The following is a 57,671-nucleotide window of genomic DNA, read 5'->3' as shown; positions in this document are numbered from 1 at the left end:
CATTGAAATAATCAATCTCTTGTTGAATACGTGCTATTTTCGCATAGTTTGCATCATCTTTCAAGCCTAATGTCTTCAAGCGAGATTTCCGAATCGAATTCAATTGCTCAACGGAAATACATAGGCCAAAACACTTTGCAGGATCAATGGAAAAAAGTTCTGACGGCGGGTCCACTTCCGGCAGAAGCGGTACGTTGGCCACTTTAAAACCTTTATTCGCAAGATATTGAGATAACGGCGTTTTGGATGTACGCGAAACACCGATTAGGACCATGTCCGCTTCTAATATGCCACGTGTATCTCTTCCGTCATCATAGCGAACTGCAAACTCGATCGCTTCAATCTTCTTAAAATAATTATCATCCAACTTCCTGACAAGACCGGGCTCTTCAAATGGTTCTTGTTTCAACTGGTCTCCCATCTTCTCAATCAATGGACCGAGCAAGTCTACGAAAGGTACTTTCAATTCTTCACAAAGTAGATGTAGCTGCTCCCTCATCTGGCTTTTGACTAAGGTAAAGACAATCAATGCTTGCTGTTGCTTTGCTAAGAATACAATCTCTTCCAATTGTGAATTCTCTTCTATATATGAAAATCTTTTTATTGAAACCGTCTCCAAATCGTGACGAAATTGACTCGCAGCCGCTTTCGTCACAAGACCTGCAGTTTCCCCGACGGAATCGGAGACAATGAATAATGTGAATTTTGTCATGCAGTCACTCCTCATACATCTTGATCTTCCACTAATGAAAGAAAAGCGGCAGTAATATTTGTTTTCGTCACCCGTCCCATTACTTCTAGTCCCTTTTCACGCTCTTGAACTATAGGCAATGAATCGATTTGACTGTCCATCATTTTTTTGGCAACAGAAATAAGTGTGTCTTCTTTTTTGCAATATGTGACATTCGGCATTCTTGTCATAATGACATGCACGGGTATCTTTTCTAATTCTGTTCTTCCGATGCTCGTTCTCAGTAAATCTTTTCGTGACACAACGCCTGTCAATAACGACTGTTGGTCCACCACGAATAGCGTACCTACATCTTCTAAAAACAGCTGGCAAATCGCGTCATAGACAGATAGATTTTCAGTGATGACGACTGGCCTCGATTGGTAATTGGCTACAATCATATCCACCATGCCATCTGCAACGGATTTGATAGGTTTCTTGCCAGAATAGAAATAACCTACACGCGGTCGTGCATCCAAAAATCCAGCCATCGTCAAGATTGCCAAATCCGGCCGGATCGTAGCGCGCGCCAAATGTAAACGCTCAGCAATTTGCTCCCCTGTAATCGGACCGTTTCCTTTGACGATGTCGAGGATTTCATTCTGACGTGTATTTAATTCCAAACATGTCACCGCCTTCAGACTTCAAAGTTGTATTTACTGTCTAATTATATATCAACACGCTCGCTATTGCGAAGAAAGGAGAAGCATGCTAAACTAATTTTGAATCAAGTAAACGAAGAACGGTCAATAAGTAGTGTATATTTTGAGCGAACAGGGATAGTGAAAGCCTGTACCTACACGAAAACGGCAGCCGGGAGTTGAAACATTCATTATGAAAGTGGGTTGAAAAACCAATCGGGGTGGAACCGCGGGTTATCATGCACTCGTCCCCGGACATGATCTATGTCCGGAGACGTGTGCTTATTTTAATTGGAGGCGTTTAGAATGTTATCTATGGAACAAGTAGTCAATCTTTCAAAACAACGGGGGTTCGTATTCCCAGGGTCTGATATTTATGGTGGTTTGGCAAACACTTGGGATTACGGTCCTCTAGGTGTCGAACTAAAGAACAATATCAAACGCGCTTGGTGGCAGAAATTCATCCAGGAATCACCTTATAACGTAGGTCTTGATTCCGCAATCCTGATGAACCCGAAAGTTTGGGAAGCATCCGGTCATATCGGAAACTTCAATGATCCGATGATCGACTGTAAAAAATGTAATACCCGTCACCGTGCAGACAAATTAATCGAAGAAGCATTGGATGCAAAGGGAATTGAAATGGTCGTCGATGGCCTACCATTTGATAAAATGTTCGATTTGATTCAAGAACACGAAATCAAATGTCCTACATGTGGTGCGTTGGATTATACGGAAATCCGTCAATTCAACTTAATGTTCAAAACAAGCCAAGGCGTAACAGATTCTTCTGCGAACGAAATTTTCCTACGTCCTGAAACGGCACAAGGAATCTTCGTGAACTTCAAGAATGTTCAACGCTCTATGAGAAAGAAAGTACCTTTTGGTATCGCACAAGTAGGAAAAAGTTTCCGTAACGAAATCACACCGGGTAACTTCACATTCCGTACTCGTGAATTCGAACAAATGGAACTTGAATTCTTCTGTAAACCAGGCGAAGATGAGCAATGGTATAAGTACTGGATTGACCAGTCTGAAGGATTATTATTGAAACTTGGTTTGAAGAAAGATAATATTCGTCTTCGCGAACACAATGAAGATGAGCTATCCCACTATTCTAAAGGAACTGTGGATATCGAATACAAATTCCCATTTGGTTGGGGAGAGCTATGGGGGATCGCTAACCGTACGGACTTCGATTTGAACCGTCATATGGAATATTCAGGCGAAGACTTCCATTACCAAGATCCAATTACGAATGAAAAATACGTACCTTACTGTATCGAACCTTCCGTTGGTGCGGACCGCGTAACGTTGGCTTTCTTATGTGACGCATTCGATACGGAAGAACTTGAAGACGGCGATACACGTACTGTTCTTCGTTTCCACCCAGCATTAGCGCCAATCAAAGCAGCAGTCCTTCCATTATCCAAAAAGCTTGCGGATGATGCACAACAAGTATATGCAGAGCTTTCAAAGCATTTCCCAGTACAATATGATGATTCTCAATCCATCGGACGTCGTTACCGTCGTCAAGATGAAATCGGAACTCCATTCTGTATTACATTTGACTTTGATTCGTTGGAAGACAAACAAGTGACTGTTCGTCACCGTGATTCCATGGAGCAAGAACGCATGCCTATTGAAGACGTTACAGCATATATCCAAAAACACCTACAATTTTAATTATAAAAAAGCCCAGAAGAAGTTGGCATCAGCCTTCCTCTTCTGGGCTTTCTTTCGTTCGTTCTTTTGGTTTTTGCAATTCAGGTGTACGTTCCAGTTGCTCAATGAACTTTCTGGATTTCAGAAAGATTCCTGTTTGTTCTTGATAAATCGTTGAAACAAGCTTCGCCATAAACGTCTTCGTCGGTTTCTTCAACGTCAGTTTACCAATCTGATCGAGTGGAACATTGTAAAACATTCGGATCAATTTGATTTGTGTAGGGGATAGACGAATGATATACGGATCGACGTTAAAGCAACGATGACAGAGAAAACCTATCTGTTGGAAAGAAAAAGCGAATTCTCCTTCTGTAGCGCCGCAACTTGCACACTCATGAAGGATAGGATGTATTCCTGCAACCGGCAACATCTTCCACTGAACGAAAAGTGATATGGCTTCCGCGTCATAGCCCTCTTCCAGAGCATTAAAAGACTCGTCAAGCAAACGAAATATGCTCGCATTTGGCTGTTCAGATTCTGTTAGACGATCAAGCAATTCTACAATCAACCCCGCATATGCCGTCGTCTCTAGATCCGAGCGAATGTGCCGAACACTGCTGATGAGCTCACCTTGCTCAAGCGACCCCATGCCCCTGCTTGCACGAACAAGAAAATAGCCATGAGTAAAGGTTTGTGTAATGGCTGCTAAGCGACTCGCAGGCTTTTTCGCACCTCTTGCCATCGCCGTGATCTTCCCCGCTTCTTTCGTATAGATCGTCACAATTTTATTGGATTCTCCGTAAGGGATACTTTTGATAATATAGCCTTCCAATTTATTCAGCAACACGCTCTCTCCTTTAGCAGGACAGACAGCTTAGTAGTCTTCCTCGTTAAATCCAAACTCTTTCAAACGACTTGGACGGTTACGCCAGTCTTTTTGGACTTTCACCCATAGCTCTAAATACACTTTATGGCCCAGCAACATTTCGATATCTTTTCTTGCTTTCACACCGACTTCTTTTAGGAGCTTTCCACCTTTACCGATGACAATCCCTTTTTGTGAATCTCGTTCCACTATAATGGTCGCGCGGATATGCGTTTTGTCGGTTACTGGATCTTGCTCAATACTTTCAATCGCCACCGCAATCGAGTGCGGAATTTCTTCGCGCGTTGTGTGTAATACTTTTTCACGGATCATTTCGGAAATGATGAAACGCTCTGGGTGATCCGTTACTTGCTCTGCATCATAAAATTGTGGACCTTCATCTAAATAACTTTCTAGCGTTTCCACCAATCGTTCAATATTATTGCCATTTAGTGCAGAGATTGGAACGACTTCTGCAAATTTCATTTCATTTGTATATGATGTGATGATCTCGAATAATTGATCAGGATGCACCAAGTCGATTTTATTGATGACCAAAAATACCGGCGTCTCCGATTTCACGAGCCACTCCATAATAAATCTGTCACCTGTTCCGATTTTTTCATCCGCATTGACCATAAACATGATCACATCGACTTCGCTCAGCGTACTGCGTGTCACTTTCAACATGAAGTCGCCAAGTCGATGTTTCGGTTTGTGGACACCTGGTGTATCTATAAAAATCATCTGAGACGTATCGGTTGTGACGATTCCCTGTACTTTGTTTCGTGTTGTTTGTGGCTTGTCGCTCATGATCGCAATTTTTTGACCGACCATGCGGTTGATAAATGTAGATTTCCCTACATTGGGACGTCCGATGATGGAAATAAAGCCTGACTTAAAGTTGTTCTTCTGCATAATCTAAATCCTCCTTGGAAAAAGCACCCGGCAATAGCTGGTCTACTGTTGTTTCTTGTATATGACCTTTCAAATTCGTCAAGTATACAGGCATGTTCGGCGCACAAAATTCTGCAATGACTTGGCGGCAAGAACCGCACGGCGCGATTGGGCCTTCCGTATCGCCAATTACTGTGATCGACTTGAACGACGTGACACCTTCAGATACCGCTTTGAAAATAGCTGTTCTCTCTGCACAATTAGATAAGCCATACGCAGAGTTTTCAATATTGCATCCATGATAAATAGTACCGTCGCTTGCCTCTAATGCAGCACCTACTGGAAATTTTGAATAAGGTACATAGGCCGTTTTCATCGCTTGCTTTGCTTCATTCATTAATTGTTCTACTTGCATCTAATTACCACCTCTTCATTCGATCTTATTATCCAAACCATTTTGGAAAGAAAATTATACAGCCGATGATTGCACTGGCTATGGCAAACACGAAAACGGAACCAGCTGCAATATCTTTTGCTTTTTTAGCTAGCGGATGGAATTCGGTTGTGACAAGATCCACAACGTATTCCACTGCAGTATTCATTAATTCAAGTGCCATTACACCTGCAATGACGATAAAAATGATCATCCATTCTATTTGTGAAAGGCCAGTGAACCAGCCTGCAATCAACACGATCATAGCTGACAAACCGTGCGCTTTCATATTCCGGCCTTGCCTAAAGCCGTCTTTAATGCCTTCCCACGCAAAGATGAAAGATTTCAAGAAATTTTGCATAGACTCACTGCCGATCCAAACCGAATGCAGTTAAAATCTCTGTCTGTCTGCCGAACATCTCACGTTCTTGTTCTTCATCGAGATGATCATATCCGAGTAGATGCAAGAATCCATGTAAAGCAAGAAACCCGAGTTCCCGCTCGAACGAATGATTGTACTCAATTGCCTGACGTTTTGCAGTATCGATGGAAATCAAGATGTCCCCTAGCACAACAGGCATATCGCTTTCATGAACAATCGCCACTTCTCCTTCAGACAACTCTTCTAGCGCAAATGAAATAACGTCAGTTGGACGGTCTTTGCCTCTGTATTCAGCATTCACAGCTTGAATGGATTCATCGTCCATAAACGTAATAGACAACTCATACAGACCTTCCATTTTCTCCATTATGGACGCGTGAGTCAACAAATCCTTGATCAATGTTTCCGAACTTGGTTCCACGATTTCTGTTTCATCTTCGAAATAAAAATCTATCATAGTCGCTCTGCTCCTTTACTTATCGGGGTATTCAATACGATTATGAAATATCCCGTTTAACGTTTCATTAATTGCTTGTTTCACTAATTTAATTTCTTTTAACGACAAATCACATTCGTCAAATTGATCATCCTCTAATTTCCCTCGTACAATCGCGTTGACGAGCGTAGCAATTTTTTCAGGAGTCGGTTCTTTCATAGAACGCACCGCCGCTTCCACACTGTCTGCAATCATAATGACCGCATTTTCTTTCGTTTGCGGTTTCGGGCCGGGATAGCGAAAATCGTCTTCATTCACATCGGGATTAATTTCTTTCGCTTTCTGATAAAAGAACCGGACGCTACTCGTTCCATGATGCTGTCTTGCAATAGCTATAAGCTCTTTTGGCATACGATGCTTCTCCAAAATTTTCGCGCCATCTTCCGCGTGGGCTATAATCATATCACGACTTTTCTCGGGTGTCAGTGCATCATGTAGATTACGATCATTATGTTGATTTTCAATGAAGAATCCCGGATGTATAGTTTTCCCAATATCATGATAATAACTGCCGACACGCGCGAGCAATCCGTTGGCTCCAATTGCTTCACACGCCGCATCGGCTATATTCGCAACCATAATGCTGTGATGATATGTGCCCGGCGTCTCCACTAAAATTTTCTTTAGTAGCGGATGATTAGGATTCGAAAGCTCCACTAAACGCATATTAGAAAGCAAGTGGAAACTCGACTCGAAAAACGGCAATAATCCCATTGTCAAAGCTCCAGATAACAAGCCAGATGTGATAGCTGCCACGGCATAGAAAATCAGCTCTGGCGTTGTATAACTAGTCTGCGTCATTAACAAATAAAATATAATGAACATACTATTTGATCCCGCAACACCAACACTCGTCTGCAGAATCGTTGAACGTCTGCCATGTTCACTTAGTAAATAAATACTCACAATCCCACCAAATAAAATATACAGCGCTACTTCCATTTGCATGATTGCAGCCAAGCCTTCCTGCAGCATGATACCAGCTGTCGCAGAAGTAATAATCGTCGCAAGTACTGCTGAACGCTCATTAATCAATAACTTGATCAACATCGGTACGAGAGCCGTTGGAAATAAAAATGCAATGAGGACATCAAACTCATAATCGATGTAGCTGACGATTTTCATTAATACGACCGCCAGTAATAAAATAATACAGAAAATAACCAGAGCTTTCTTTTTAAATGCCTCATCTCTTTTGGACTTGCCGAAGTGTATAGCAATCAAACCTGACACAAACAAAATAAACAACACCGTTCCGAACGTCGGTTTAAGTGAAGATTGATTATTAAGGACTCCAGAAAGCTTTAGTTGGTGATACACATCACGATCGATCAACTGTCCTTCACGTACGATGACTTGTCCTTGCAAAATACGGATGGCTTCAACTGAAGCTCGCGCATCCGCCTGATTTTTGACTGTCAATTCTTCATCGATTACTTCCGTTTCCACTACCGCCATTCGTCCTAGGGATAGTGCAACATCAAGCAAATCTCTTGGCAGTGTAGTAGTTTCTCGAATTCTACGCTCCACTTCATAGCGATGCATCGGCACCTGTTCAGCTTTAAACGGCTTCGATAATTCTCTTCCCACTACAAGTGTCAATAATTCATGCAAATTATTTAGATCATCTTGTTCAGCCGAGAGCAGCCGTTTAAGTTGGTCACTTGTAACAGGTAAAAAAGTCTGTTCTTTTTCAAGTCCTTCCAACTTCTTTTGGAGCAATTTCATTTTAGATCCCAGGGTCATGTCTGGATCTTCTTTCGCTTCGACTTTGACATCACTCACTGCAGTAAAGATTGAACCGAGGATAGCTTGGCGGTTTTTCATGACATCTTCTGAAAAACGATAGGAATTAGGTACCGCCTGTTCTGCCCGTACACGTTCAAGTTCGGTTTTCTCGATATCTTCTATTGTTTTAGGTGAACGTATAGTTTTCGGTGAAATTTCAAAAGCTGAAATTTCGTACGTTTCGTTTTGCGTGCTGCCATACATCAGAAAAAATAATAAGATACTTAAAAGAGAGACGACAAGAAGCAAAAGAAATGTAAATTTCACTTTTCTTAGTTGTGAAAGTAGTTCCTTTAAAGCTATCATGCAGTTGCCTCCTTTCAGCAAATGTTCCTCACATGATGGTGTAACTATGTATATTCATCATTCAAAAAAAGCAGTCAATTAATTAGTTGACTGCTCTTTCTCATATGCATCAATGATCTTCGCTACAATCGGATGTCGGACTACGTCACCTTGTTCCAAATACATGAATTGGATATCTTGCACATTCTTCAAAATATGTTCTGCAACATTGAGACCGGAATCTACACCGCGAGGTAAATCAATTTGCGTTTTATCACCTGTGATGACCATTTTTGATCCAAAACCGAGACGAGTTAAAAACATTTTCATTTGAGCTTTCGTTGTATTTTGAGCTTCGTCCAAAATAACGAATGCATCGTCAAGCGTTCTGCCACGCATGTACGCCAATGGTGCAATTTCAATGACGCCACGTTCCATAAGACGTTCTGTATGTTCGGCTCCCAGCACATCGTGTAACGCATCGTAAAGAGGGCGAAGGTATGGGTCGACTTTTTCTTTCAAATCGCCTGGAAGGAATCCTAAGCTCTCTCCAGCTTCAACAGCAGGTCGGGTCAACACAATTCGCTTTACTGACCCTGTTTTCATTGCCTGCACAGCCATCACGACAGCGAGATACGTCTTTCCTGTTCCGGCAGGTCCGATACAAAACACTAGATCCCTTGAACGAATTGCCTGGACGTATTCTCTTTGGCCGATCGTCTTTGCACGAATGACCTTTCCTTTTGTGTTGCGTGCGATTTCTTCTTCGTATAATGAAGAGAAATATTCAATCGTGCCGTTTTTCGCCATTTCGATCGCTGTTGCCACATCGCGTAAATTGATATTAATCCCTTTACGGATAACTTTCAATAACTGCTCGAGCAATGTTTTCGCAGCTACCGCTTGTTCTTCCGCTCCACTGATCGAGATATTTTCACCTCTAGTGTGGATTGAAACTTTCAATTCCTCTTCAATTAAATTCATGTTCTGATCGGAAATGCCAAGAAGCATAATCGCTTCGTTCGGTTCTTCAATATGAAGTTGAAGTAAATGTTCGCTCAATATTTTCAGTCTCCTTGAGTTATAGGTCGTTTTTCAGCAATGTTTTCATTAAGTAAAAATAGTATAGTCCCACTCACTTTATCATTAGTGAAGGATACATGTAAAATGTTTTCTTCCTTAATTATGCGCTCATCTGTTTTCTTTGACAATAAATCGTACTTAATCAATGGCAATATGATGGTCTCTTCCATTCCTTTTTTCAGAAATACTTCCTGAATGTGATTTTCTTTCACCTTATCAATAATAATAGGATTTCTAATACTTATATCTTTTATCTGGTTACCTATCCACGGCTTTTGCCAACTGATATTCACGTTTTCTTCTCCTTGAATCGAATAACTAATCGTCCGGGGTAATTCAAAATGACATTCTAACCAGTAATCAGCAAATACTTCTCCATCCGCCCCTACTACTGCCGTTTTCTCTCCTTGTTCTAGAATACCTGTTGCCAACATATCACCTTTTTTTACGGTCTGATGAATGATACTCGCTCTTTCTCCTCTTGTTAATGCAAAGCGTGTAATTACTCCTCCTGTTTTTGCCACTAGATGGGAGGGCTTTTCTTTCACTTCTTCTTTCACTTCAGTGGACAGTGGTGCAAGCATCGGTGAAACCGTTAACGAAGTACCTGCCTTTGAGAACCGGATCCAAGATAGCGAGGGTTCATCTTGCATCAACAGTCGACGAATTTCATCTTCCTCCGGTAATTTGGATAATAAAGTAGGCGCAGTAATTCGCGCTTTCTTCATCTTGGTTTCCATTCGTTGCGCAATTTCTGGGACATCACTCTCCACCGTGATATTCCAAAGAAACAGCGAGGCAACTAGTGGGATGAAACAGACGATTAAAAACAAGAATGATGCGAATAGCCGATGCTGAACAGTATCCTGACCTTTACGCCTGATTTGTACTTTCACACGGTACTTTCTTCTGTAACGACGGATAATATGAATTCCTTTTGAATCCGTTTCAAAAAACATAGCACTTCCAGAGACATACAAGCTGCTGATCTTGACATGCTCTCTCTGCAATCTACTTAGAAAAACAGAACCGTTACGAACATCTTTCACCTGAACTTCAAATCGTTTAGGACTCATGGCTGTTTCCTTCTTCAGGCGTAAAACGCACCGTCACTTCCTGTAGTTCATCGATCGATATATGGGCGTGTTGTTCAGTCAGCATTAGAACCGTTACATCTTCTCCTTTAACAGTCATGACATAGTCATTCGTTTGAAAGGATACGGATTGTTCGCTTAATGCGAGCAAGCGATAGTTGCCAGTAATCCGCAATGAGTTGAATTCATCTAGAATAATGGATGGATGAAGTGCGAATAATTTTTTCATGAAAAAACCCCCTGTCTCATCCTATGAAAAGACAGGGGGCGGCATGATTACCGTTTTGATTTTGGTGGACCTAAAATTTCTGCATAGACGATTCCTTGCATGATCTGCTGAGGTGTTCTTGGAATCAAGTCTTCTTGCAAAATTTGTTCATCTTCTAACATGATGGACTGGTTCTCTCCGTGCAGTCTACCTCTGCCCGTTTGACGCTCCGGACGTGACGCAGAAACGGGTTTAGCCGGTTTCTTAGGTTCTGCATAGAAGACTTCCGACTGAGGCGCCTGCGACTTTACAGGCTGTCCAGGTTCCTTCGTTTCTTGTTGGAGATCTTGGAATTCCTTTTGAATATCTTCGAATAGGTTCCTAGATAACTCCTTCAACGAACGCGGCTTTTCTTCTGGAGTTGCATTAGTCCGCGGAGTTTCTCTTTGATTCATTTGGCGTTGAGTTGGTTGAGCTGGCCATTGCTGACTAGGCGGTCGCTTCGGTTGTCGATCTGGTTTCTCTTGGTCTTTCTTTTTACCGAATAGAGATCCCAGAGCCAGCATAATGACCAAAATTATCAGTTGTTCCATTATGCATCCCCTTCCCGGGAATTCATCTCGTTATTATTGATCTTTCTTTGGTTGTTGATCCGAACCTGTTTTGCTGATAGAATCTCGCATGCTTGTATCTGCTTGGATATTTTTATAATTCATATAATCCATGATTCCGATATTTCCTGAACGCAAAGCTTCTGCCATAGCTAAAGGTACTTCGGCTTCTGCACCCACAACTTTCGAGCGCATTTCCTGAGTTTTCGCCTTCATCTCTTGTTCATTCGCAACAGCCATCGCACGGCGTTCTTCCGCTTTTGCTTGGGCAATGTTTTTATCCGCCATCGCTTGTTCAGTCTGAAGTTCCGCGCCGATGTTTTTACCGATATCCACGTCGGCAATATCAATCGAAAGAATTTCAAACGCAGTACCTGAATCCAAACCTTTTTTTAGAACGGTTTGAGAAATCATATCCGGATTTTCCAGTACTTTTGCGTGGCTGATAGAAGAACCAATTGTCGATACGATACCTTCACCAACACGGGCAACGACAGTTTCTTCACCTGCACCACCGACGAGACGGTCGATGTTTGCGCGGACTGTGATACGGGCTTTCGCTTTTACTTCGATACCATTCATCGCAACACCTGCGATAAATGGTGTTTCGATCACTTTCGGGTTAACGGACATTTGAACTGCTTCCAATACGTCACGTCCTGCCAAGTCAATTGCTTGCGCTCTTTCGAAAGTCAAATCAATGTTCGCACGTTGTGCAGCAATCAATGCATTCACAACGCGGTCTACGTTACCACCTGCCAAGTAATGGCTTTCAAGCTGGTTGATCGATACTGTCAGACCCGCTTTATGTGCTTTAATTAACGGGTTAACTACTCTGCTTGGGATAACCCGACGTAAACGCATACCGACTAACGTGAAGATACTTACTCGTACACCTGCCGCCATTGCGGAAATCCATAGCGTGACTGGCACAAATGTAAAGAATACCGCCAGTACGATGATGATAATGAAGACTGCAGCTACCAGTCCGATTGTTCCTAGTCCCATCATAAGCCTTGTTCCTCCTCTTTCATCTCTCTAACTACAATTCTAAAGCCTTCTACTGCTACAACAACTACTTTTTTACCACTCTCGATATACCGACCTTCTGATACTACATCGATTCGTTCACCGTCCAACTCGGCAACACCCGATGGATAAAGTGGTGTAATGGTTGTGGCAACTTTCTGCAACAATTCATTACGATTTTTATTGGAGACATAACCGCTTTCAGTATCCATCGTATCCATTAAAATGATTTTATTCAACAGATGAAGTTTTTTACCGAAGAATTTCATAATAACCACTGCTCCTATACATGCTACGGCTATCGCAATTAGCACCGAGATTGCCATGAATGCCAAGTTTGTGCCTGCCAATAAAATACTTCCTATGATAGCCAAGATCCCGAAGATACCCGCTATTCCCCCCGCTACAAAGAATTCGGCAATAATGAGTGCAACGCCGAGCAGGAATAATAACAATGTTTCATAACCCGCGAGCCCCGCTACTGTATGTCCATAGAAGAATAAAAACAGAGCTGTTAACCCCATACTTCCCGGCACACCGAAGCCTGGTGAATATAATTCTACAATCAGTCCGAGACTTGCAACAGAAAGTAAAATCGGTACAACGACCGGATTGGTGATGAATCGCGCCATTTTCTCTGTAAATGTTTCCGTTGTAGAAATAACTTGCGCGTCTTCCAAATCTAGCTTCTTAAGTAACTCATCAAATGACTCCACTGTACCTTCACTGTACCCTACCTGTACCTGTTCTGCTTCGTCAGCAGTGAGAGTCAGAAGTTCCCCTTTTTGCGCACGCAAGTCCGGCAGATCAATTTCAGGATTTGCCATTGCTAGTGCATATTGTGGATCACGGTCTGAGTGCTTTGCGGCATTTTTCATTTGCGCCAACCAATAACTATTGGCTTTCGTTTCTGCTGCATTTCCAGAACCATCGATGACTTGTGCAGCACCGATCGAACCGTTTGGTGTCATGTAGATTTCATCTGCATAGAGCGCAAGGAAAGCTCCGGCAGATAGTGCACGATCGTTGATGAAAGCAACAATTTTCACATCATCCGTTGTTTCCATCAGTTTTGCGATTTGATCAGCAGCGTCTACAAACCCTCCTGGAGTGTCTATATCCAGCACAATCGTCTCTGCACCTTCAGCTTTGGCTTCTTTGAATGAACGCTGTAGGAAAGCATGCAGCCCCTTTTCTACTTCTTGATGAAGGGGTACTCGATATACTTTTGTTTCAGCTGCATCTGAGTGTATAAAAGGCAATGCGATTGTACCGATGAATAAAATGAGCAGAAAAACTGACCTAATCATTTTAGACATTATTTTCTCACCTCTCTCTACTGCCTATTATACTTACTATTTACGTTTGAAGAAGCATTTGGTTTCATTTAATCGTAATTAAATAAAAGTTTTTCTTTCTGTTGTGTCATAGCTTGTTAGTATATGGATTATATATGGTTGAACTACTCCCACTTTCACTGTGTTTAGAAGGGGGAGATTCCTAAGAACACCAGCGTAACCACTAGTTATGGATTAGGCGATCCCCGCAGTCCCTGCGGTTCGAAGTCTTATGGCTTCGTTTTTAAGGTTTATACTTGCGTTCAGATCCTGGTCATGATGGCATCCGCAATTCGGACAGTCCCATTCACGCAAGGCAAGATGCTTCACGTCTTGGTTTCTAGCCCCACATCCCGAACAAAGCTGGCTGGAAGGAAATGTTTTTCCGACCACTACCACATGTTTGCCATACCATTTCGCCTTATATTCCAGCATGGAACGAAACTGTGACCAGCTCACGTCGCTGATCGCTTTCGCCAATTGGGGATTTTTAAGCAGTTTCGCTACTTGCAAATCCTCGACTCCGATGACATCGTGGTTTTTGATGATTTCGGTTGATCGTTTATGCAAGTAATCTTTTCTTTTATTGGCGATCGTTTCTTGGATGCGCGCGACTACGATCCGTTGTTTCTGATAATTTTTCGCCTCGCTCAATGGGCACGTTCTTTTACGAGCCGATTCCTTCCGTCTTGAAAGAATCCGTTCTGCTTTCGCTAATTTTTTCTCCATCGAGCGAAAGAACTTTAGGTTTTCGTATACCGTTCCGTCAGACAAGACAGCGAAATCCTTCAATCCGACATCTATCCCTACGACAGAGTGTGTCTTGGGCAGTTCGGACATTACGGTTTCCACCAGGACGGACACAAAATATTTTCCAGTGGCAGTGCGTCGGATGGTCGCATTCATGATTCGTCCATCTACTTCCCGACTTTTGGCGAGCTTTACCAAACCGAGCTTCGGGAGTTTAATCGCATGGCCGACAATGGCGATATTGCCGTTCGTTTGTTTGGTTGTGTACGATTGAACAGGATGTTTTTTCGATTTAAAGCGCGGTATAGCATTTTGTTTTTTGAAAAATCTTTCAAAAGCGTCCGCTAGATTTTTCAAGGAAGACTGAAGAGAAATACTATCGACTTCTTTCAGCCAAATCGTATCTTCTTGCTTTTTTAATTGCGTTAATTCAGCAGAACAGATGCCATAAGAAAGCCCTTTGCCGGTTTCCTTAAAAGTGTGTTCCCACTTGGACAAGAAGTGATTAAAGACAAACCGGCTGCAACCAATGGTTTTGGCGATCAACACCTGCTGTTCTTTCGTTGGATAGATTCGGAACCGAAACGCTTTGTGAATCAGCATGAAGTGCACCTCCATCGTAGGGAACGTATGTTTTCATTATAGCAGACTGATACACTCTTTGGCTAGCGCCAACCGACATGCATCTCCCGCTTACTCATTGAGCCGTGCTCGATTCATTCCTTGAAGCGGGAGTCTTCTGTCGGTAATTAAATAAAAATGAGCAAATAGTTGAAGCCTTGTTTAAAGTTGTAGAGGATGGGGGTTGAATTAGAAGACTGAATTAGTGTCTATGAAAGGATGGAAGCTCCAGATGGCGGACGCTTTCCCATGGGCCTTCGGTGAATCAACTGTTCGCAAGTGCAAAGATATGCTCCTAACGCTTCGCTTTTACTCGCAAAAGCCGTTCTTTGTGACGGCTCTCGCTCTCTTAGTTGTCTCACCTGATCAGGCTGATCCATCGGGAGTCACCGCCAGCTTCCGCTTCCATCCTACTTATTGAGTGGAGATACTTAGAATATTCATCGGAGCTAGTGAGTGAATTATTTTTGTGCCTAAACTTAATTAAGTTCAAGTTCAAGTTCAAGTTCAAGTTCAAGTTCAAGTTCAAGTTCAAGTTCAAGTTCAAGTTCAAGTTCAAGTTCAAGTTCAAGTTCAAGTTCAAGTTCAAGTTCAAGTTCAAGTTCAAGTTCAAAATAGATTATAAACATAACCTCAATGCACAACAAAAAGTATCATCCATTTACATTGCAAGGGAGTGGCGCGTAGGAGGGCTCCCAGGGGATCAGTTCGACAGGCGAGACAACCAAGGGAGCTTGTGACTGGTTGGCTCGCCGCGAACCCTCAGGAAGCGTCCCCTCCGAAGTGCCAATCCCCACCCCTAGACCTTCGCCAACAACTCCTATAAATGGCTTAGTAAATTCCAGACAATAAAATAAACCGAAAATCCAAGGATGGATTTTCGGTTTATAAGAAATTACATTAGTAGGTAATATCAAAATTCAATGTAGGCAGAAATTAGAACTTGCGCTTACGAGCAGCTTCTGATTTCTTTTTACGTTTTACACTTGGCTTATCATAGAATTCACGCTTTCTACTCTCTTGTATTGTACCACTCTTGGATACAGTACGTTTGAAGCGGCGAAGAGCGTCTTCAAGTGATTCATTTTTGCGAACGACTGTCTTAGTCATATCTCTTGTCCCTCCCTCCAAACACACACTTCGAAACATAGCACTTTGCTATGTACTATAAAATTATATCGTATATTTTCTGTTTGGTCAATAAAAACTATTAGAATATCATGAGAAGTTTTATGAATTACTCTTTTAAAGTGATCAATAATCGCTCGATGACGATAGGCCTTGCATGATGGAAACACCCGAACTCGCACCAATACGTGTTGCACCCGACTCCATCATACGATCTACGTCTTCTGCACTGCGCACACCGCCACTTGCTTTAACTCCAATTGCCGGACCTACTACAGCACGCATCAGCTTCACGTCTTCCGGAGTTGCACCGCCAGTAGAGAATCCAGTCGATGTTTTGACAAAGTCCGCTCCTGCGAGCACCGCAAGTTCACATGCCGTGCGTTTTTGGATATCGTCCAACAATGAGGTTTCGATGATCACTTTTACTAAAGCCTGATCTTTTGCTGCTTCCACGACGGCTACAATGTCATTTTGCACTTGTTCAAGCAATCCACTTTGTAATGCACCAATATTGATCACCATATCCACTTCTGTGGCACCGTTAGCAATCGCGTCTTTAGCCTCAAAAGCTTTAACTTCGGGTGTGCTTGCACCTAAAGGAAAACCGATCACGGTGCATACTTTTACCTCCGTACCCTGTAAAGCCTCTGCAGCTGTTTTCACCCAAGTCGGATTAATACAGACTGAAGCAAAGGAATATTTTTTGGCTTCTTCACATAATGCCAGTACTTGCTGTTTTGTTGCTTCTGCCTTTAACAGCGTATGATCGATATAAGCGGCATAGTTTGTAGTCAATGAAAGCGCTCCTTTTTTACGTACCGTTTTTTTCAGTATAACAAAGCTTACATTTTGTTGCACGAAAAAGACCACCCATTACAGGTGGTCCAAATTAAATCATGATTTTTTCTTCTGTAAGCACACGAACCGGTTGACCTTCATTGTAAGGATAGCCCGCTTTCGTGATTTTCACTTTTACAATTTGTCCAATCATCGTTTCATCTGCAGGCAAGACTACTTTCAAATAATTGTCTGTATAGCCTACATAGAGATTCTGTTCAGTGTCGTCCTTAAAGATTTCTTCTGGAATAACTTCGAGTACTTCGCCTTCAAAACGAGCAGCATAATTTTTCGCTAACTGATCGTTCAACGTTAATAAGCGGTGGACGCGTTCGTTTTTCACGCTTTCGTCAATTTGATCTTCCATACGAGCAGCAGGTGTGCCAGTTCTTTTCGAATAAGGGAACACATGGAGTTCAGAAAATTTATGGTCACGAATGAAATTATACGTCTCCATGAACTCTTCTTCCGTCTCACCAGGGAAGCCTACGATGACATCAGAAGTAATAGCAAGGTCAGGCAACGCTTCGTTCAGACGAGTTAAACGATCAGAGAAGAACTCCATTGTGTATTTACGGCGCATCCGTTTTAGTACAGTATCTGAACCTGACTGAATAGGGATATGCAAGTGGCGTACAACAATATCAGAATCGCGTAATACGTCGATTACTTCATCTGTTAATTGGCTCGCTTCGATTGAACTAATACGTAAACGTTTCAATCCTTTTACTTGCTGTTCCAAGTCACGTAACAGACGAGCTAAGTTATAGCCTTTTAGATCTTCACCGTAACCACCTGTATGAATACCTGTTAGGACAATTTCAAGATAGCCTGCGTCGACAAGTTGCTGTGCTTGATGGATCACTTCTTCAGGATCACGTGAGCGCATTAATCCTCTAGCCCACGGAATAATACAGAATGTACAGAAGTTATTACAACCTTCTTGTATTTTTAACGAAGCACGTGTGCGATCAGTGAATGACGGTACGTCGAGTTCTTCGTAGACACGGTTTTTCATAATGTTGCGCACCGCATTAATCGGTTGGCGCTCTTCACGGAATTGGTCAATCAGCCCAAGTAGTTTTGAACGATCTTGTGTACCTACCACAATATCCACACCTGGAATCGCCATAATTTCTGCTGGTGATGTTTGCGCATAACAACCCGTTACACAGATTACTGCGTCTGGATTTTTACGAATAGCACGTCGGATCACTTGTCGGCTCTTTTTATCACCGGTATTCGTTACGGTACATGTATTAATAACATAGACATCAGAATTCTGATCAAACTCTGCTCTTTCATAGTCTGCTTCTTGGAACAGTTGCCAAATAGCTTCTGTTTCATAATGATTCACTTTACAACCTAGCGTATGAAAAGCTACGGTTTTCGTAAGCTCATTGTTACTCATATTTATTTTTCATCCTTTCATTACACTCAATAAAAAACACGACTTAAACTATAATATCACAATCGTGCATAAGGGGCATAACGCAACCTTACTAGAAAGAAAAAACGGTCTGCAAACTTCAAAAAATTCCTGCTTGTTAGTCGATACGAAAAGGAATGTTTTCAACAAGCCCAAATTAATACATAAAAATTGATTCATTGACTAATGCATCGCCCTTTTTCAACAAATCAAAAAAACAGGGAGCATGTTAACGTGCGCTTCCTGCTTTGTCTTTTAAAAGGACCTTTCTTCTTTAAACTGCAATAACTAACGGACAATCTATTTTGGGTGCAGTACTATTTTAGCTCAAAAGCATATCACATGGAGTATCTGTTTTTTAAATGATGAGGATAGACGTTGAAAACTATGATCTTGAATAGAAAAAGATTGTCCAGGTAGTGTTGCGCACAGACTACTACTCTAAAAAAGACTGGCCTGCCATCGAATAAATAATGAATCAACTTATTTCGGGCCGCTGCATGGACGCTTTTTCCTTTGAATTCGAAACGCGCGGAGCAACCAACAACGTCACCACATTCTAACGCTATCCGTTAGAACATGATGACGTTAATCATGTCAACTGGTACACTTTCACCGGTCTTCCCCTTGAATAATGGGATTCTTCCCCGACGCATACAGCTAAATCCACCTTACACAAATCGGAAACAATCCGCTGGGCATTACGCTCACTCATGTTCAAGTGGGTCGCCAAATCCTTCGTTGTGAAATGGGCCCAATCCATTTTCCGAATGAGCGACTCAATTCGTTTAAATGTCTTAACACTGATTTTTCCTTCTTGTAGTTTCTTCACGAATTCATTATCGTCCGTACGGTAGGAATAAAAGAGTTCTTCATCTTTCCCCACTGCATCAATCATCGTGCCATCTTCTTGAATAATGACAATTTCTTGCTTCCCTTTATCCTTCGACTCCCGAATGGCGCGTTTTGCATTTACCTCAGCTGTAAAGACAGTTTGGCCAAAACCAATTCCGACTGCAACAGTCGAGTCCGCTTCAAGCGAGAGATAATTCACTTTTTCCTTCAGTGTTCCGATTTCCCGCTCCACTGCTCCTCTTGTACTAAAGATCATATACCGTCCATTTCCTTGTTCAATTAGCAAGCCATTCAACGTTTCACACAGTTGGATAAGTGTTTTCTTTAAATGCAGCTCCAAATATTCCAGTTGGTAGGATTCCTTCATTTTTTCCTTTATCGCATCATACTTCACGATTTCAATCATTTTGACACTAGTTTGTGTGTCTTTGTAGTATGATGTTTTAATCTTTTCGAAGAACATCCGGATGGTCTGATAGATTTCATTGCGTGAAGGTGATAGCCAATATGACGGTACACCTGCTTCCCGCAAGGATTCATAGACAGTCGGATAGCATGTTAACGCCACTTCAATTTCATTCTTTTTCCACAACCCGTAATGAAAATCAAACAATTCTTCCGCCTTAATCTCCACATCGAATTGTTTAATAAATGCCTTCCCCAGCTCTTTTTCCAACTGGGTAAATTCTTCATCAAAATGATATGACGAAACCATATCTACGCTAATCCGTTCTGGAATTTTACCAATCTCATTGGAAAGCTTCAAGATTCCCTTATAAATACTCAATTCGCTTGAATCGATAAACACAAATGTTTCGTTCGTCCCCGTCGCATTGACTGCAATTTGATACGGGATATAGCCTGAAAACAACCAAAAGTCCACCGGTATGTCCGGATTCAGTACGAAGTCTTTTACTTCGTTCGTTTTCGAATAAATATACGGAACGAACTCTAATTCCTCCTCAATCTCTCTTGCCAACGTTAGAATTCTGTCGACCGATTGATTCGGACCAACAACCGCTACTTTGTACATACAATTACCTACTTTCTCAACGCCAATACGCCCATTCTATCGGTAAGCTTCAAATGAAGGAAATTTTTCGTAATTTCAGCCGAAATAAAATAACAAAAAGTCTCGAAAGTGTGTCCACTTGAGACTTTTGTCAATAATTTATTTTACTGATTTAGGAATTAAAGAATTATAAGATTTACCGTCCAAGCGGTCTGCCAACTCGTTCTTCGCTTGTTCAATGATTGTCGGGTTTTCCATAACTTGCAGCGCGGTGGATGCGATTATTTTCGCCGCCTGTAGCATTCCTTTATGCGCAATCGGCGTCGCTCCTTGCGACACGACCTGCCATGTATGGAGCGGAGTGCCCAAAGCAAAACAAGTTGTGAGACATTGCATCGTTGGCACGACCCAGCTGACATCCCCTACGTCCGTTGAGCCTGATAAAGTGGCTTCCGTAGAGGAATGGGGCGGAATCAGATCGGCAATAACCTTTTCCTTCAGCTTTTTCACTGTTTCCCGGTCCCGTCCTGCATAGGCATTGTTCAGATCTTCTGCTGACAACGTATTCCGGATCTCCTTCGCAAATTCCATATCCGTTTCATCATAGGAAGGAACCCCGACATTCACTAAGTTTTCATACATTACATCAGCAAGGACAGAATTAGGAATCAGATTGGACGCAGTTCCTACAAATTCAACGTCAAACGTCGTCCCCGTCATCAATGCAGCGCCGCGTGCAATGTCATGAACCCTTTCGTAAAGCGATTCCACTTCATCCTTTTCCGATGCCCGGATCAAATAGACGACTTCGGCATTCGCCTGAACCACGTTCGGCGAAGTGCCACCTGTATCCGTAACCGCATAATGAATTCTTGCGTCCGGCACCATATGCTCTCGTAAATAATTGACACCGACATTCATTAACTCCACTGCATCGAGCGCACTTCTACCTAAATGAGGCGTTGCTGCTGCGTGAGCGCTCTTCCCTTTGAACTTGAAGCGCGCAGAGTAATTGGCAAGTGTCTTCATATTCATGAGTCCTGGTACATCCCAAGGGTGCCAAGATAACGCGACATCTACATCGTCAAACAGACCAGCCCGCGACATGAAGGCTTTACCAGATCCATTTTCTTCTGCAGGGCAACCATAATAACGGACCGTCCCTTGCAAACCGTTCTGTTCCATATACTCTTTAACAGCGACAGCAGCTGCAAAGGCGCCTGTCCCAAGAAGATTATGGCCGCAGCCATGCCCATTTCCGTCCTCAACGACCGGATCATGATGGGAAAGTCCTTTTTTCTGACTGAGACCTGGCAAAGCGTCAAATTCACCTAAAATCGCGACGACCGGCTTCCCCGTTCCAAAACTCCCGACAAAAGCGGTGCTAAGACCCGCGACTCCCTGCTCGACTTGAAACCCTTCTTCTTCTAACGCCCCAATTAAGTAGGCGGATGATTGATGTTCTTCGAAATACAATTCGGGTACTTCCCAAATTTTATCGCTTAACGCAATGAACTTATCCCTTTTTTGTTCAATTAAATCTGAAATCGTTTTCATTGGTTCCATCGTTTTCCTCTCCTTTTCTACAAGAATGGCTGTTAGCGTTTATGCATCAGCTTGAACTAGCTCGCCCTTCCGAAAATTCAACGTTAAAAGTGAAATCATACAGATGATGGCGAAAATGATTAGCATCCAAAAAGCCGCATTATATGAACCGTTAAATGTCTGCACAATAAACCCGATAGCAAGCGGGGTAATAAAACCGGCTAGCTGACCTCCTGTATTCGCAATACCCATGCTTGTCCCCGTCACGGAGGATGGAAGCCTTTTCAAAATAATTGCCGGCAACAGAAGCATAACAAAGGAAATAAAGATAATCACAATCGTCTGATATGCAACGAACATTGTCACACTTGGCGCATTGTACATGAGATATAGGAGGATACCGACAACAATACAAGAAATTGCGCCAACCACTTTTTCCTTGCCAAGCGGAAGTCTGTCGATGACATATCCAGCTAAAAACATCGCAAAAATCATCGCGAAACCTGGAATTGTTTGCGCCCATCCAAGTGAAATTAAGTCAAGTCCTCTGACATTCACGAGGTACGTCGGCAGCCATGTCGCCAAGCCCCAGTTAATGGCGTAAATGCTGTAATACGCGATAAACAGATTCAACATGAGTGGCGTTTTTATTATTTGTTTGAAAATTCCTGCCTGGGAATTCCCTGCCGGTTTCGTCTCCTCATCTTTAAGATCAGCAGGCGGTTTGATGAAGATCCAGAAGAGGATCGTGATGAGAATTCCAATACCACCGAGGATCAAGAACGATATACGCCAACCTATCGTCGTCAGCATATAGGCGGAAAGAAGCGGTACGATCAGCGCCACAATTCCTCCCGATGACAGCATGATCGACATAGCCCAAGCTCTTTTGTCGATGGGAAACGTTTGTGAGATCAATTTCGAGCTTGATGGCTGGAATCCACCTTCCCCAATTCCGAATAAGAAACGGATGATCATCATCGAAGTCAATGACCACACTGCCCCAGTCAAAGCCGTAAAGATCGACCACATTAGAACGGAGACAATAAGGACCCTTCTTGACCCCAATCTATCAGCCAACCAGCCGCCGGGAATTTGCATGAGCGCGTACCCTGCAAAAAAACTACTAAGAATCAATCCCGTACTGGTAGGATTTAATTGTAAATCCTCTGTTATGGACAGTACTGCATAGTTAATAAAATACCGATCGAAATTCCCAATCGCCCATCCAATGAAAAGTAATAACAAAATTATATTCCTCTGTTTCACAGAAACCATAGAGAAACCTCCTTTTTCAGAACTTCCTGTTTCATTTTACGTATATTTAACGAAATATACGTTATATCAATTACTATAAATGAGATTTAAAAGCGACGCAATACTTTTTTATTCTCTGTATTTGAAAAGTTCACTTCTTTCCTTTTATATGAATCCATTTCATATCTCCGAGCCCTTACGGCTCTAAGTGTAAATCAACAATAAAATAGAGCACCGCTCCAAATCTTGTATAATGGGAGTTACGACACACACATTAACAGACTGGAGAAATGCTCAATGACTAGGACACGACAAGAAAGCCTGATTGACATACAGGTTTTATTTGACTTGGAACCTACCCAACGATTTAATTCCATTTTATCGGTTATCGATTTCCATCCTATCCTAGATGTGGTAATAAACAACCCCGTTTTGGTCCTAAACAATCACTGAATTACTCAGCCATGTTTTATTCAGTGATTATCCGTATGTGTTTAGAAGGTTTGTATCTATTCAGTGAGGATGCAATCAGTCAGAAGAATGATTTTTTCGGAAAACGTGCTATTCAAGTGCGGTTGGAGGAAATCGAGATAGATATCAATGCGCTACAACAAACAGGCGAAGTGAAAACAAGCGATGCATTCGTCGATAATATCATTTTCATGGACAAGTGTGTACCATCCATCACTTTTGTTAACGGCATCACGCACACTTTCGCTTACAAGTCACTCACAGATAGTAAGAGCGCTGCACCGGCCAAGATGCAGTGTGGAGAATACAAGGACGCTGTACTTGAGCATTTAACACAAAAAGGACTTACTTCACGTGCTGATTTGAAGAGGACGACCAACATTACGCGCGAGGGCACTTACTCTTTATTGGCCGAATTGATCGAGCGTCAGCTTGGTATAAAAACAGACCAGTCTACTCTAACCCGCTGTGCATAAAGAGAAAAACTCACCTGAAACCGTCATTTCAGATGAGTTTTGCCAAGCAGTTGAAGCCTTGGTGCTATTGAGTTCCTACGCAATCATATATATATATATGTGTACAGTCCCACAGCCGGGTGTATGAAAAGCAACTGAAGACATAAGTTGTTCAGTTCTTTTATTCAAATTCATAAGACATAGCGGACAATACATATAAAGGTGCTGTTTCCGTGCGTAGGATTCTAGGTCCTAACGACACGGGGAGGAAACCTGCATCTTGGAGTAGAGCAGCTTCTTCCCGCGCTAATCCGCCTTCCGGTCCAAAAACAACTACTATCGATTGTCCATGATACACGTTTTTCAGACGGTCCGCAATCTTATGCGGCATATCACTTTTCGCATCTTCTTCATCCGCAAACAATTTGATATCAAAGGAATCTGTATACATGATCAGTTGCTTGACGCTTTGGACGGATAAAATCTCCGGTACTCGGTTACGATGACTTTGTTCAGCAGCTTCCTTAGCAATTTTTTGCAAACGTTCTATACGTTTATCGCCTTTTTTAGCATCCCATTTGACGATAGAACGACTTGCAGCAAAAGGAATCAATCGACTCATACCCAGTTCGGTACTTTTTTGCGTTATCAAATCAAGTTTATCGCCTTTAGGCAACCCGCAGGCAATCGTTACAGATATCGGTAACTCGTTATCTTTATCCAGTTGTCTCTGCTGCGAAACGGTAACGATGTCTTCAGAAATACTGTCGATCATTGCTACCGAAGCTTCGCCATCATAGACAGTCAGGATTTCCTGACCCGGCGTCATGCGCATCACTTTGACAATATGCTTATAATCATCCCCGCCGATTGCTACTTGACGCTGCTCATTAAATGGTTGATCCAGAAAATAACGTTGCATGATTATTCACTACCCTTACGCGCAATGATCGCTACCCAATCTTCCATGAGAACCGTTTCCAAAATCTCAAAGCCTTGCGCCATTAGGTCGTTACGCACTTCGTCCCGTTTCGCACCAATAATACCGGATGTAATGAATAGTCCACCTGGTTTAACGAGTTGATATGCATCTTGGGAAAACGACATGATAACTTCCGCTAGTATATTCGCAATAATCATGTCTGGTGGTTCTTCTATCGAATCGAGAAGATTACCTTTCAAGACGGTAATGCGATCATCTGCATCGTTATACGTCACATTCTCCTGTGCAGCACGTACAGCTACTTCATCCAAGTCAAGTGCAGTAATGTGCTTTGCTCCAAGTAAGGCAGCACCGATTGCTAGTACTCCTGAACCTGTTCCTACATCGACGATCATCTGATCAGGTTGAAGGTATTTCTCCAATGCTTGTAAACAGAGGACTGTCGTAGGATGTGTACCCGTACCGAATGCCATTCCCGGATCCAATTCGATGATCAACTCATCAGATTCCACTGGTGTATACTCTTCCCATGTAGGTACAATTGTAAAACGTTTCGATATTTTCACCGGATGGAAATATTGTTTCCACGAGTTAGCCCAATCTTCTTCATCCACCTCTGTGATGCCTATAGTAAAGCGTCCAGGATTTAATGAAAATTGACGAAGGCCTTCAATTTCCAATTCAAGATTTTCAACTGTTTCATTGATGAAGCTAGTGACAGGCAAATAGGCTTTTATAATGACACCTTCGATTGGGAAGTCACCTTTATCTAGTGCATATATTTCACCGTACTGGTCTACCCGTTCTTTACCAGGTTCTTCGGAGTCTTCAATTACAACTCCGCTCGCACCCGCTTCATGCAAGATGTTCGCTACCGCCTCAGTTGCTTCATGTGTCGTGTGCACGGAAACTTCAGACCATTTCACAGTTAGTCAATCCTTTCATTCACCTTTAAAAGTGCGTTTGATTTTATCGAAGAATGAGCTAGAATACTCATCAGGTGATTCACCCTCAATGGATGCAAACTCACGCAGTAATTCCTTTTGGCGCTCCGTCATCTTTTTCGGTGTAATCACTTTGACGATGACATGTTGGTCGCCTGTTCCATGACCGTGTACGTTTGGAACCCCTTTTCCACGGAGGCGGAAAGTTGTGCCGTTTTGTGTACCCGCCGGTATCTTCAACTTCACTTTTCCATGCACCGTCTGGACTTCGAGTTCGTCTCCTAATGATGCTTGTGGGAACGTCAAGTTCAACTCTAATATAATATCATCTTCTTCTCGAATGAAACGTTTATGTGGACGAACATTAAAGACGATGTACAAGTCTCCAGGAGGTCCTCCATTAATTCCTGCTTCACCTTGACCGCCTACCCGTAAACGTTGTCCTTGATCTACACCAGCAGGAATCGTTATTTTGATGACTTTGTTTTTCGTTACGCGACCTTTACCACGGCATGCTTCACATTTTTCAGGAATAATTTTCCCTGTACCCTGGCATGTAGGGCATGTTCTGCGGTTGACAACTTGACCAAATGGTGTGTTTTGAGCGAATGAAACCTCACCCGCACCATTACATTCCGTACATGTTTTAACGCTTGTACCTTTTTTAGCACCAGTGCCGTCACACGTATCGCATTCTTCCTCGCGCGGGATGTCGATTTCTGTTTCTTTACCGAAAATTGCATCCATAAATTCGACTGTCATAGTATATTGCAAGTCATTACCTTTTTGCGGAGCATTTGGATCTCTTCTTCTTGCACTGCCACCGAAGAACGTACTAAAAATATCTTCAAAGCCGAAGCCATCTGCACCTCCGCCACCGAATCCTCCGAAGCCTGCACCCGGTCCATTATGACCGTATTGATCATATTCGGCTCTTTTGTTCTCATCGCTCAACACTTCAAATGCTTCTGTTACTTCTTTAAATTTCACTTCCGCATCCGCTTCTTTATTTAAATCCGGATGGAACTTCTTAGAAAGTGTACGGTATGCTTTGCGGATCTCTTCCTTCGTAGCGGATTTAGATACGCCCAGCACCTCATAGTAATCTCGTTTACTCATCATTGCACCCCTCATCGCATTTTACCTGTTGTCCATTGTAACACGTTGATATTGAATTTTGTTAAGTTAACAAACGAAAAAGTCAAAGCCGGAATTTCGGACTTTGACTTTTCCGTCAATAGCTATTTCAATTTACTTATTTATTGTCTTTGTCGTCTTCTACTTCTTCGAAATCTGCATCCACTACACCGTCGTCTTCTTGACCTGGTTGTGCGTCGCCTTGAGCAGCTTGTGCTTCTGCAGCAGCTTGCTCATATAGTTTTACAGATAGAGCTTGGACTAATTCGTCAAGTTTTTCTTTCTTCGTACGAATTTGATCAAGGTCTCCAGATTCATTAGCAGCTTTCAATTCTTCCAACGCCGCTTCTGCTTCTTTCACTTCCGCTTCATCCACTTTTCCTTCTATATCTTTAAGTGTCTTTTCAGCCATAAATACTAGCTGATCCGCTTCGTTGCGAAGTTCTGCTTCTTCTTTACGCTTTTTATCTTCTTCAGCGTGCGCTTCTGCATCTTTAACCATTTGATCGATCTCCTCATCAGAAAGGCCTGAGCTAGATTGGATCGTGATGTTCTGTTCTTTCTGTGTACCCATATCTTTCGCTTTAACATTTACGATACCGTTTTTGTCGATGTCGAATGTTACTTCGATTTGTGGTACACCCCGTGGTGCTGGTGGAATATCCGTCAATTGGAAACGACCTAATGTTTTATTGTCAGTTGCCATCGGACGCTCACCTTGCAATACATGGATATCTACTGCTGGCTGGTTGTCAGCTGCTGTAGAGAACACTTGTGATTTACTTGTAGGGATTGTCGTGTTGCGGTCGATTAGTTTTGTGAAAACAGAGCCCATTGTTTCGATACCTAATGATAGAGGTGTTACGTCAAGAAGTACAACGTCTTTTACGTCTCCAGTTAGGATGGAACCTTGAACTGCTGCCCCCATTGCCACTACTTCATCTGGGTTTACGCCTTTGAATGGCTCTTTGCCTGTTACATTTTTAATTGCTTCTTGTACTGCTGGAATACGTGTAGAACCACCAACTAAGATGACACGGTCGATGTCAGATGCTGATAGATCTGCATCTTTTAATGCTTGACGAGTTGGAATCATAGAACGTTCTACTAGGTTTGCAGTCAACTCATCGAATTTACCGCGAGTTAATGTGATTTCCATGTGTAATGGGCCTGCTTCTCCAGCTGTGATGAATGGAAGAGAGATTGAAGTAGACGTTACACCAGACAAGTCTTTCTTCGCTTTTTCAGCTGCATCTTTCAAACGTTGCATAGCCATTTTGTCTTTAGAAAGATCAATGGAGTTCTCTTTACGGAATTCCTGTACCAAGTAATCCATAATGATATCATCAAAGTCGTCTCCACCAAGTTTATTGTCACCTGCTGTTGAACGCACTTGGAATACTCCGTCACCAAGCTCAAGAATGGATACGTCAAACGTACCGCCACCTAGGTCATATACTAAGATAGTTTGATCTTCTTCTGTTTTATCCAAACCATAAGCAAGTGCTGCTGCTGTTGGCTCGTTGATGATACGCTCTACTTCAAGACCAGCGATTTTACCAGCATCTTTTGTTGCTTGACGCTGTGCATCGTTAAAGTACGCAGGAACTGTAATTACAGCCTTCGTTACTTTTTCGCCTAAGTATTCTTCAGCATAGCCCTTCATGTATTGAAGGATCATAGCAGAAACTTCTTGTGGAGAATATTCTTGGCCATCCACTTCTACTTTATAATCCGTACCCATATGTCTCTTAACAGACATAATTGTGTTAGGGTTTGTGATGGATTGACGTTTAGCTACTTCTCCTACTTGACGTTCGCCATTTTTGAATGCCACAACAGATGGTGAAGTTCTGTTACCTTCAGGGTTCGGAATTACTTTCGCTTCTCCGCCTTCATATACTGCTACTACCGAGTTTGTTGTTCCTAAGTCAATACCGATAATTTTACTCATGTGTAATTTTCCTCCTATAATGTGAATGCTGTAATTTTTTATTCGTTTACTTTAACCATTGACGGTCGTAGTACACGTTCTTTAAGTTTATATCCTTTTTGCAGTTCTTCCAAAACAATTCCAGAATCTTTATCTTCTTCATTGCCTGTCATCACTGCCTGATGGAAGTTCGGATCAAATTCTTGATCAAGGGCTTCGATTTCTTCCAATCCATCAGATTTCAAAGCTTCTACTAATGAACGGTAGACCATTTCCATCCCTGTTAAAAGTGCTTTCGTCTCTTCCTCTTTTGCTTCAACAGAAAGTGCGCGTTCAAAGTTATCCAGTACAGGCAACACATTAACCAGTACGTTTTGCGCACGGTATGTTTGCAACGTTTGATAGTCGAGTGAAGCTCGTCTCTTAACGTTTTCCATGTCTGCCAATACGCGTAATTTCTTACCCTCTTCTTCTTCAAGAGCTTTCGTTAATTCATCTATTTTTTTCTCAAGTTCTTGTTCTCTAGTGAGCTCTTCGACGACTTCTTCAACATCTTGCTGTTCTGTCGCTTCCGTTTGCTCTAGCTCATTTTCGGAAAGATTTTCATCTAGTTGCTCTTCAAACTCTTGGTTTTCTTTCACTTGTCTTGCCTCCCGTTCCCGTCTTTTCCGATGGTTAACCGATGAAGTGCAGAAGATAAATCACTGCTTAGTATATCGAGCAATGTAATGACTCTTCCGTAATCCATCCGCTTCGGACCGATAATTGCGATGGAACCTTCCATATTCTCTCCTGCCGAGTACGTGGAAGTAATCACGCTATAGTCTTCCATATCAATCACATTATTTTCAGAACCAATCCGAACTTGAATACCTTGTTCGTTTTTTTGGAAAAGCCCCATGGCAGGATTGCCTTTCTCTATCAACTCAAAAAATGATTGCATCTTCTGGAAGTCGTGAAATTCCGGTTGTTTCCACATATTCAATTTCCCACCAAAATACAATCGCTCTTCCGGCTCCACTGCCATTGCTTGTTGCAAGGAGCTGAATAATTGTTCAGCTTGGTGAATATGCTGTTCAAAAACATACTTCGCTTCGAGTTGCAATTTTTGTTGCAACTGCACAAGCGATGTGCCGATTAGGCGGTCATTTAAAATATTTACCGTCTTCTCAATTTCCGAAGCAGTAAGACCAGGTGGAACATCAAAAATCCGATTTTCCACATGTCCGTTATCAGTTACGATAATCGCCACTGCTCGTTGTTGATCTAATGGAACAATAGAGAATTTCTTCACGGCATGTGTAGATGTGTCAGGTCCAAGTAGGATGGACGTATAATTCGTCAAGTCAGATAGAATGGTTGCGGATTTCCGAATTAATTCTTCCGACTCTCCAACTCTCTCCTGAAACACTGTACGCAACTGCAAGCTGTCCTCCAGGCCTAGAGCTTGTGGTTGCAATAAATGGTCCACAAAGAACCGATAGCCTTTTTCGGAAGGCACTCTTCCAGATGATGTGTGAGTCTTTTCTAAATAACCCATATCCTCCAGATCCGCCATGTCATTCCGAATTGTTGCCGAACTAAATGGCGCTTCCGGCTTTTTCGACAGTTGTCTGGAACCAACCGGTTGTGCAGACTCGATGAAATCTTTCACTGTCAATTGTAGTATGAGCAATTGTCTGTTTGTCAACATGATCATCACTCCTGTTAGCACTCATTAACCTCGAGTGCTAATACTACTCATAATTTATCAAATTCTATTTTATATGTCAACGAATCAAACTCAATCTCCTAATAAAAATTCCTGAAATACCGAATTCCCTTGAAAAACACCTTTTCTAGTCAAGCGAAGATGGTCTCCATCCATTTCTAGAAGCCCTTGCTGTTGCATTTTTTCTATCGGTTTGCTGAATACTTTATCAATCGGCCGCTGAAATTTCTGCTCGAATTCTCGCATCGAAACTCCCTCAATGATTCGTAAACCTAGAAACATTTCTTCTTCCATTGATTCAGCAAGAGTTACTTCGTGTACTTCTTTACGAGGTAGCTTCCCTTCCTCCAATAGATTAATGTAATGTGTTAACGGTCCGACGTTCGCATAACGTTCTTTTCCTATATAACCGTGCGCACCTGCACCAATACCTGCATAGTGAGAGTTTTCCCAATAAATCAGATTATGAAACGAAGGATGATCAGTTTTTGCAAAATTACTGATTTCATATTGATCGCGGCCTGCCGCATTCATGCGTTCGATCACCATGGAGAACATTTCTGCTTCAATATCCTCCCCCGGTAACGGTAGTTTCCCTTTGACCATGCGATTGTAAAAAACCGTTTTCGGTTCCACGATTAATGAATAGGCGGAATAATGAGGCAGGTCAAGCGCTAATGCACGATCGAGTGTTTCTTCCCACTCCTTCACTGTCTGAGTTGGTAAGCTGTACATTAAATCGATACTAATGTTTTCAAAGCCAACTTTACGCGCAGCCTTAATAACTTTCTCTACGTCTTCATTGGAATGCGTGCGTCCAATTTGTTTCAGTAATCGGTCGTTGAAGGTTTGCACACCGATAGACAAGCGATTCACACCTTTTTCCTTCAATATAGAAAGTTGCCCTTCCGATAAATCATCCGGATTTGCTTCCGTTGTAAATTCCTTCAATGCCTCGACATCGATATACTGTGAAACGATCGTCAGTAACCGGTCGAGCTGGGCGATGTTGAGTGCTGTCGGTGTGCCACCGCCTAAGAAAACGGTTTCCACTTCATCAAAAGAATAACCCGCTTCTTTCATATAATAAAACTCTTTGCCAATCGATTCGATGTATTGATCGACTGGTTGGTTTTTTAGAAATACTTTATTGAAATCGCAATAATGACAAATTTGCTGGCAAAACGGTATATGGATATACACTCCCCGCATGCAGTCACTTCCTTTGTGTAAGTATGTAAACGGCAAAAAGAGGGCGATTTGCCCCCTTTTCGCTGAATTTAATTAATCTTCATCCATCTTCAAAACCGCCATGAATGCTTCTTGTGGAACTTCCACTGAGCCTACTTGCTTCATCTTTTTCTTACCTTCTTTTTGTTTCTCAAGCAGTTTACGCTTACGAGAAATATCTCCACCGTAACATTTTGCTAAAACGTTTTTCCCCATCGATTTGATAGTTGAACGTGCAACGATTTTCTGCCCGATTGCTGCTTGCACAGGAACCTCAAACTGTTGTCTTGGAATTAACGACTTCAGTTTTTCAACGATTGCCTTCCCACGTTCGTAGCTAAAGTCATTGTGCACGATAAAGCTCAACGCATCGACAGTTTCCCCGTTTAACAAAATGTCCATCTTAACGAGTTTCGATCGCTTATAGCCAATCAATTCATAATCTAGGGAGGCGTACCCTTTTGTACTAGACTTTAATTGGTCAAAGAAGTCATAAACAATTTCAGCTAATGGCAGTTCATATATGATATTGACACGGGATGCGTCCATATAATCCATTGTCATGAAATCTCCGCGTTTACGCTGACAGAGCTCCATGACGGATCCTACGTAATCATTCGGTACCATAATGGAAGCTTTAACATATGGTTCTTCAACAAAGTCTACTTTTTGTGCACTAGGCATCATCGACGGGTTATCGACGTTCATCGTCGAACCATCCGTTAAGTTTACTTTATAAATAACGCTCGGCGCTGTCGTGATCAAGTCGATGTTGAATTCACGTTCGATTCGTTCTTGAATGATCTCCATATGCAACAGTCCAAGGAAACCACAACGGTAACCGAAGCCTAACGCTTGAGATGTCTCTGGCTCATATTCAAGTGCAGAATCATTCAGTTCGAGCTTTTCAAGCGCTTCACGCAAATCGTTGTATTTGGATGTATCGATTGGATACAGTCCACAGAACACCATCGGATTCATACGACGGTAACCTGGCAATGCTTCCTCTGCAGGATCATTGACAAGTGTTATCGTATCCCCCACTTGAGTATCGCCTACCGTTTTAATGGAAGCAGATAAGAATCCTACATCTCCAACTGTCAATTCGTCACGTGGAGAAATACTTGGAGTGAAAACACCTAGTTCCAGTACTTCAAATTCTTTACCTGTTGCCATCATGCGAATCATATCGCCAGGCTTTACTTTTCCTTCTACGATACGAATATTGACAATAACACCTTTATATTGATCATAGTGAGAGTCAAAGATCAACGCTTTCAATGGCGCTTCCGGATCTCCTTGAGGTGCTGGCACTTTTTCTACGATCTGTTCTAAGATTTCATCAATTCCAATTCCCGCTTTCGCAGAAGCTAAAACTGCTTCAGATGCATCTAATCCAATCACATCTTCAATTTCTCTTTTCACACGATCCGGATCCGCTGCCGGGAGGTCGATTTTATTAATAACAGGTAATATTTCTAAATCATTGTCTAACGCCAGATAAACGTTCGCCAATGTTTGCGCTTCGATGCCTTGCGCAGAATCTACTACAAGAATAGCCCCTTCACAAGCAGCTAAACTTCTTGATACTTCATATGTGAAGTCTACGTGTCCTGGTGTATCGATTAAATGGAATGTATAGTCTTCACCATTCAATGCTGTATAGACTAACTGAACGGCATTCAATTTAATGGTGATACCGCGTTCACGTTCCAAGTCCATCGAATCCAATGATTGGGCCTTCATGTTACGTGTTTTCACTATTTCTGTTTTTTCTAATATCCGATCCGCCAGCGTTGATTTCCCGTGGTCGATATGGGCAATGATAGAAAAATTTCGAATGTTTTTTTGACGTGCTGCTCTCTGCTCTTGATTCATCACTGTTCACTCCTACATGTACGTACCTATTTAAGCTACTTGAATTATAGCAGTGAACGGTTCAGACTTCAATATTTGAAAGATTATTGCACAATCATCATAGCAGAAACAGATTCACCAATAACAGAGATCGTTTGGTTGATCTCCATTTCTGTATTACCCACCCCACCCATTTCGAGTAAAATGATGCTTGTATTTAGATCTTGATTGTATTTACCATCGACACCACGTCCACCTTTAATAATGATCTCCCGTGTAATGCCAGGCACTAATTTTTCCATCTCGTTTTTCAATTGTTTTGCTTTGGCCAGGTTCCGTTCGTAATACGGGTGGTCTCTTCCAATTACAAATGCTACTTTTGCATAGCGTTGACCGGCGTGTGTTATCGTCGTTTTTGAAGGCCCTAGCGAATCTCTATGCATGTCGATGACTAAGTCATAAGATTGCTCGTTAACCTTCTTTTCCACATAGGGTCTAATCGCAGCATAAGAGCGATGATACGGTATCTTCTTTTGTTGCATGATTTTCACAATATCGATATCGAGCTGTTCTGCTGCAAGGCCATGTGAAATTAAATTCTCTTTTAGCCTCTCGCCCACTTTTAAAATATTCTCAGAATGATGAGATACCGCCACTTTTCCATTCGCCGCTTGCGTAATAGGTTCATACGCTTCATGTGAGTGAGTCGAATAAATCAACACATTTCCTTCTGTCTTCGGTCGAATATCTTCTTCCAACACATTGGATGCGTAGACAATTGTGCTCGGTTCCTTTAACGAGAGGGCAGTGGAAATGGTTGGCTGTTTGGGAATGTACTGCAATACAACAGGAAAGATGAACAATACAAAAATAACGCTCATCCAGATTTGCAAAGTTTTTTTCATAGTAATCCCTCCATCTTCCACACTATGCGGAAGAAAAAAGGTCAATGACTAGTTCATGCATTTACTTTGTGAATCCAGGTAATTAATGAAGAGGATAATGCAATTGCGTAATTTGCCACCCATGAATCAATTTCTTTTGGAGAAATAAATGTCGCCAACTCCTGATTTGTCAGTACTTCTTCAAATAATTGGATTCGTTCTTCATGCGTCCACGATGACCAATCACCAAATATAGGGCCAAGCGCTGTACGATCCGCATCTTTTGTTGAACGTTGGGGGAAACGACCCGTTGAAAGTTTAGACGAAGGCATACTCTCTTCTTCTATTCTAGCTGCAATATAGCCGAACATCGTATCGATAGCATCTGCCACCAATACAGGTCCGTCCACTACTGTTGGTACACCTATTGCAATCACAGGGATACCAAGACTTTTTTCCGATAACTCTTTGCGGCTGTTCCCTACACCTGAACCAGGATGAATACCGGTATCCGTCAGCTGAACCGTGCGGCAAAGCCTTGCGCTACTCCTTGCAGCAAGCGCATCGACGACCAGCAATAAATCGGGCTTACTTTGATCCACAATCGCTTTAACGAATGAAGCAGTTTCCAAACCAGTCTGAATGGTTACACCCGGCGCATACACCATTACACCGCTCTCGTCTGCTTCGTAATAATCTGGTATAACTTCCTTCACATAATCCATAACGGCGGGTCCAACAGCGTCTGGTGTAATCTCTCGGTTGCCGAGACCGACACACAATACTTTTTTCACGTCACCCGGTAACTTTTCTTTAATCAATGTGTCCATTTTTTCCACCACAAGTTCACATAATGCTTGGAGCTCATCAATTTCGTGAACAGCAAGTGTCGGAATCGTCAGCGTAATATATGTACCTTTCGCTTTTCCGATTTCTTCTTCCCCTTCCGCTGTCACTTTTACAGTTGTCGCCTTAATTCGACCGATTGTTTGTTCTTCGACACATATTCCGGACATTTCCTTCAATTTTTTTTCTTCTTGCTCGGTCTGATGTCTGACAAACTCATCACTTTCATCAATTAAATCTGTGCGGTAATAGTTGATTTTGCTCATTTTCTTCACCTCTACTAGTAAGTTTGTGCAATTTATCGGTGTTTATTCTCAAATAGATTACTGTAAAGTTGAATCACTTTACTTTTTTTCTTGCAATCTGGCGGTAGCTTTGATAAAATTATGCTTGTTGTAAAGAGATATCCGGATGATTGTGGAAACACTCTTGCCTTACCTGAAAGCTGGAGGTGAATGAAATGCCAAACATTAAAGGTGCTATTAAACGCGTGAAGCAAAGTGCTGCTGCTAACGAGCAAAACTCTCACGTAAAAGCTTCTATGCGTACTGCAATCCGTAAAGCGGATGCGGCTCTTATTAATAAAGAAGAGAACGCTGAAGAACTTTTGAGAGATGCTGTGAAACAATTGGATACTGCTGCCCGTAAAGGTCTTATCCCAAGAAACACTGCTGCTCGTCAAAAATCACGTCTAACTAAAAAAGCTCAATAATGATATGTTAAAAGACTGCCTCTTCGTGACGGCAGTCTTTTTTTGCGTTCTTATAATCCATTCATTAAAAATAATTCCAATTTACGCTGACGGTTACCACTCGTTGTTTTAAGTTGCAGATCAATAGTCGCTAAATCATCCAACGCTTTCAGCAACACTTGCAAAGGAGGTAGCTGACGTTGCATCATCAATTTAACACGATACGGGTGGATCCGAAGCGTTGTAGCAATTTGTTGTTGCTGATAACCCTTTTTACGTAAATTCGTCACATGAATCATTAAACGTACTTGACTCGCAACGAGTGATGCCAGCATGATTGGCTCTTCACCATTACGTAATAAATCATGATAGACCGCGATTGATTCCGCTCGTTTATTGTTGACGAATGAATCTGTTAGGCGGAATACATCCATCTCAGGTGTCCTGGCTACTAATTGCTCAATCGTATTCGTATCCACCGTACCTTTAAACGCTAAGTAGCCAGCGAGCTTGTCCACTTCTGTCGACAATGTCAGTAAGTCGGTTCCAGACATCTCCATAAGAAATTCAGCTGTCTTTTTATCGAATTCAATACCTTTATCCTTACCTTGCTGCATAACCCACGTGGATACATCTTGCCCTTGTAAAGCAACCGCTTCTACAATAACTGCATGCTTTTTTATTTTTTTCGTAATTTTCTTCCGCGCATCTAATTTTTCATATGGTGCCACGAAAACTACGGTAGCAGTAGGTGATGGATTTTCAAGCCATTTTTCCAATAGTTCTAGTTGATGGTTCTGCTTTTCCTTCGATTGATCCGTCGCTTTCAAGAATGAACAGTTTTTTGCGACGATTAATTTATGGTCGACTAAAAATGGAAATTCATTCGCCACTTCAAGTACGGCTTGGATGGGAATCTCTTCTAAATCAAAACGATTCACTTCAGAAGTTGTCATACCTGGGATTGCTTTGATTAATTTCTTAATCGTTTCGTCCAATAAGTGCTGCTCTGTGCCTGTTAGTAGATAAACTGGTTGCACATCACCTTTTTCAATTTGACTCCAAATTTTTGTAATCACTTTTTTCACCTCAATTACCGATTGCTTGCTAATAAAAACCTGTGATAACTATACATGAAAATCAACCCTTTCTCCATACTAGCATGTAAAGGAGGTTTTTTAATGAAAAAGTCTGAGCGTCTAAAAACAAATTCTCATAAAAATTCGAAGCCTGTAGAGAAAGAGGAAATATCACTTGAGTTAACAGAACTCGAACATTTAGCGCCGAAACAGGAACCGATGACTCCGAACCATCGGGAGACAGCAGAAAAGGACAAATATTATTAATTCTAAGATGAGGTGGAGTTTGCTATAAGCAACTCCGCTCTTGTAACTTACAACATACTTACTCTATGAACAATTTGTGTCAACATACGTTGCAACTCCTAAAAACTGCGATTTTAATGGATTTTTCTTTCACTTTCATCTATACTTAGTATGGAATTAGGAGGTGTAGCAATGAATGAATTTGAACATGATGTCCAATCCAAACGTAATGATGCGATTGACAGTGGCATCGGCTTTATAGTAGCGTTTATCGGTTTTTCTGCAATTTTTGTTGTTGCTACGATCATCGATATCGTCGCTCTCTAATCAACTGTTGTATAAAATAGACACATCCACCAAACTGGCGGATGTGTCTATTTATTTTTCTATCGACTTGAAGTGGCAGTATACACTCCGTCTTTCACACGTAATTCAATAGTTCCTTGTTCAGCAGTTGACCAAAACGGAATGCTATGTTCACGGAAACGGTCAGTCACTTCTGCATGCGGATGCCCGTATGGACTATTCCTCCCTGCTGATACAATAATAAACTCCGGCTTAAGAAAACGAATAAACGGCTCCGTACTCGACGTCTTACTTCCATGATGGCCGGCTTTTAGTACGACTCGTTGAAAATCTGCGGCCATATATCTTTCTAAAAATCGTTGCTCCCCCTCTTTTTCGAGATCTCCTGGAAAGATGAAATGAAGGTCTTTTTCCTTCATCACAAGTACTAATGAACTATCATTACCGTCATATATACGCTCTTCAGGTGCTACATATTGGAATTGATAGTCTCCTATTTTCCAATTCATGCCTTCTCCGACTAATTGCACTGAAATGCTCTGTTTTTTTGCCAGTGGCAACATTTCCTCCATTGCATTCTCTTGTTCACTTCCAGGCGACAAATGAATTTCCTGTACTTTTAACTCTTCCAAGACTTCGTCGGCACCCTCCATATGATCCAAATCGGCATGGGATATGATCAGCCGGTCAATTTTCATGATCCCTTTTGCTTTTAAGTAGGGCACGACAATATTTCGTCCGATTTCAAAAGGCTGCTTGGATGTTTTCCAGTCCGTTTCGCCAAAGCGGACCACTCCACCTGTATCTATCACATACACCGCTTTACGATAAGGCATTTCGATTATCGTGCTATCCCCTTGCCCGACATCTATATAGGAAATGACCACATCACGATGAAGCATCGGCTTAATTTCCAGATAGAGTGCTGGGAGTAGTAAGCAAATAAGACCGAACACGACGAACTTCTTCCTTTCCAGACAGACAAGGAAGATGAGAATACCAATGACGGCAAGCGCTGCCCCAACCCCATCCGGTTGTCCGGGTGTCCACATTTGGTAGGGGAACGAAGCAAACCATGTCGTCATACTACCAATCCATTGCCTCACGGGTTCATAAATAATGAATAGGAAAGTTTCCAATGGTGGTGCTACGTACGTACAAATCAGCAACAGTAAATTAGCAGGCAAAATAAATATAGAATACAACGGAACATAGAACAAATTCGCAATAAAAGAAGAAATCGACAACTCGTAGAAGTGATATAGCAAAATAGGATAAAGCGCGACTTGCGTGATGACAGTAACAAGGAACGAAACGACCATTCCATTTTTCGCTTGGCTAAGAATAGCTGACGAATACAATAAAGAAAATGCAGCTAAATACGATAGCTGAAATCCCGGTTGAAAGACGATATATGGTTGCATTACGATAAAAAATAATGCACTTATAGCAAGTGCATCATCTAGGCGCAATTTAAAATTTCCTGAAACAGCAAGCAATACAATCATTGTCACCGTCACCGCACGCCAGACAGACGGTGCTCCACCTGCAATACATGCGTAGATTGGTAAAAACATGAGTAATCCGTAGGTCACCCATTCTTTGCGGAAACCGATACGTAGCAAAATAGCTCGAAAGAAAAACGTTAATAAACCGACATGCAACCCAGATATCGCAAAGAGATGCGTAATACCAAGCGTCTGATACTCTTTCTGCAAGATACGATCCATCCCCGAACGGTCACCAATCAATAACGCTTCAGCTTCTGTAACAAGTGAGGGTGGAAATCGGTCGTGAATATGTTGTTTGATTGTAGAGCGGTAGTGAGAGAGTCGTGAACGAATTGTGGCGAGTGGTACGCTCGAGGTTATACGAGTGGCTTCTAGAACTCCCGCCGCGCCATTCATTCGTAAATAGCGTGCCATATCGAACGAATAATCATGAGCTGCCGGTTCCAATTCTTTTGGCTCTACTTCAGCCGTGAACTGATAGGTCGCTAATCGTGCAGATTGAAATTGACTTTTTTGCACTTCAGAAGGAAATGAATACATCATATAGACGATTGTGCCATCAGTCAGTGTAGCGAAACCTTTCACTTTAGCACCATCGATTTTCACTTGATCTTTCCAATGAAATGTCACGACCGAAGCGTCAGGAAGAGTTGTGGATTGACTCGAGAAATAGAAAAAAGAGAGACTTGCAAGAAGTGTGCAAAGAAGGAGGTGTAAATAATCTTTGCGTAAAAAGTAGAACGGTATGAGGAATAATGCATTCAAAAATAAAAGCGATCCTGAAAGCTCAGCTGCAAACGCAGAAATCGCAACAGGAATCGCTATATACATCCAACGTATCGATCGGATTAATTGCCAAATAAATGATTCACCCTTTGCAAAAGGGCATCCAGTTCTTCAGGTTCAGCGCCAAGTTCCTGCATTTTAGTCAACATCTCGTTGAATAATGAAAATTTCTCTTCACTAGCGAAGTCAATCGAACGCTCATCAAAAGGCACTTTTTCAATCTCTACACCTGCTTGAGCAAATAGCTCGAGTGCATACTCGCTGTTCCGATAATCTTCCGCATATTTAACGCGTTCAATCCCCGCCTGAATCAATGCTTTACTACACTGTAAACACGGGAAGTGTGTGACATAAATGGTTGCTTTCGCAACCGGTATGCCGTATTTAGCACATTGCAATAATGCGTTCATTTCCGAGTGTATCGTTCGAACACAGTGATTATCCACGACATAACAGTCATGTTCAATACAATGGTCTCCGCCCGATATCGAACCATTGTAGCCGCCAGCAATAATGCGTTGATCGCGTACTAAAATGGAACCTACCGAGAGTCGTGTGCATGTACTGCGCATCGCCAGCAAATGACTTTGCGCCATGAAGAACTGATCCCAAGTAATTCGCTCCATACGGTTGCCTCCATCAATTAAGAATAATATTTGGTTCTAATTTTTCAAATGTTTTGTCACCAATACCTGACACATTCTTTATTCCATCCAATTGCGAAAAAGGTCCATGCTCTTCACGGTATTGGACAATCGCCATAGCTTTTGCCGGGCCAATGCCAGGAAGCGTCTGAAAATCACTTTCATTCGCAGTATTGATATTGACTTTTGAAGTGGAACTGTCCGTTGATGAGGATGACGCTGTAGCCGGCTGCTCGTATACGGGAGGCTCTTCTCCTGCGATCGGTACATAGACGACAGATTCATCTTGCAGTCTTTGAGCGTGATTCAATAGCCTGGTATCAGCGGCCTCTGTGTAGCCTCCTGCTTTGTCGACCGCATCAAGCAAGCGATCGCCATCTTGCATCGAATACAGTCCAGGATGTTTCACAGCGCCTTTAACGTCTACGAGAATAGTAACAGAGACCGCTTCAGCGACTAATTCAACAGGTGCTTCCAGTTCTTTATTTTGTTCAGCGATTTCAATAGATTCAATTGGTTCAAATAGGGATTGTCCACGTTCTTCGGAAAGTTGATCCGGTCTTGGGGGAAAGAACAAAACGGTGGATAGTACAGCGAATGCTGCAATAGGAATGATCAATGTACGCCATTTTTCGGTAAGGAATGAACGGATAAGCAACCATCCTTTCTTTCAGCACCGTATGGAGTCCTATTAACTATACCCGATTCCGAATTACTATGGTAGCCCTATTTTCGAACTTGAAAGAATATTCTTTCGCTCTCTTCTTCGGGTGCTTCATCTTCCCAATCTGCAAAAATTCTTTCAATGTGGAATCCAACTTCTTCCAGCATTTGAACATATTCCGGTACTGCAAACGATCGTTGCATATGTACTTCATCAAAACGTTGATAGGAATGATCTTCTTGTTTTACGAAAAACGCCAGCTCGGAATAAATGGAGTGATTCTCATCTCCAGGAGCCGTCTGCCATATATACGCAATACGTCGATTATCAAAAACAAAAGGCCCTTCAAGAAAGATCTCATCCATCTTACATAATGAATGCACATCAAATAGCAACACGCCACCTCTAGCAAGCGCTCCATAAATTCGTCGGAACGTCTCCACGACATCTTGCTGTTGGATTACATAATTCAGTGAATCGATTGCGATGATGGCGGCATCAAATGTACCTTCTACTTCTAGTCGCTGCATAGGTTGTTCGATAAACTGAATATCTAGAGAAAGGGACTGTGCACGATGTGAAGCGACCTCCAGCATATCAGCGGAAAGATCAATAGCAGTTACATATGCCCCTTTTTTCGCGAGTTTCGCAGAAAGCAAACCGGTTCCGCACCCTATATCCAATACCTTTTTCCCTGAAACGCCAGCAGACGCCAAATCGAGTAACTCGACATAGGCGTCATACGGAATATCATTCATTAGTTCGTCATAAATTGATGCGAACGCTGAATAGGATGAGCTCATACTTCATCCTCAACGTTTAGTAGTTGTGCGTCTCCCCATAGCTTTTCCAAGTTATAGAATCCGCGTTCGTCTCTGTGGAATACATGAACGACTACATCCAGAAGATCTACTAAAATCCAACGACCCGCATCGAATCCTTCCAAACGTTTCACTGTGTACCCTTCTTTTGAAGCCACATCTGCCACTTCACGCGCGATGGCTTGTACTTGTCGTTCAGAGTTAGCATGACAAATGATGAATTGATCAGCAATTAGTGAAATGCCCTCCATGTTTAATACTACGATGTCTTCCGCTTTCTTACTATCTACTGCTTCATAAGCTAATTCTAATAATGTTGGCATATTTCACTGTTCCTTTCTTCTACGTACATGTTCATTATAGCAGTCAAATGAATGTGGAAAAATGACTGCGTATCGCTGAACTAAAAATTTAAATGTATGCTGGATGCATTCTGTCATTTGATCTTCCAGCGTTTCTCCATCAATACGTTGGCGTAGCTCTTCGATACCCGGAAATTTTCTTCCTGGTTCGATTAAATCAGCGATATAGATCACTTTCTCCAAATCACTCATTTTCGAACGTCCCGTCGTATGAAAACGGATGGCTTGCAAGATATCTTGATCTTCTACGCCATACCGCTCTTTCGCAAGCATAGCGCCAACCGGGGCATGCCACAATTCGGAGTGATACTGTGCATAGAGGTCATACTCTTCGTCCCGTTTTAGTAATTCGAGTAATTCATCTTTATCCATAAACTTGGCGTAATCATGGAAGAGACCGGCAATTTCAGCCTTTTCTACTGACACACCCATCTCTTCAGCTAATTTCATAGCTGTTTCCGTGACTCGCAGTACGTGTTCATAACGCGCTTTCGGTAATCGTTGTTCTAGGTCATTTCTAACTTGTTGAAGATCCATATAATCTCTCCTCTCGAATGTAAGCTTCGACAGCCGGGGGAATCAAAAGTTGCACGGTTCCACCTTCTACAAAACGTTGGCGGATCAATGTGGATGACAAATCAAGTTGTGGTGTTTCTACCAATTGTACCGGGATTGCAGAAGCGTTATCAGCACCTGGACGTTTTACACCGATAAACGTAACCATTTCGAGTAAATCCTCAATTCGGTACCATGTCGGTAACTGATCAATCATATCTCCGCCAATAATGAAATGAAAATGAACATCTGTTTCATTTTGTATTAACTGCGACATCGTATCATATGTAAAAGATACTCCGCCACGCTCAATTTCAAATGATGACGCACGCAAACCTTCCACTTCATCTACTGCTAGTTTCACCATTTGCAGGCGCTGCTCAGCCGACGCATCACCTGTCGCAATCTTGTGTGGCGCAACGGCAGTAGGCATCAACCATACTTCATCTAACTGTAGTGCATAGCGCACTTCATTGGCAATCAATAAATGTCCAGTATGTGGCGGATTGAAAGTTCCGCCCAAAATGCCGATTTGTTTCATCTGATTCTCCTTACGGTAATTGTATGCGTTTCTTCTCTGTCGATTCTCTGTATAAAACAATTGTGCTACCGATGATTTGGACTACGTGAATACCTTTGTACGCACCAATCTTTTCAGCAATTTCCTTTTTATCTTCATCGCAATTTTGAAGGACACTCACTTTAAGTAATTCACGTGCTTCGAGTGCTTCGTCAATTTGCACGAGAATTGCGTCAGTCAAACCACTTTTCCCAATTTGGAATAATGCATCCAAATGATGTGCTTCGCTGCGTAAAAATCTTTTTTGTTTACCTGTTAACATGTTTACCCGCCAACTTTCATTGTAATCATATCGTTCATCTTTTTTGTGTCAGGATAGACGCCTGTCCACTTTTCAAAAGCGAGAGCACCTTGATGGACGAACATTCCTATACCGTTCATCGTCTTGGCGCCTGCTTGTTTTGCTTGTCGTAAAAATTCTGTTTCAAGCGGATTGTAAATTATGTCCGCTACTACTGCACCGTCTGCGACATTCTTTGGATCGAGCGGTAGTCCTTCTTGTGCAAAGTTCATACCGACAGATGTCGTTTGTACTACAAGTCCAAACTCGCCAAGACGAGCTTCAGCGTCTTCAATAGAAAGCGCATGACCATCCATCATATCTGTCGCTAGTTCTGCAGCTCTTGAAGCGGTCCGATTCGTGAAATAAAGAGGCCCATAGCCAGCTGACTGCAACGCGAAGGCGATGCCTCTAGCCGCACCGCCAGCTCCAATAAGTAATACCGAGCCATTCACTGAATCTGAAAACTCTTCTAGCGATTTCACGAACCCCGCTCCATCCGTATTGGCACCGAGTAGTTTACCATCCTCTGTTTGATAAACTGTGTTGACCGCATTCATAACCGTTGCTGACTCGTCCACTTCGTCGAGGAAAGGAAGAATCGCCTGCTTATGGGGTACTGTCACATTGAAGCCGGAGCATCCAAGTGAACGCAAGCTGTTTATCGTTTGTTCTAAACTTCCCACTGTTGCATGAATCGGTATATACGTTGCGTCCAAAGCGTTTTCTTTAAACCACTGATCATGCATGACCGGTGACATCGATTGCGCGATGGGATCGCCTATAACCGCATACCATTTTTTCATTTGGTCTTTCCTCCTGTCCCTCTTAAATCAATGAAGGTCTGATTTCGACATTCACACCTTTTGGCGCATGTACAGCCACTTGTACATCAGCGTGTTGAATCGTAATCCAACCAAGGCCTGAAATTACTAAGTCCGTCTTTGCGTCCTTAATCGAAAATTCATGACGTACAAGTGACGGCAACTTTTCAAGTGATGCAGGTCCCGGCGGAGATAGCATGTCACCGAGATGGTTTTTGTACAACTCATCGGCATTTTCCAACTTCGTCCGGTGAACTGGCAAACCATTTGCTGCATAAATGTTGAAAGATGAGCGACCACCTTGAATGAAGTCAAAACGTGCAAGTCCGCCAATGAATAATGTCTGTTCAGCATTCAGCTGATAGACTTTCGGCTTCAGTTCTTTCTTCGGTGTAATCAACTTCAAATCATGTGGATCCAAGTGATGAGCCATTTGATGATCGTTGATAATCCCTGGTGTATCCATCAGCATTTTTCCGTCATCCAATGGAATTTCCACTACATCAAGAGTTGTTCCCGGGAAATAAGACGTCGTAATTACATCTTCCATTCCTGTGGCATCTTTGATGATACGGTTAATGAACGTAGATTTCCCTACATTCGTACAGCCAACTACATAGACATCTTTACCCTTACGATATTTCTCAATCGCGTCGAGTGCTTCACTCATGCCGTTGCCTTTTACAGCTGACACAAGCAATACGTCAATTGGTTTCAGACCTAGCTTTGCAGCTTCTGTCTTCATCCAATTTTTCACACGTTGCGGATTAATCGCTTTCGGAAGGATATCTGCCTTGTTGCCAATTAATAATATATCTTTCTTGCCTACAAAGCGATGCAAGCCATTGATCCAACTACCGTTGAAATCAAAGATATCCACCACTTTCACGATCAGGCCTTGTTTTTCACCGATTCCGTTTAAAATCGCTAGAAAGTCATCTCCTGATAGGGATACTGGCTGTAATTCATTATAGTTTCGTAATTTAAAACAACGTTGACATATGACATCTTCTTTTTCTAATGAAGCTGGTGGCGCATAGCCTTCCATTGTTTTATCCGTCGTTTGGATCGTGATTCCGCATCCAATACACTTGATCAATTCCAAATTTAGTCCTCCCACGTAAGTAATCCTTTTCTTTTAAACCTTGCCATAATCCGTCGTTCAATCGCACGGTTGAACTTCGTAATCGTCGCATCGGAACTTGCCACAGGGACGACTAAAATCGTCTGCAGTCCCACTCGATTCGCACCCAAGACATCCGTTAACAATTGATCGCCAATCATGACGACTTCTTTTTTTGGCAAACCTAACGTAGCAAGTGCCTGATGAAATGATTTTTTCATCGGCTTACGGGCTTCGCAAATATACGGAATGCCTAGTGGATCACAAAAGTGACTGACGCGCTCAATATGGTTATTGGAAACAACTGTAATTTGCAAACCAGCATCGCGCATAGATTTGAACCACGCCATAATATCTTGCGTAGCATCCGCACGATCCCATTCAACAAGTGTGTTATCTAAATCTGTAATGATGCCCTTAAAACCATTCTCAAGAAGGTCTTCCGGTTTAATCAACAAAACGGATTTTACATAAGCACTTGGTAAAAAATGATTTAACACATTATCCTCTCCGCCCTACAACAAATTCTTGTCTGATTATAACATAGTTGTGCGGCATGCACGCACAACTATGTCTGATTTTATCGCTTTTCTTATCAGTGATAGACCTTCCGCCGTTTGCATAGAGTAAACTACTAATAATCGGAGGTGGTCACATGAGCGGGTTTTTCCTGGCCGTCATGCAATTATGGTTAGAGATCCCCGCGCTAATCGGTTATATCAGAGGGCAAGCTTTCCTTCGTCCGTTGTCCAAAAAAGAAGAAGCAGAGTGCCTGAGACGATTAGCTGAAGGTGATGAAAGTGCACGTAATGAACTTATTGAACACAATATGCGTTTGGTCGCCCATATCGTCAAGAAGTTCCAGCCGAAGCACGAACTTCTTGATGATTATATTTCCATAGGAGCGATCGGTCTGATGAAAGCAGTCAACAGCTTTACGCCAGATCGAAAAACCAAGCTCGCAACGTACGCTGCACGCTGTATAGAAAATGAAATCCTTATGTATTTACGAACACAGAAAAAGGTGCAAAAAGATGTTTCCCTCTACGAACCAATCGGCATGGATAAAGATGGCCAATCCCTAGAAATCGCAGACCTCCTTCAAACAAACGACATACCTCCACAAACAACCGTAGAACAAAATGAACAAAAAGAGCGGCTCTACCGTCATTTGGATAAACTCGACTCACGCGAGTTGGAAATCATCCAAAGACGCTACGGCTTGCTGGATGATCAGCCGATGACACAAAAAGAAATTGCTGAGCAATTGAATATTTCTAGGAGTTATGTTTCACGTATCGAGAAACGAGCAATCGTCAAATTATATCAATCATTTAAGCATGAATATCAATAATGCAAAAAGCGTTTCCGATTGTGCAACAGAGGCCCACAGCCCCCGCACATCGGAAACGCTTTGTTTCTTTTCTCAGTCAGCTTTAACCTCGCGTAAAATAATTGCTGCCAATAATGCTGTGACGATAAATACTCCACCCATTAAGAATTCCATTAATTGTCCCTCCTCTCAACCAAACGAACTGCTAATCTGTCTACTTAGACATTTTATCATAGAACACTCAAAGTTTCGAGATGACACGCAAAACAATCTGTGACGAGTGTTTGGCAGCCAGCGGTAAAAATTCATCAAAACTGACTGTCGATTCTTTTCCGGCAATATCAGAAAGGGCGCGGATCACCACACATCGCGTGTTAAACTGATAACAGACTTGCGCAACAGCAGCAGCTTCCATTTCCACAGCAATTACACGCGGAAATCTATTTTTGACTTGTAGGACTTTTTCAGGGTCAGCCATGAAAATATCAGCTGAAGCGATGGTTCCTACCGCATGTTCATATGTATCTAACTCCATTACAGCTTCTTTAGCAAATTCTATTAGATTAGGATCTGAAGGAAAGCTTGCAGGAAGTTGCGGCACTTGACCTAGCTCATAGCCGAATGCAGTTACATCCACATCATGATGCAGGACATAATCAGATATTACAATCGTTCCCACTTCAAGTTCAGGGTTAGTTCCACCCGCAGAACCCGTATTCAACACGATATCAGGTTTAAAGTTCTGCAAAAGGATTGTTGTTGCCATGGCAGCGTTTACTTTTCCAATGCCACTCTTCGTCACAATCACTTGATGCTTGCCTACTTTGCCTTCAATAAATTCACAGTTTCCAATGGTTGTGATTTTCCCAAGTCCAATTTCTCTGCGAAGTATTTCGACTTCTTCCTCCATTGCACCAACGATTGCTACTTTCATTTATGTCCTCTCCTCTTTTCTACTTACTAGAATGTGCTGCACGATAGGCAGCACATCAGTAGTTCGATTCACTTATTTCAATACATCCATTCTTACAGGTTTCCAACCTTGGCCATCAACCCACTCAAGATATACTTTGTATTTTTTGGAATTGTCCTTACTTCTTACAATACCCTCTGATTTTTGAGGACTACCGCCATTTTGAATACGATCAAAATACAATTGATCTTCAGACAAACCGGTTGCATAGGATATGGCTTTCTTTTTTTCATACCAGTCATCGGACTGACCATCGTATTTCGAGACATGCTCGCCTGATTGTTTTGTTCCAATAGGTTTCCAGTCAGGATTTACAACCACTTTCTTGTTAGAATCCGATGAAGTTTCTTTCTTCGGTTTATCCTTTTTTGGTTCTTCTACTTTAGGGTCTTCTACCACTGGCGCTTCCGGTTCTTCAACTACTTCATTTATCACTTCGTTATTTTCTTCTTGGTCCTGAACTTCTGGTTCATCTGCATCTTCTGGCACATCATCTTCAGTTTCAGGCTTGTCCATCTCGTCCTCATCGTCTAAAACGATAGGTTCAATTGGAGCTGTGTCGGACTGAGTGGATTCCTTAGGCTTGTCGATTGCCACTTCTTTCTGATCGCCATCACCCGTGATGAAAATTACGGCAACAACTACAATAAGAAAAACTACTACACCAATTGAAATATTCAATGCTTTATTCACTTTGCTTGCTTTACTGCCTTGTTTTCTTGACGTTCTCGAATATTTTGGATCTTGATCTGCCATTTCAGACATCTCCTTTACTATGAAATGGAAAGCGTATACCGCGGTTGGAATGAAAATTAGCAATACCGTCTTCTGCTAGCGAGAAGACGGTACGTGTATCACTTTATCTCAAGTATCTCTACTGACATTTCACCGCCGGGAGTCTGGATTTTTACTTTATCATCTTTTTTTCGACCAATTAATGCTTTCGCAATTGGCGAATCGTTTGAGATCATACCTTCTAACGGATTAGCTTCTGCAGAACCAACAATCGTATACGTCTCTTTTTCACCATCAGGAATTTCTTTAAATGTAACTGTTTTACCTAATTGTACTTCATCCGTATTCAATTCATCTTCAGTAATAATGACCGCATTACGAATCATTCCTTCAATAGAAGAAATCTTCCCTTCGACAAATGCCTGATCTTCTTTCGCTGAATCGTACTCGGAGTTTTCCGATAAATCACCGTAGCTACGCGCGATTTTGATGCGTTCTACTACTTCCACACGTTTCACCGTTTTCAAATACTCTAGTTCTTCTTCTAACTTTGCTTTTCCTGCAGCTGTCATTGGAAATTTCTTTTCTGAAACCATGTAATAACACTCCTCAAATGTCTGTTCATAAAAAATACTATGTCACACTAGCTTTAATTATGTGACATAGCAGAACTATTTTAGTTTTGACTACACTTTTTCCGTTCGCTATTCTGATTTGGACGAAAAAAAGTCCTTGCTCATCTTGCGTGCATCCTAGGTTTTTCTATACAAACTCTCGCAGATGCTGAATTAATTTAAAATTATGTCATCATCATATTATACTTCGTCAACAGAAGCAAGAATTGTTTTTATCTTCGTTACCATCAAATCGATTGCGACCGCGTTTTCTCCGCCTTCGGGAATGATTATATCAGCATACTTTTTTGTAGGTTCGATAAATTGATTATGCATCGGACGCACAACCTTTACATATTGCTCGACGACAGAATCTACCGTACGTCCACGGTCATGAATATCCCGTAAAATCCGACGAATAATGCGAATATCAGAGTCCGTATCAACAAACAGCTTGATATCCATAAGATCTCGCAATCGTTCATCTTCCAATACTAAGATCCCTTCAAGGATGATGACGTCTTGTGAATCTACAGGTATTTTTTCAGCTGAACGTGTATGCAATGTGTAATCATAAGTGGGCTTTTCGATTGCCTGTCTATTGATCAGCTGATGGATATGTTGAATCAGTAGGTCGGTATCGAACGCTAAAGGATGATCATAATTCGTTGCTAATCTTTCCTCAAATACTAGATGTGATTGGTCTTTATAATAATCATCTTGTTCAATGACGACGACTGAATGACCTTGGAATACTTCATGTATCTTTTTTGTGACACTTGTCTTACCGGAGCCAGAACCGCCGGTAATACCAATTACGACAGGTTTTTTCTTCACAGTGATTCCCCTTTTGCGATCTACTGTTTATTATTTTTTTACAGCTAGTAAAATGCCGTCACCTATTGGTACTAGAGATGTGTCATAGTGATCGTTTTGCATCGCCCAGCTCGTGAATTGTTGCAAATTTCGTATCATCGTGCGGTTGCGTTTCGGTATGTCTGCATCTTCCAACAGCACCATACCATGCATGAACATATTATCACAATAGATTACACCTGCAGGACCGACCAGCGGGCTATATTTGTCGAAAAACTTTCGATATTGTCCTTTTGCTGCGTCAATGAACAGCGCATCAAAAGGCTCTTGTGGTAACTTCGTTTCATCTAACTCGAGTGCGTCATCATGAATGATGATAATACGCTCTTGCAATCCACTGCGTACAATATACTCGACCGCTTTCTCATACCGCTCTGTATCGCGCTCGACTGTATAAATGACGGCGTCAGGAAAAGCTTTCGCCAATCGAATAGCCGAATAGCCGATCGCGCTTCCAATTTCAAGAATACGTTTCGGCTGCTGTATTTGTAGCAGTCCGATTAACGTATACAAGCCCGTATCATCCATGATGGGCACACGACGCTCTGCGGCGTAGTGCTCCATCTCTAGGATAAGCGGCTCTTTTACTTCCGCAAAGCGGCTAATGTACGTGGTGTAGTCCGTCATATCTACTTCCCCTTTACGACGTGTTATTTATGTTGGCTGTCGATATACTTCGCTTTGTTTTTCAGATGATCTTCATAGGTTTTAGCAAAGTGATTAACGCCATCTTTATCTGCCAAGAAGAACAAGTATCCAGTCTTGGAGGGTTCGACAGTCGCCTGGAGAGAAGCAGTTCCGGCATTCGCGATGGGCCCTGGCGGTAATCCTTTATTTTTGTACGTATTATAGACATTATCCACTTTCAAATCTTCATTCATGACGCGGGCTTTATGTTCGCCTAACGCATATAAAACTGTTGGATCTGTCTGTAACGGCATTCCTTGTTCAATACGGTTATTGAAGACGCTTGCGATCGTTTCACGATCTGCTTGGCCTGTTGCTTCTTTTTCTAGCAAGGAAGCAAATGTCAGCATTTTATGAACTGAACGGTCTTTGCCTTCCTCGGCCCAGTATGCTTTATAAGGGGTGACGTTCTGTACAGTAGCATCCACCATCGTATCGACCACTTCTTTGACAGTAGGCTTTTCCTCAAAGAACGGATAAGTAGCTGGGAATAAATAACCTTCCAGTGCATAGCGTATATTTTCATTAAGAATTTCTTTTGTTATAACATCTGGATACTTGGCCATATATTCCTGAATGACTTGTTCATTCGTCACATATTCCATAAACTGCTCTTTGGTAATCGTGGTCTTTTTGCTTGTTCTTTCTGCAATCTGATCAATCGTTAACCCTTCTGGAATCGTTAGTGTAAATGCCGGTGTGCGATAGACTACACCTGTTTTCAGGCTCTTAATCAATTCATCTGGCGTCATGGACTGTGTTAATCCATACGTGCCAGCTTGGAAATCTGCTTCGTTGTTTACTTTTGCATAGTATTTGAAAATCCGCGCATTTTTGATAATACCCGACTCTTCTAGTTTTTCTGAAATCATATCCAAACCTGAACCGATCGGAATTTCTACTTCTACGACTTTTTCTGAATCCGGATCAACAGGCTCTAACGCACTTTTTATGTATGTATAGACCGAAAAACCTCCAACTATCCCTACAACCAATACAACTGCTACAATCCAAAGCACTATTTTTCTAACGGTTCTCACTTCTTCCTTCTGTTCTAACATACGTTCAAACATGACATCTTTTTTTCTTTGGGGCTCTTTTTCCACAAGCCTCACCTCTTCTTCCGCTATAGATAAATCCATTAAAAAAGACGGAACGGTCAGCACCATTCCGCCCGTCACATGATATTATCGCTTACTCGTCTTCTTCATCAAGGAATGTGTTCAGCACTTCTTCGATCATATCCCATTCTTCATCGGATTCAATTTCAAGAAGTGATCCGCCATCTTCTCCTTCTTCAGTCGGAATAAATGCGGATGCATGAATTTCAACTTCCTCGTCATCATCTGTCTCTTCGCCATCTAAAATATGGTAAAGCACATACGATCTTTCATATTCTTTTGAATCAAATGTTAAAATTACCTCACATACGTGCTCTTCGCCGTTCTCATCTACGATTGTCATTGTTTCTTGTCCGTGTTCCATTGTTTAATCACCTCTAGTTTTTTTGTGAATCCAAATACCCTTGTAAAATCATGACAGCTGCCATTTTATCGATGACCAATTTACGTTTTTTTCGGCTGACATCCGCATCAATCAAAACACGTTCAGCAGCCATAGTAGTTAATCGCTCATCCCATAAAACGACAGGTAAACCGAACTTCTCGCGTAACTTCTCAGCGTACTGTTCAGATGCTTCTCCACGGGGCCCTATTGTATTATTCATATTCTTAGGGTACCCGACGACAAACTCCGTCACTTCGTACTCTTCTGTCAATTGTTTGACTCGCTTCATCCCGAAAGAACCTACCGCTTCATCAATTTTGATGGTTTCGATTCCTTGGGCTGTCCAACCGAGACTATCGCTTATCGCAATACCAACGGTTTTCGTGCCAACGTCCAATCCCATAATTCTCATTCTGTTTTACCTCTGTTTTCTCGGATATAGAACTTAACTAATTCTTCTAGAATTTCGTCTCGTTCCAGTTTCCGAATCAAACTACGGGCGTCTTCGTGGCGTGGAATGTAGGCTGGATCTCCAGACAGTAAATAGCCAACCATCTGGTTAATTGGATTGTAACCTTTTTCTTCTAATGATTTGTAAACGTGGAGCATGACTGTTTTGACTTCTTCCTCCATCGATTCTTCAGGAAAGTTAAACTTCATCGTTTCATCGGACGAATTCATACTCGACACCCCGCTTTCCGATTTCCATTTATGTGTGTAACGATCTACCGTCATAATATACATAGTACATAGATTTGTGATTAAATCACCGCACGTATTCATTCTAGTTCAATCATCCGGGTAGGCAATTTAGCCACCCAAATGAAAATTAACTAGTAACATGTATCTACAATTTATGATGAATCGTTCTCTGAAATGGTTAAACAGATTTTACATAATCATACACGGATTGAAGCGCATCATCAAGTTTTGACGCATCTTTCGCCCCCGCCATCGCCATGTCTGGACGCCCGCCACCTTTTCCGTCACAAAGTGACGCCACATGGTTGACGATTTTACCCGCGTGGTAGTTGCCGCCTCGTAAATCATCGGTAACACCAGCCGCTAACATAACTTTTCCATCCGTTACTGTACCAAGTACAATGACGCCTTTGGAAGTTTTTTGTTTCATTTCGTCGATCAATTGACGTAAACCGTTATTGTCTTTCACTTCCACATTTGCAGAAATGACTGTGACGTCATCGATCTGCTGAGCCGTTTCCATGATACTGGCCAATTGGCTGTTGCCCATTTTCGCTTGCAATGATTCATTTTCACGTTGAAGTTCTTTAAAGTCAGCAAGAATCGATTCGACTTTTGTGACAACTGTTTTCGGAGTAGCTTTTGCAGTTGTTGCGACTTGATCAATGATTGCTTGGTCTTCTTTAAATGAACGGAATGCTTGTCCACCCGTGAAGGCTTCAATACGTCGTGTGCCCGCTCCAATACCGCTTTCAGAAACGATTTTGAATACGTTGATGTCGGACGTGTTGTTAACGTGACACCCTCCACAAAGCTCGACAGAGTAGTCTCCGACTTTAACAACGCGAACGATATCGCCGTATTTCTCGCCGAACAATGCCATCGCACCCATTTCTTTCGCCTCAGCAATTGGTGAAATGATCGTATGGACAGATGTACCTGCCCAAATTTGTTCATTGACTTGGAATTCGATGCGCTCGAGTTCTTCTTTTGTGACTTGTCCAAAATGGGAGAAGTCAAAGCGAAGGCGATCGGGACCAACATATGAACCTGCTTGATTGACATGTTCACCAAGAACATCTTTCAATGCGCGGTGCAATAAGTGTGTAGCCGTATGATTTTTGATCGTCAGCTTGCGTGAGAACTCGTCCACTTTCGCGCTAACTGATACGCCTTCATTCAATTCACCGGAACTGATGAAGACTGTGTGCAAGTTCTGTCCATTTGGCGCTTTTTTGACGTCGCGAACTTCCGCAGTGAACGACTCGTTTGTAATCATTCCTTTATCAGCTACTTGACCGCCACTTTCTGCATAGAACGGAGTCTGATCCAAAATAATTTGTACCGTTTCTCCTTCAGATGCATGTGCGATACGTTGACCGTCTTGAACCAGGACACTGACGATCGCAGTTGTTTCTAGTTGGCCATAGCCGATGAATTCACTCGCTTCATGAATTTCACCAAGAACGCCCGATTGAATATGCATAGAGTCTGAAGTCGCACGCGCAGCACGCGCACGGTTTCGTTGTGCAGCCATTTCTTCGTCAAATCCGATACGGTCGACTGCCACATCTTCTTCGAGGGCAAATTCCTCTGTTAGTTCAAACGGGAAGCCGTATGTGTCATAGAGTTTGAACGCATCACTGCCTGAAACAATTGGTAAGCCTGAAGCTTTAGCCTTTTCAATGATCGTCGTTAAGATCGCCATACCGTCATGCAATGTTTCGTGGAAACGATCCTCTTCGTTTTTCACGACTTTCATAATGAACGCTTGTTTATCGTGGACTTCGGGGTAGAAGTCTTTCATGATATCCCCAACAATAGGTACCAGCATGTACATAAATGGCTTGTCAATACCTAATTGTTTCGCGAATCGAACCGCTCTTCTTAATAGACGACGCAGAACATAGCCACGGCCTTCATTGGATGGAAGTGCTCCGTCGCCAATAGCGAATGCTACTGTGCGGATATGATCTGAAATGACTTTAAATGCCGTGTCTGCCTGAGTAGTTTCACCGTATTTTCTGCCTGAAACATTTTCAACTGCTTCAATGATCGGTAAGAACAAGTCTGTATCGAAGTTTGTTGGCACATCTTGGATAACGGATGCCATGCGCTCAAGACCCATTCCTGTATCGATGTTTTTCTTTGGTAACGGTGTGTACGTGTTATCAGGATTATGATTGAACTCAGAGAATACTAAGTTCCAGATTTCCAAATACCGTTCGTTTTCTCCACCTGGATATAATTCAGGATCGGAGAAATCGTCGCCATAACTCGGTCCGCGGTCGTAGAAGATTTCAGAGTTTGGACCACTTGGGCCTTCACCGATATCCCAGAAGTTGCCTTCGAGGCGAATGATGCGCTCAACCGGAATACCAATCTGATCTTTCCAGATAGCATACGCTTCTTCGTCTTCCGGATGGATAGTAACGGATAAGCGTTCGGGATCAAAACCGATCCATTGCTCATTTGTCAGGAAATCCCACGCACGAATAATTGCTTCTTCTTTGAAATAATCACCAATAGAAAAGTTGCCGAGCATTTCAAAGAACGTATGGTGACGTGCTGTATAGCCGACATTTTCAATATCGTTTGTGCGGATAGATTTTTGCGCATTAGCAATCCGCGGGTTTTCAGGAATCACTCGTCCATCAAAATACTTCTTCAATGTAGCGACTCCACTGTTAATCCATAATAGTGATGCATCATCAACTGGCACTAATGCTGCTGATGGTTCTACATTATGCCCGTGCTCTTTAAAATAGTCTAAAAACATTTGGCGAATTTCAGATGCCGTGAGTTTTCTCATCGTTTTACTCCTCCTAAAATTAAAAAAACTCCACCCCTTGTATAAAGGGGCGAAGGTTTCATTGATCGCGGTACCACCCTAATTACCGCATAACGCGGTATCTCGAGTTGCCTTAACGCGGCAAGACGGCAGGGATTAGCCTGCAACTTCGGAATAGCGTTCGCTGTAGATCTGAGGGAGCTTTTTCAGCCAAGAAGCTCTTTTCTATGACACAGAATAAACAGGTACTTGTTCCTTCAACGTTTTGATTATTTCTAAACGAATTATAGGAAAGTTCTCTCGCTTTGTCAATCCGTCACTTCAAGAAAGTCGAATGGTGACACATTGTTCATGCCCACGAGCGGGTCGATTCCAGTAAAATTGTCCATCGTTAACTTTGCCGGTGCCGTGTCTTGTGGTTCAACCGTCACTTTTGCGGGTGCTTCATCGACTGAGATGGGTTCCTTGTGATGTATTGCTAGATTTTCTTGCGTTTCCCCCGTAATGCGTTCTTTTAGCGTCGTCTGTCGTTCTGTTTCGTCAGTGCGCGCAATACCCGCCTTAAATTCTTCCGCTTCACCGCACAGTATTAAGAAGTTCTTAGCGCGCGTAATCCCAGTGTAAAGGAGATTACGTCGCAACATTTTCCGCTGACTTCTCACGATCGGCATGACCACAATCGGAAATTCACTGCCTTGGGATTTATGGATAGAACAACAATACGCAAGTGTCAGCTGATTCAAATCACTTCGCTCATACTGCACTTCATTGCCATCATAGGAAACCACCATGATCGCTTTTTTGTCAGTAGTTTCTTTCGCTAACATGATCGCAACGACTTCCCCCATATCCCCATTGAAGACATTACTTTCAGGTTGGTTGACGAGTTGTAGTACTTTATCTCCTATGCGATACGTCGTTTCACCGAAAACCATTTCTTTTCTACCCTCTGCAGGTGGATTCGTTACTTCTTGGATCATTTTATTCAAGCCATCTATACCTGCTGGACCTTTATACATCGGTGCCAGTACTTGGATGTCTTTAATGGAATGTCCTTTTGATGTCGCATTTTCAATGATTTGTTTGACCGCAGGCAGTATTTGATCACTTGATGCTTTGATAAATGAACGGTCCGATGTTTTCTTTGTGACATCCAGCGTCCATTCTTTGTGCTTGATCATATGTGCCATTTCGATAATTGTCGAGCCTTCACTTTGTCGAAAAACATCAGTCAGTTCAACAACCGGAATTCTCCCAGACTGCATGAAGTCATGCAACACTTGCCCAGGTCCAACGGAAGGTAGTTGGTCCTGGTCACCAACGAACAATAACTGCGCATCGTTGCGGACAGCTTTTAACAGCTGATGCATGAGCCAAGTATCCACCATGGATGTTTCATCAATGATGATGAGATTGCCATCCACTTCTCGTTCAGTCTCTTCTTCAGCTTCCTGACCCGTAAAACCGAGTAGACGGTGGATCGTCATCGCAGGTAATCCGGTCGATTCAGACATACGTTTCGCAGCGCGTCCTGTAGGGGCTGCCAAAATGATTGGAAACGGTTCTTTTTTCCGTGCATACTCTTCGATG

The 57,671-nt window shown here is 42.2% G+C and carries 60 protein-coding genes and 1 pseudogene (2 of these 61 only partly in view); 6 read left to right on the top strand and 55 right to left on the bottom strand.

Going from position 1 to position 57,671, the window contains the following annotated elements; all coding sequences use genetic code 11:
- Window positions 1-712, bottom strand: partial view of a pyruvate, water dikinase regulatory protein gene (locus CSV73_RS02310; protein WP_099626514.1) — the 5' portion only. 107 nt of this gene lie to the left of the window's left edge; only the first 712 of its 819 coding nucleotides appear in the window; it begins with the start codon at window positions 710-712; the stop codon falls past the left edge of the window.
- Window positions 713-723: 11 nt separating this feature from the next.
- Window positions 724-1,362 carry a transcriptional regulator CcpN gene (gene ccpN, locus CSV73_RS02305; protein ID WP_085133505.1) on the bottom strand — a complete coding sequence of 213 codons (639 nt, stop codon included), beginning with the start codon at window positions 1,360-1,362 and terminating at the stop codon, window positions 724-726.
- Between the two features lie 315 nt (window positions 1,363-1,677).
- Between ccpN and CSV73_RS02300 the strand changes: the two genes are divergently transcribed.
- Window positions 1,678-3,057, top strand: a complete 1,380-nt coding sequence (locus CSV73_RS02300) for a glycine--tRNA ligase (protein WP_099626513.1) — start codon at window positions 1,678-1,680, stop codon at window positions 3,055-3,057.
- Window positions 3,058-3,085: 28 nt separating this feature from the next.
- Here CSV73_RS02300 and recO read toward each other — a convergent pair whose 3' ends face one another.
- The 20 genes from recO to CSV73_RS02200 all read right to left on the bottom strand — a co-directional run bounded on the left by recO (window position 3,086) and on the right by CSV73_RS02200 (window position 23,002).
- Entirely contained in the window at window positions 3,086-3,880 is a 795-nt protein-coding gene (recO, locus tag CSV73_RS02295; RefSeq protein ID WP_099626512.1) for a DNA repair protein RecO, read from the bottom strand.
- Between the two features lie 30 nt (window positions 3,881-3,910).
- Window positions 3,911-4,819, bottom strand: coding sequence for a GTPase Era (gene era, locus CSV73_RS02290; RefSeq protein WP_099626511.1), 909 nt, complete (start codon window positions 4,817-4,819; stop codon window positions 3,911-3,913).
- Window positions 4,800-5,213 (bottom strand): cytidine deaminase, encoded by a 414-nt coding sequence (locus CSV73_RS02285; protein ID WP_099626510.1) that lies wholly within the window; start codon window positions 5,211-5,213, stop codon window positions 4,800-4,802. The genes era and CSV73_RS02285 overlap by 20 nt, the downstream gene beginning before the upstream one ends.
- Before the next feature lie 28 nt (window positions 5,214-5,241).
- Window positions 5,242-5,592: a diacylglycerol kinase family protein gene (locus CSV73_RS02280; RefSeq protein ID WP_099626509.1), complete on the bottom strand. Its 351-nt coding sequence runs from the start codon at window positions 5,590-5,592 to the stop codon at window positions 5,242-5,244.
- 4 nt (window positions 5,593-5,596) lie between these two features.
- Window positions 5,597-6,070, bottom strand: a complete 474-nt coding sequence (gene ybeY / locus CSV73_RS02275; protein ID WP_085133500.1) for an rRNA maturation RNase YbeY — start codon at window positions 6,068-6,070, stop codon at window positions 5,597-5,599.
- Window positions 6,071-6,085: 15 nt separating this feature from the next.
- Window positions 6,086-8,203, bottom strand: a complete 2,118-nt coding sequence (locus CSV73_RS02270) for an HD family phosphohydrolase (protein ID WP_099626508.1) — start codon at window positions 8,201-8,203, stop codon at window positions 6,086-6,088.
- A gap of 78 nt (window positions 8,204-8,281) precedes the next feature.
- Window positions 8,282-9,244: a PhoH family protein gene (locus CSV73_RS02265; protein WP_198166038.1), complete on the bottom strand. Its 963-nt coding sequence runs from the start codon at window positions 9,242-9,244 to the stop codon at window positions 8,282-8,284.
- Window positions 9,245-9,249: 5 nt separating this feature from the next.
- Entirely contained in the window at window positions 9,250-10,341 is a 1,092-nt protein-coding gene (locus tag CSV73_RS02260; protein WP_099626506.1) for a sporulation protein YqfD, read from the bottom strand.
- Window positions 10,331-10,588 (bottom strand): YabP/YqfC family sporulation protein, encoded by a 258-nt coding sequence (locus CSV73_RS02255; RefSeq protein ID WP_085133497.1) that lies wholly within the window; start codon window positions 10,586-10,588, stop codon window positions 10,331-10,333. The genes CSV73_RS02260 and CSV73_RS02255 overlap by 11 nt, the downstream gene beginning before the upstream one ends.
- A 47-nt stretch (window positions 10,589-10,635) precedes the next feature.
- Entirely contained in the window at window positions 10,636-11,160 is a 525-nt protein-coding gene (locus CSV73_RS02250; protein WP_099626505.1) for a hypothetical protein, read from the bottom strand.
- A gap of 33 nt (window positions 11,161-11,193) precedes the next feature.
- Window positions 11,194-12,186 carry a flotillin-like protein FloA gene (gene floA, locus CSV73_RS02245; protein WP_085133714.1) on the bottom strand — a complete coding sequence of 331 codons (993 nt, stop codon included), beginning with the start codon at window positions 12,184-12,186 and terminating at the stop codon, window positions 11,194-11,196.
- A complete protein-coding gene (locus CSV73_RS02240; RefSeq protein ID WP_099626504.1) occupies window positions 12,186-13,526 on the bottom strand; it encodes an NfeD family protein in 1,341 nt (446 codons plus the stop codon). Before CSV73_RS02240 ends, floA begins: the two co-directional genes overlap by 1 nt.
- 213 nt (window positions 13,527-13,739) lie before the next feature.
- Complete coding sequence (gene tnpB, locus CSV73_RS02235) at window positions 13,740-14,897, bottom strand: IS200/IS605 family element RNA-guided endonuclease TnpB (RefSeq protein WP_099626503.1); 1,158 nt, start codon at window positions 14,895-14,897, stop codon at window positions 13,740-13,742.
- A gap of 497 nt (window positions 14,898-15,394) precedes the next feature.
- Complete coding sequence (locus CSV73_RS16400) at window positions 15,395-15,562, bottom strand: hypothetical protein (protein ID WP_158232268.1); 168 nt, start codon at window positions 15,560-15,562, stop codon at window positions 15,395-15,397.
- Between the two features lie 289 nt (window positions 15,563-15,851).
- Window positions 15,852-16,025 carry a 30S ribosomal protein S21 gene (gene rpsU, locus CSV73_RS02225; protein ID WP_029054680.1) on the bottom strand — a complete coding sequence of 58 codons (174 nt, stop codon included), beginning with the start codon at window positions 16,023-16,025 and terminating at the stop codon, window positions 15,852-15,854.
- 144 nt (window positions 16,026-16,169) lie between these two features.
- Complete coding sequence (deoC, locus tag CSV73_RS02220; RefSeq protein WP_085133712.1) at window positions 16,170-16,841, bottom strand: deoxyribose-phosphate aldolase; 672 nt, start codon at window positions 16,839-16,841, stop codon at window positions 16,170-16,172.
- A 94-nt stretch (window positions 16,842-16,935) separates the two neighbouring features.
- On the bottom strand, window positions 16,936-18,294 hold the full coding sequence (gene mtaB / locus CSV73_RS02215; RefSeq protein ID WP_099626501.1) for a tRNA (N(6)-L-threonylcarbamoyladenosine(37)-C(2))-methylthiotransferase MtaB: 1,359 nt from the start codon (window positions 18,292-18,294) through the stop codon (window positions 16,936-16,938).
- A 610-nt stretch (window positions 18,295-18,904) separates the two neighbouring features.
- Window positions 18,905-20,200, bottom strand: coding sequence for a hypothetical protein (locus tag CSV73_RS02210; protein WP_099626500.1), 1,296 nt, complete (start codon window positions 20,198-20,200; stop codon window positions 18,905-18,907).
- 138 nt (window positions 20,201-20,338) lie between these two features.
- Entirely contained in the window at window positions 20,339-21,745 is a 1,407-nt protein-coding gene (locus tag CSV73_RS02205) for a M20 family metallopeptidase (protein ID WP_099626499.1), read from the bottom strand.
- Between the two features lie 39 nt (window positions 21,746-21,784).
- Window positions 21,785-23,002 carry an MFS transporter gene (locus tag CSV73_RS02200; RefSeq protein WP_099626498.1) on the bottom strand — a complete coding sequence of 406 codons (1,218 nt, stop codon included), beginning with the start codon at window positions 23,000-23,002 and terminating at the stop codon, window positions 21,785-21,787.
- A 443-nt stretch (window positions 23,003-23,445) separates the two neighbouring features.
- On the opposite strand from CSV73_RS02200, the gene CSV73_RS02195 reads away from it, so the two are divergent.
- The gene (locus tag CSV73_RS02195) at window positions 23,446-23,928 is read left to right on the top strand and encodes a hypothetical protein (RefSeq protein WP_143560923.1); all 483 of its coding nucleotides are present in this window, start codon (window positions 23,446-23,448) and stop codon (window positions 23,926-23,928) included.
- A 160-nt stretch (window positions 23,929-24,088) separates the two neighbouring features.
- Here the strand turns inward: CSV73_RS02195 and CSV73_RS02190 are convergent, their stop codons facing one another.
- The 10 genes from CSV73_RS02190 to gpr all read right to left on the bottom strand — a co-directional run bounded on the left by CSV73_RS02190 (window position 24,089) and on the right by gpr (window position 35,658).
- Window positions 24,089-24,829 carry a 16S rRNA (uracil(1498)-N(3))-methyltransferase gene (locus CSV73_RS02190; protein WP_099626496.1) on the bottom strand — a complete coding sequence of 247 codons (741 nt, stop codon included), beginning with the start codon at window positions 24,827-24,829 and terminating at the stop codon, window positions 24,089-24,091.
- Between the two features lie 2 nt (window positions 24,830-24,831).
- Window positions 24,832-25,776, bottom strand: coding sequence for a 50S ribosomal protein L11 methyltransferase (prmA, locus tag CSV73_RS02185; RefSeq protein WP_085133492.1), 945 nt, complete (start codon window positions 25,774-25,776; stop codon window positions 24,832-24,834).
- 15 nt (window positions 25,777-25,791) lie between these two features.
- The gene (dnaJ, locus tag CSV73_RS02180) at window positions 25,792-26,913 is read right to left on the bottom strand and encodes a molecular chaperone DnaJ (RefSeq protein WP_085133491.1); all 1,122 of its coding nucleotides are present in this window, start codon (window positions 26,911-26,913) and stop codon (window positions 25,792-25,794) included.
- A gap of 136 nt (window positions 26,914-27,049) precedes the next feature.
- The gene (gene dnaK, locus CSV73_RS02175; protein ID WP_085133490.1) at window positions 27,050-28,885 is read right to left on the bottom strand and encodes a molecular chaperone DnaK; all 1,836 of its coding nucleotides are present in this window, start codon (window positions 28,883-28,885) and stop codon (window positions 27,050-27,052) included.
- A gap of 38 nt (window positions 28,886-28,923) precedes the next feature.
- Window positions 28,924-29,505, bottom strand: coding sequence for a nucleotide exchange factor GrpE (gene grpE, locus CSV73_RS02170; protein ID WP_085133489.1), 582 nt, complete (start codon window positions 29,503-29,505; stop codon window positions 28,924-28,926).
- Complete coding sequence (gene hrcA, locus CSV73_RS02165) at window positions 29,502-30,557, bottom strand: heat-inducible transcriptional repressor HrcA (RefSeq protein ID WP_085133488.1); 1,056 nt, start codon at window positions 30,555-30,557, stop codon at window positions 29,502-29,504. The genes grpE and hrcA overlap by 4 nt, the downstream gene beginning before the upstream one ends.
- Before the next feature lie 90 nt (window positions 30,558-30,647).
- Window positions 30,648-31,787 carry a radical SAM family heme chaperone HemW gene (hemW, locus tag CSV73_RS02160; protein ID WP_099626495.1) on the bottom strand — a complete coding sequence of 380 codons (1,140 nt, stop codon included), beginning with the start codon at window positions 31,785-31,787 and terminating at the stop codon, window positions 30,648-30,650.
- Between the two features lie 72 nt (window positions 31,788-31,859).
- Window positions 31,860-33,683 (bottom strand): translation elongation factor 4, encoded by a 1,824-nt coding sequence (gene lepA, locus CSV73_RS02155; RefSeq protein ID WP_085133486.1) that lies wholly within the window; start codon window positions 33,681-33,683, stop codon window positions 31,860-31,862.
- An 83-nt stretch (window positions 33,684-33,766) separates the two neighbouring features.
- A complete protein-coding gene (spoIIP, locus tag CSV73_RS02150; protein WP_233191751.1) occupies window positions 33,767-34,567 on the bottom strand; it encodes a stage II sporulation protein P in 801 nt (266 codons plus the stop codon).
- A gap of 53 nt (window positions 34,568-34,620) precedes the next feature.
- On the bottom strand, window positions 34,621-35,658 hold the full coding sequence (gene gpr, locus CSV73_RS02145) for a GPR endopeptidase (protein ID WP_099626494.1): 1,038 nt from the start codon (window positions 35,656-35,658) through the stop codon (window positions 34,621-34,623).
- A 194-nt stretch (window positions 35,659-35,852) separates the two neighbouring features.
- Here gpr and rpsT point away from each other — a divergent pair, with 194 nt between their 5' ends.
- Window positions 35,853-36,104, top strand: coding sequence for a 30S ribosomal protein S20 (gene rpsT / locus CSV73_RS02140; protein WP_085133484.1), 252 nt, complete (start codon window positions 35,853-35,855; stop codon window positions 36,102-36,104).
- A gap of 50 nt (window positions 36,105-36,154) precedes the next feature.
- On the opposite strand, the gene holA is transcribed toward rpsT, so the two are convergent.
- Complete coding sequence (gene holA, locus CSV73_RS02135; RefSeq protein WP_099626493.1) at window positions 36,155-37,162, bottom strand: DNA polymerase III subunit delta; 1,008 nt, start codon at window positions 37,160-37,162, stop codon at window positions 36,155-36,157.
- Between the two features lie 102 nt (window positions 37,163-37,264).
- Here holA and CSV73_RS16555 point away from each other — a divergent pair, with 102 nt between their 5' ends.
- Window positions 37,265-37,429 (top strand): hypothetical protein, encoded by a 165-nt coding sequence (locus tag CSV73_RS16555; protein WP_198166036.1) that lies wholly within the window; start codon window positions 37,265-37,267, stop codon window positions 37,427-37,429.
- Window positions 37,430-37,600: 171 nt separating this feature from the next.
- Window positions 37,601-37,735, top strand: coding sequence for a YqzM family protein (locus tag CSV73_RS02130; RefSeq protein WP_029054667.1), 135 nt, complete (start codon window positions 37,601-37,603; stop codon window positions 37,733-37,735).
- Window positions 37,736-37,794: 59 nt separating this feature from the next.
- Here the strand turns inward: CSV73_RS02130 and CSV73_RS02125 are convergent, their stop codons facing one another.
- From CSV73_RS02125 to CSV73_RS02075, 11 genes are all read right to left on the bottom strand, one after another.
- Window positions 37,795-40,056: a DNA internalization-related competence protein ComEC/Rec2 gene (locus CSV73_RS02125; protein ID WP_099626492.1), complete on the bottom strand. Its 2,262-nt coding sequence runs from the start codon at window positions 40,054-40,056 to the stop codon at window positions 37,795-37,797.
- Window positions 40,057-40,073: 17 nt separating this feature from the next.
- Entirely contained in the window at window positions 40,074-40,637 is a 564-nt protein-coding gene (locus tag CSV73_RS02120; protein WP_085133481.1) for a ComE operon protein 2, read from the bottom strand.
- A gap of 13 nt (window positions 40,638-40,650) precedes the next feature.
- The gene (locus CSV73_RS02115) at window positions 40,651-41,313 is read right to left on the bottom strand and encodes a helix-hairpin-helix domain-containing protein (protein ID WP_233191752.1); all 663 of its coding nucleotides are present in this window, start codon (window positions 41,311-41,313) and stop codon (window positions 40,651-40,653) included.
- A gap of 68 nt (window positions 41,314-41,381) precedes the next feature.
- Window positions 41,382-42,122, bottom strand: a complete 741-nt coding sequence (locus CSV73_RS02110; protein WP_099626491.1) for a class I SAM-dependent DNA methyltransferase — start codon at window positions 42,120-42,122, stop codon at window positions 41,382-41,384.
- On the bottom strand, window positions 42,119-42,463 hold the full coding sequence (rsfS, locus tag CSV73_RS02105; protein ID WP_085133478.1) for a ribosome silencing factor: 345 nt from the start codon (window positions 42,461-42,463) through the stop codon (window positions 42,119-42,121). The genes CSV73_RS02110 and rsfS overlap by 4 nt, the downstream gene beginning before the upstream one ends.
- A gap of 3 nt (window positions 42,464-42,466) precedes the next feature.
- Window positions 42,467-43,039: a bis(5'-nucleosyl)-tetraphosphatase (symmetrical) YqeK gene (gene yqeK, locus CSV73_RS02100; protein WP_099626490.1), complete on the bottom strand. Its 573-nt coding sequence runs from the start codon at window positions 43,037-43,039 to the stop codon at window positions 42,467-42,469.
- The gene (locus tag CSV73_RS02095) at window positions 43,020-43,598 is read right to left on the bottom strand and encodes a nicotinate-nucleotide adenylyltransferase (protein WP_085133476.1); all 579 of its coding nucleotides are present in this window, start codon (window positions 43,596-43,598) and stop codon (window positions 43,020-43,022) included. Before CSV73_RS02095 ends, yqeK begins: the two co-directional genes overlap by 20 nt.
- 10 nt (window positions 43,599-43,608) lie before the next feature.
- Window positions 43,609-43,899, bottom strand: coding sequence for a ribosome assembly RNA-binding protein YhbY (yhbY, locus tag CSV73_RS02090; RefSeq protein WP_085133475.1), 291 nt, complete (start codon window positions 43,897-43,899; stop codon window positions 43,609-43,611).
- A gap of 2 nt (window positions 43,900-43,901) precedes the next feature.
- Complete coding sequence (gene aroE / locus CSV73_RS02085) at window positions 43,902-44,723, bottom strand: shikimate dehydrogenase (RefSeq protein WP_099626489.1); 822 nt, start codon at window positions 44,721-44,723, stop codon at window positions 43,902-43,904.
- Between the two features lie 22 nt (window positions 44,724-44,745).
- Window positions 44,746-45,846: a ribosome biogenesis GTPase YqeH gene (yqeH, locus tag CSV73_RS02080; RefSeq protein WP_199092907.1), complete on the bottom strand. Its 1,101-nt coding sequence runs from the start codon at window positions 45,844-45,846 to the stop codon at window positions 44,746-44,748.
- 2 nt (window positions 45,847-45,848) lie between these two features.
- Window positions 45,849-46,364 (bottom strand): YqeG family HAD IIIA-type phosphatase, encoded by a 516-nt coding sequence (locus CSV73_RS02075; protein ID WP_099626487.1) that lies wholly within the window; start codon window positions 46,362-46,364, stop codon window positions 45,849-45,851.
- 155 nt (window positions 46,365-46,519) lie between these two features.
- On the opposite strand from CSV73_RS02075, the gene sigK reads away from it, so the two are divergent.
- A complete protein-coding gene (gene sigK, locus CSV73_RS02070) occupies window positions 46,520-47,218 on the top strand; it encodes an RNA polymerase sporulation sigma factor SigK (protein ID WP_085133471.1) in 699 nt (232 codons plus the stop codon).
- A gap of 220 nt (window positions 47,219-47,438) precedes the next feature.
- Here sigK and mtnN read toward each other — a convergent pair whose 3' ends face one another.
- From mtnN to recD2, 11 genes and pseudogenes are all read right to left on the bottom strand, one after another.
- Window positions 47,439-48,131: a 5'-methylthioadenosine/S-adenosylhomocysteine nucleosidase gene (gene mtnN, locus CSV73_RS02065; RefSeq protein ID WP_099626486.1), complete on the bottom strand. Its 693-nt coding sequence runs from the start codon at window positions 48,129-48,131 to the stop codon at window positions 47,439-47,441.
- A gap of 72 nt (window positions 48,132-48,203) precedes the next feature.
- Window positions 48,204-48,926, bottom strand: coding sequence for a YrrS family protein (locus tag CSV73_RS02060; protein WP_158232267.1), 723 nt, complete (start codon window positions 48,924-48,926; stop codon window positions 48,204-48,206).
- Window positions 48,927-49,024: 98 nt separating this feature from the next.
- The gene (greA, locus tag CSV73_RS02055; protein ID WP_085133468.1) at window positions 49,025-49,501 is read right to left on the bottom strand and encodes a transcription elongation factor GreA; all 477 of its coding nucleotides are present in this window, start codon (window positions 49,499-49,501) and stop codon (window positions 49,025-49,027) included.
- A 219-nt stretch (window positions 49,502-49,720) separates the two neighbouring features.
- Window positions 49,721-50,365, bottom strand: a pseudogene (gene udk / locus CSV73_RS02050) (uridine kinase); the annotation flags it as partial.
- A 21-nt stretch (window positions 50,366-50,386) separates the two neighbouring features.
- A complete protein-coding gene (locus tag CSV73_RS02045) occupies window positions 50,387-51,022 on the bottom strand; it encodes an O-methyltransferase (RefSeq protein ID WP_099626483.1) in 636 nt (211 codons plus the stop codon).
- Between the two features lie 23 nt (window positions 51,023-51,045).
- On the bottom strand, window positions 51,046-52,224 hold the full coding sequence (gene mltG, locus CSV73_RS02040; RefSeq protein ID WP_099626583.1) for an endolytic transglycosylase MltG: 1,179 nt from the start codon (window positions 52,222-52,224) through the stop codon (window positions 51,046-51,048).
- A 52-nt stretch (window positions 52,225-52,276) separates the two neighbouring features.
- Window positions 52,277-52,567, bottom strand: coding sequence for a DUF1292 domain-containing protein (locus CSV73_RS02035; RefSeq protein WP_085133465.1), 291 nt, complete (start codon window positions 52,565-52,567; stop codon window positions 52,277-52,279).
- Window positions 52,568-52,580: 13 nt separating this feature from the next.
- Window positions 52,581-53,000 carry a Holliday junction resolvase RuvX gene (ruvX, locus tag CSV73_RS02030; RefSeq protein ID WP_085133464.1) on the bottom strand — a complete coding sequence of 140 codons (420 nt, stop codon included), beginning with the start codon at window positions 52,998-53,000 and terminating at the stop codon, window positions 52,581-52,583.
- Window positions 52,997-53,269, bottom strand: coding sequence for an IreB family regulatory phosphoprotein (locus CSV73_RS02025; protein WP_029054646.1), 273 nt, complete (start codon window positions 53,267-53,269; stop codon window positions 52,997-52,999). Before CSV73_RS02025 ends, ruvX begins: the two co-directional genes overlap by 4 nt.
- A gap of 199 nt (window positions 53,270-53,468) precedes the next feature.
- Window positions 53,469-56,102, bottom strand: a complete 2,634-nt coding sequence (gene alaS / locus CSV73_RS02020; RefSeq protein WP_099626482.1) for an alanine--tRNA ligase — start codon at window positions 56,100-56,102, stop codon at window positions 53,469-53,471.
- A 287-nt stretch (window positions 56,103-56,389) separates the two neighbouring features.
- Window positions 56,390-57,671, bottom strand: the 3' portion of a protein-coding gene (recD2, locus tag CSV73_RS02015; protein WP_099626481.1) for an SF1B family DNA helicase RecD2. Its footprint extends 1,145 nt past the window's final position; only the last 1,282 of its 2,427 coding nucleotides appear in the window; its start codon lies beyond the right edge, outside the window — the gene reads right to left on this strand; the stop codon is at window positions 56,390-56,392.

The organism is Sporosarcina sp. P1, assembly GCF_002743155.1.
Taxonomy (GTDB): Bacteria; Bacillota; Bacilli; order Bacillales_A; family Planococcaceae; genus Sporosarcina; species Sporosarcina ureae_B.
The sequence above is the reverse complement of the archived record's forward strand: the minus strand, read 5'-3'. Positions and strand labels throughout refer to the sequence as shown.

Bases quoted from the DNA above. Each gene is read 5' to 3' on its own strand.
- CSV73_RS02025 (WP_029054646.1), bottom strand. From the start codon at position 53,269: ATGAATTCGTCCGATGAAACGATGAAGTTTAACTTTCCTGAAGAATCG.
- lepA (WP_085133486.1), bottom strand. From the start codon at position 33,683: ATGAATCAAGAGCAGAGAGCAGCACGTCAAAAAAACATTCGAAATTTT.
- CSV73_RS02060 (WP_158232267.1), bottom strand. From the start codon at position 48,926: ATGGCAGATCAAGATCCAAAATATTCGAGAACGTCAAGAAAACAAGGC.
- CSV73_RS02200 (WP_099626498.1), bottom strand. From the start codon at position 23,002: ATGGTTTCTGTGAAACAGAGGAATATAATTTTGTTATTACTTTTCATT.
- CSV73_RS02125 (WP_099626492.1), bottom strand. From the start codon at position 40,056: ATGTATATAGCGATTCCTGTTGCGATTTCTGCGTTTGCAGCTGAGCTT.
- dnaJ (WP_085133491.1), bottom strand. From the start codon at position 26,913: ATGAGTAAACGAGATTACTATGAGGTGCTGGGCGTATCTAAATCCGCT.
- CSV73_RS02045 (WP_099626483.1), bottom strand. From the start codon at position 51,022: ATGACGGACTACACCACGTACATTAGCCGCTTTGCGGAAGTAAAAGAG.
- yhbY (WP_085133475.1), bottom strand. From the start codon at position 43,899: ATGTTAACAGGTAAACAAAAAAGATTTTTACGCAGCGAAGCACATCAT.
- yqeK (WP_099626490.1), bottom strand. From the start codon at position 43,039: ATGGATCTTCAACAAGTTAGAAATGACCTAGAACAACGATTACCGAAA.
- ruvX (WP_085133464.1), bottom strand. From the start codon at position 53,000: ATGAGAATTATGGGATTGGACGTTGGCACGAAAACCGTTGGTATTGCG.
- ybeY (WP_085133500.1), bottom strand. From the start codon at position 6,070: ATGATAGATTTTTATTTCGAAGATGAAACAGAAATCGTGGAACCAAGT.
- CSV73_RS02250 (WP_099626505.1), bottom strand. From the start codon at position 11,160: ATGGAACAACTGATAATTTTGGTCATTATGCTGGCTCTGGGATCTCTA.
- hrcA (WP_085133488.1), bottom strand. From the start codon at position 30,557: ATGTTGACAAACAGACAATTGCTCATACTACAATTGACAGTGAAAGAT.
- CSV73_RS02195 (WP_143560923.1), top strand. From the start codon at position 23,446: ATGTTTTATTCAGTGATTATCCGTATGTGTTTAGAAGGTTTGTATCTA.
- CSV73_RS02205 (WP_099626499.1), bottom strand. From the start codon at position 21,745: ATGGAACCAATGAAAACGATTTCAGATTTAATTGAACAAAAAAGGGAT.
- CSV73_RS02110 (WP_099626491.1), bottom strand. From the start codon at position 42,122: ATGAGCTCATCCTATTCAGCGTTCGCATCAATTTATGACGAACTAATG.
- CSV73_RS02095 (WP_085133476.1), bottom strand. From the start codon at position 43,598: ATGAAACAAATCGGCATTTTGGGCGGAACTTTCAATCCGCCACATACT.
- gpr (WP_099626494.1), bottom strand. From the start codon at position 35,658: ATGAGCAAAATCAACTATTACCGCACAGATTTAATTGATGAAAGTGAT.
- mtaB (WP_099626501.1), bottom strand. From the start codon at position 18,294: ATGAGTAACAATGAGCTTACGAAAACCGTAGCTTTTCATACGCTAGGT.
- rsfS (WP_085133478.1), bottom strand. From the start codon at position 42,463: ATGCCAACATTATTAGAATTAGCTTATGAAGCAGTAGATAGTAAGAAA.
- era (WP_099626511.1), bottom strand. From the start codon at position 4,819: ATGCAGAAGAACAACTTTAAGTCAGGCTTTATTTCCATCATCGGACGT.
- CSV73_RS02300 (WP_099626513.1), top strand. From the start codon at position 1,678: ATGTTATCTATGGAACAAGTAGTCAATCTTTCAAAACAACGGGGGTTC.
- spoIIP (WP_233191751.1), bottom strand. From the start codon at position 34,567: ATGAAAAAAACTTTGCAAATCTGGATGAGCGTTATTTTTGTATTGTTC.
- CSV73_RS02255 (WP_085133497.1), bottom strand. From the start codon at position 10,588: ATGAAAAAATTATTCGCACTTCATCCATCCATTATTCTAGATGAATTC.
- mtnN (WP_099626486.1), bottom strand. From the start codon at position 48,131: ATGAAAGTAGCAATCGTTGGTGCAATGGAGGAAGAAGTCGAAATACTT.
- greA (WP_085133468.1), bottom strand. From the start codon at position 49,501: ATGGTTTCAGAAAAGAAATTTCCAATGACAGCTGCAGGAAAAGCAAAG.
- rpsU (WP_029054680.1), bottom strand. From the start codon at position 16,025: ATGACTAAGACAGTCGTTCGCAAAAATGAATCACTTGAAGACGCTCTT.
- CSV73_RS02210 (WP_099626500.1), bottom strand. From the start codon at position 20,200: ATGTACAAAGTAGCGGTTGTTGGTCCGAATCAATCGGTCGACAGAATT.
- CSV73_RS02260 (WP_099626506.1), bottom strand. From the start codon at position 10,341: ATGAGTCCTAAACGATTTGAAGTTCAGGTGAAAGATGTTCGTAACGGT.
- sigK (WP_085133471.1), top strand. From the start codon at position 46,520: ATGAGCGGGTTTTTCCTGGCCGTCATGCAATTATGGTTAGAGATCCCC.
- CSV73_RS02130 (WP_029054667.1), top strand. From the start codon at position 37,601: ATGAATGAATTTGAACATGATGTCCAATCCAAACGTAATGATGCGATT.
- CSV73_RS02190 (WP_099626496.1), bottom strand. From the start codon at position 24,829: ATGCAACGTTATTTTCTGGATCAACCATTTAATGAGCAGCGTCAAGTA.
- CSV73_RS02285 (WP_099626510.1), bottom strand. From the start codon at position 5,213: ATGCAAGTAGAACAATTAATGAATGAAGCAAAGCAAGCGATGAAAACG.
- CSV73_RS02270 (WP_099626508.1), bottom strand. From the start codon at position 8,203: ATGATAGCTTTAAAGGAACTACTTTCACAACTAAGAAAAGTGAAATTT.
- aroE (WP_099626489.1), bottom strand. From the start codon at position 44,723: ATGAAAAAATGGTATGCGGTTATAGGCGATCCCATCGCGCAATCGATG.
- dnaK (WP_085133490.1), bottom strand. From the start codon at position 28,885: ATGAGTAAAATTATCGGTATTGACTTAGGAACAACAAACTCGGTAGTA.
- CSV73_RS02280 (WP_099626509.1), bottom strand. From the start codon at position 5,592: ATGCAAAATTTCTTGAAATCTTTCATCTTTGCGTGGGAAGGCATTAAA.
- CSV73_RS02035 (WP_085133465.1), bottom strand. From the start codon at position 52,567: ATGGAACACGGACAAGAAACAATGACAATCGTAGATGAGAACGGCGAA.
- floA (WP_085133714.1), bottom strand. From the start codon at position 12,186: ATGGGACTAGGAACAATCGGACTGGTAGCTGCAGTCTTCATTATCATC.
- mltG (WP_099626583.1), bottom strand. From the start codon at position 52,224: ATGGATTTATCTATAGCGGAAGAAGAGGTGAGGCTTGTGGAAAAAGAG.
- hemW (WP_099626495.1), bottom strand. From the start codon at position 31,787: ATGCGGGGAGTGTATATCCATATACCGTTTTGCCAGCAAATTTGTCAT.
- CSV73_RS16555 (WP_198166036.1), top strand. From the start codon at position 37,265: ATGAAAAAGTCTGAGCGTCTAAAAACAAATTCTCATAAAAATTCGAAG.
- CSV73_RS02240 (WP_099626504.1), bottom strand. From the start codon at position 13,526: ATGTCTAAAATGATTAGGTCAGTTTTTCTGCTCATTTTATTCATCGGT.
- rpsT (WP_085133484.1), top strand. From the start codon at position 35,853: ATGCCAAACATTAAAGGTGCTATTAAACGCGTGAAGCAAAGTGCTGCT.
- tnpB (WP_099626503.1), bottom strand. From the start codon at position 14,897: ATGCTGATTCACAAAGCGTTTCGGTTCCGAATCTATCCAACGAAAGAA.
- CSV73_RS02120 (WP_085133481.1), bottom strand. From the start codon at position 40,637: ATGGAGCGAATTACTTGGGATCAGTTCTTCATGGCGCAAAGTCATTTG.
- alaS (WP_099626482.1), bottom strand. From the start codon at position 56,102: ATGAGAAAACTCACGGCATCTGAAATTCGCCAAATGTTTTTAGACTAT.